Origin of the sequence: Bauldia litoralis (assembly GCF_900104485.1) — a bacterium.
Taxonomy (GTDB): domain Bacteria; phylum Pseudomonadota; class Alphaproteobacteria; order Rhizobiales; family Kaistiaceae; genus Bauldia; species Bauldia litoralis.
The window spans coordinates 1-55,013 of the sequence record NZ_FMXQ01000013.1 but is presented as its reverse complement, the minus strand read 5'-3'; the positions used below and the strand labels follow the sequence as shown (position 1 = coordinate 55,013).

General features: G+C 64.1%; 63 protein-coding genes and 1 pseudogene (1 of these 64 running past the window's edge). 49 read left to right on the top strand and 15 right to left on the bottom strand.

From position 1 onward, the window contains the following. The 5 genes in view from BLT60_RS22915 to BLT60_RS22895 are tightly spaced (at most 13 nt apart) and all read right to left on the bottom strand, a layout consistent with a single transcriptional unit that may run on beyond the window. Positions 1 to 1,055, bottom strand: the start of a protein-coding gene (locus BLT60_RS22915) for an Eco57I restriction-modification methylase domain-containing protein (protein ID WP_090880913.1). Its footprint begins 3,226 nt before the window's first position; only the first 1,055 of its 4,281 coding nucleotides appear in the window; it begins with the start codon at positions 1,053 to 1,055; its stop codon lies off the left edge, out of view. After that, entirely contained in the window at positions 1,052 to 4,171 is a 3,120-nt protein-coding gene (gene drmD, locus BLT60_RS22910; RefSeq protein WP_244521407.1) for a DISARM system SNF2-like helicase DrmD, read from the bottom strand. The genes BLT60_RS22915 and drmD overlap by 4 nt, the downstream gene beginning before the upstream one ends. Further along, on the bottom strand, positions 4,162 to 4,560 hold the full coding sequence (locus BLT60_RS22905; protein WP_244521406.1) for a very short patch repair endonuclease: 399 nt from the start codon (positions 4,558 to 4,560) through the stop codon (positions 4,162 to 4,164). Before BLT60_RS22905 ends, drmD begins: the two co-directional genes overlap by 10 nt. Positions 4,561 to 4,573: 13 nt before the next feature. Next, positions 4,574 to 5,677, bottom strand: a complete 1,104-nt coding sequence (locus BLT60_RS22900) for a DNA cytosine methyltransferase (protein WP_090880949.1) — start codon at positions 5,675 to 5,677, stop codon at positions 4,574 to 4,576. Further along, complete coding sequence (locus BLT60_RS22895; protein WP_090880908.1) at positions 5,677 to 5,928, bottom strand: helix-turn-helix domain-containing protein; 252 nt, start codon at positions 5,926 to 5,928, stop codon at positions 5,677 to 5,679. The genes BLT60_RS22900 and BLT60_RS22895 overlap by 1 nt, the downstream gene beginning before the upstream one ends. A gap of 160 nt (positions 5,929 to 6,088) precedes the next feature. On the opposite strand from BLT60_RS22895, the gene BLT60_RS22890 reads away from it, so the two are divergent. Next, a complete protein-coding gene (locus tag BLT60_RS22890) occupies positions 6,089 to 7,000 on the top strand; it encodes an HNH endonuclease (protein ID WP_090880906.1) in 912 nt (303 codons plus the stop codon). A gap of 23 nt (positions 7,001 to 7,023) precedes the next feature. Here the strand turns inward: BLT60_RS22890 and BLT60_RS22885 are convergent, their stop codons facing one another. From BLT60_RS22885 to BLT60_RS22875, 3 genes are read right to left on the bottom strand one after another with little or no spacing between them, the layout of a single operon-like run. Then, complete coding sequence (locus BLT60_RS22885; protein ID WP_090880903.1) at positions 7,024 to 7,449, bottom strand: hypothetical protein; 426 nt, start codon at positions 7,447 to 7,449, stop codon at positions 7,024 to 7,026. Continuing rightward, positions 7,449 to 8,765 carry a recombinase family protein gene (locus BLT60_RS22880; protein ID WP_090880899.1) on the bottom strand — a complete coding sequence of 439 codons (1,317 nt, stop codon included), beginning with the start codon at positions 8,763 to 8,765 and terminating at the stop codon, positions 7,449 to 7,451. Before BLT60_RS22880 ends, BLT60_RS22885 begins: the two co-directional genes overlap by 1 nt. Then, positions 8,762 to 9,208, bottom strand: a complete 447-nt coding sequence (locus BLT60_RS22875) for a DUF2924 domain-containing protein (protein WP_090880896.1) — start codon at positions 9,206 to 9,208, stop codon at positions 8,762 to 8,764. The genes BLT60_RS22880 and BLT60_RS22875 overlap by 4 nt, the downstream gene beginning before the upstream one ends. 340 nt (positions 9,209 to 9,548) lie before the next feature. Between BLT60_RS22875 and BLT60_RS22865 the strand changes: the two genes are divergently transcribed. The 19 genes from BLT60_RS22865 to BLT60_RS24845 all read left to right on the top strand — a co-directional run bounded on the left by BLT60_RS22865 (position 9,549) and on the right by BLT60_RS24845 (position 24,878). Continuing rightward, the gene (locus BLT60_RS22865; RefSeq protein ID WP_090880890.1) at positions 9,549 to 10,292 is read left to right on the top strand and encodes an ImmA/IrrE family metallo-endopeptidase; all 744 of its coding nucleotides are present in this window, start codon (positions 9,549 to 9,551) and stop codon (positions 10,290 to 10,292) included. Between the two features lie 14 nt (positions 10,293 to 10,306). Beyond that, a complete protein-coding gene (locus BLT60_RS22860) occupies positions 10,307 to 10,588 on the top strand; it encodes a helix-turn-helix domain-containing protein (RefSeq protein WP_090880887.1) in 282 nt (93 codons plus the stop codon). Positions 10,589 to 10,782: 194 nt separating this feature from the next. Then, a complete protein-coding gene (locus BLT60_RS22855) occupies positions 10,783 to 11,319 on the top strand; it encodes a sigma-70 RNA polymerase sigma factor region 4 domain-containing protein (RefSeq protein ID WP_244521405.1) in 537 nt (178 codons plus the stop codon). A gap of 148 nt (positions 11,320 to 11,467) precedes the next feature. Continuing rightward, complete coding sequence (locus BLT60_RS22850) at positions 11,468 to 11,833, top strand: hypothetical protein (protein ID WP_090880882.1); 366 nt, start codon at positions 11,468 to 11,470, stop codon at positions 11,831 to 11,833. A gap of 11 nt (positions 11,834 to 11,844) precedes the next feature. Then, positions 11,845 to 12,330 carry a hypothetical protein gene (locus BLT60_RS22845; protein ID WP_090880879.1) on the top strand — a complete coding sequence of 162 codons (486 nt, stop codon included), beginning with the start codon at positions 11,845 to 11,847 and terminating at the stop codon, positions 12,328 to 12,330. Then, positions 12,330 to 13,163: an ATP-binding protein gene (locus BLT60_RS22840; RefSeq protein ID WP_090880876.1), complete on the top strand. Its 834-nt coding sequence runs from the start codon at positions 12,330 to 12,332 to the stop codon at positions 13,161 to 13,163. Before BLT60_RS22845 ends, BLT60_RS22840 begins: the two co-directional genes overlap by 1 nt. Before the next feature lie 4 nt (positions 13,164 to 13,167). After that, on the top strand, positions 13,168 to 13,851 hold the full coding sequence (locus BLT60_RS22835) for a hypothetical protein (RefSeq protein WP_090880873.1): 684 nt from the start codon (positions 13,168 to 13,170) through the stop codon (positions 13,849 to 13,851). 64 nt (positions 13,852 to 13,915) lie between these two features. Further along, positions 13,916 to 14,446, top strand: coding sequence for a DUF6511 domain-containing protein (locus BLT60_RS25005; RefSeq protein WP_342028635.1), 531 nt, complete (start codon positions 13,916 to 13,918; stop codon positions 14,444 to 14,446). Positions 14,447 to 14,455: 9 nt separating this feature from the next. Further along, positions 14,456 to 15,223: a PD-(D/E)XK nuclease family protein gene (locus tag BLT60_RS22820; RefSeq protein WP_090880868.1), complete on the top strand. Its 768-nt coding sequence runs from the start codon at positions 14,456 to 14,458 to the stop codon at positions 15,221 to 15,223. Continuing rightward, positions 15,220 to 15,972, top strand: a complete 753-nt coding sequence (locus BLT60_RS24855) for a hypothetical protein (protein ID WP_139167932.1) — start codon at positions 15,220 to 15,222, stop codon at positions 15,970 to 15,972. Before BLT60_RS22820 ends, BLT60_RS24855 begins: the two co-directional genes overlap by 4 nt. Beyond that, a complete protein-coding gene (locus tag BLT60_RS24850) occupies positions 15,969 to 17,255 on the top strand; it encodes an ATP-dependent DNA helicase (protein ID WP_090880862.1) in 1,287 nt (428 codons plus the stop codon). Before BLT60_RS24855 ends, BLT60_RS24850 begins: the two co-directional genes overlap by 4 nt. After that, positions 17,248 to 20,211: a DUF7146 domain-containing protein gene (locus tag BLT60_RS22805; protein WP_090880860.1), complete on the top strand. Its 2,964-nt coding sequence runs from the start codon at positions 17,248 to 17,250 to the stop codon at positions 20,209 to 20,211. Before BLT60_RS24850 ends, BLT60_RS22805 begins: the two co-directional genes overlap by 8 nt. A 131-nt stretch (positions 20,212 to 20,342) precedes the next feature. Continuing rightward, positions 20,343 to 20,891 carry a crossover junction endodeoxyribonuclease RuvC gene (locus BLT60_RS22800; RefSeq protein WP_244521403.1) on the top strand — a complete coding sequence of 183 codons (549 nt, stop codon included), beginning with the start codon at positions 20,343 to 20,345 and terminating at the stop codon, positions 20,889 to 20,891. Further along, a complete protein-coding gene (locus tag BLT60_RS22795; RefSeq protein ID WP_175478600.1) occupies positions 20,884 to 21,531 on the top strand; it encodes an endonuclease VII domain-containing protein in 648 nt (215 codons plus the stop codon). Before BLT60_RS22800 ends, BLT60_RS22795 begins: the two co-directional genes overlap by 8 nt. Continuing rightward, on the top strand, positions 21,528 to 21,725 hold the full coding sequence (locus BLT60_RS22790; protein WP_090880855.1) for a hypothetical protein: 198 nt from the start codon (positions 21,528 to 21,530) through the stop codon (positions 21,723 to 21,725). Before BLT60_RS22795 ends, BLT60_RS22790 begins: the two co-directional genes overlap by 4 nt. A 77-nt stretch (positions 21,726 to 21,802) precedes the next feature. Next, positions 21,803 to 22,288 (top strand): hypothetical protein, encoded by a 486-nt coding sequence (locus BLT60_RS22785; RefSeq protein ID WP_090880852.1) that lies wholly within the window; start codon positions 21,803 to 21,805, stop codon positions 22,286 to 22,288. A 628-nt stretch (positions 22,289 to 22,916) separates the two neighbouring features. Next, entirely contained in the window at positions 22,917 to 24,200 is a 1,284-nt protein-coding gene (locus tag BLT60_RS22780) for a site-specific DNA-methyltransferase (RefSeq protein WP_090880849.1), read from the top strand. Beyond that, positions 24,200 to 24,499 (top strand): DUF7220 family protein, encoded by a 300-nt coding sequence (locus BLT60_RS25080; RefSeq protein ID WP_425285044.1) that lies wholly within the window; start codon positions 24,200 to 24,202, stop codon positions 24,497 to 24,499. Before BLT60_RS22780 ends, BLT60_RS25080 begins: the two co-directional genes overlap by 1 nt. Next, positions 24,435 to 24,878, top strand: a complete 444-nt coding sequence (locus BLT60_RS24845) for a hypothetical protein (protein WP_244521402.1) — start codon at positions 24,435 to 24,437, stop codon at positions 24,876 to 24,878. Before BLT60_RS25080 ends, BLT60_RS24845 begins: the two co-directional genes overlap by 65 nt. Positions 24,879 to 24,962: 84 nt before the next feature. Here BLT60_RS24845 and BLT60_RS25075 read toward each other — a convergent pair. Together BLT60_RS25075 and BLT60_RS22765 are read right to left on the bottom strand one after the other, a co-directional pair. Further along, a pseudogene (locus BLT60_RS25075) lies at positions 24,963 to 25,028 on the bottom strand (hypothetical protein); the annotation flags it as partial. Between the two features lie 91 nt (positions 25,029 to 25,119). Continuing rightward, positions 25,120 to 25,665 carry a CIA30 family protein gene (locus tag BLT60_RS22765; RefSeq protein ID WP_090880940.1) on the bottom strand — a complete coding sequence of 182 codons (546 nt, stop codon included), beginning with the start codon at positions 25,663 to 25,665 and terminating at the stop codon, positions 25,120 to 25,122. A gap of 158 nt (positions 25,666 to 25,823) precedes the next feature. On the opposite strand from BLT60_RS22765, the gene BLT60_RS22760 reads away from it, so the two are divergent. After that, positions 25,824 to 26,318 (top strand): fasciclin domain-containing protein, encoded by a 495-nt coding sequence (locus tag BLT60_RS22760; protein WP_090880844.1) that lies wholly within the window; start codon positions 25,824 to 25,826, stop codon positions 26,316 to 26,318. Between the two features lie 99 nt (positions 26,319 to 26,417). On the opposite strand, the gene BLT60_RS22755 is transcribed toward BLT60_RS22760, so the two are convergent. Continuing rightward, positions 26,418 to 26,981: a DUF3489 domain-containing protein gene (locus BLT60_RS22755; protein WP_090880937.1), complete on the bottom strand. Its 564-nt coding sequence runs from the start codon at positions 26,979 to 26,981 to the stop codon at positions 26,418 to 26,420. A gap of 181 nt (positions 26,982 to 27,162) precedes the next feature. Between BLT60_RS22755 and BLT60_RS22750 the strand changes: the two genes are divergently transcribed. From BLT60_RS22750 to BLT60_RS22680, 16 genes are all read left to right on the top strand, one after another. After that, complete coding sequence (locus BLT60_RS22750) at positions 27,163 to 27,708, top strand: hypothetical protein (RefSeq protein WP_090880841.1); 546 nt, start codon at positions 27,163 to 27,165, stop codon at positions 27,706 to 27,708. Beyond that, positions 27,708 to 29,669, top strand: a complete 1,962-nt coding sequence (locus tag BLT60_RS22745; protein WP_090880838.1) for a phage terminase large subunit family protein — start codon at positions 27,708 to 27,710, stop codon at positions 29,667 to 29,669. Before BLT60_RS22750 ends, BLT60_RS22745 begins: the two co-directional genes overlap by 1 nt. A 4-nt stretch (positions 29,670 to 29,673) precedes the next feature. Beyond that, positions 29,674 to 29,877, top strand: coding sequence for a phage head-tail joining protein (locus tag BLT60_RS22740; protein WP_090880835.1), 204 nt, complete (start codon positions 29,674 to 29,676; stop codon positions 29,875 to 29,877). Positions 29,878 to 29,955: 78 nt separating this feature from the next. Beyond that, positions 29,956 to 30,498, top strand: coding sequence for a phage baseplate assembly protein V (locus BLT60_RS22735; RefSeq protein ID WP_244521401.1), 543 nt, complete (start codon positions 29,956 to 29,958; stop codon positions 30,496 to 30,498). A 13-nt stretch (positions 30,499 to 30,511) separates the two neighbouring features. Next, complete coding sequence (locus tag BLT60_RS22730; RefSeq protein ID WP_090880832.1) at positions 30,512 to 30,763, top strand: hypothetical protein; 252 nt, start codon at positions 30,512 to 30,514, stop codon at positions 30,761 to 30,763. A gap of 8 nt (positions 30,764 to 30,771) precedes the next feature. Then, the gene (locus tag BLT60_RS22725) at positions 30,772 to 31,194 is read left to right on the top strand and encodes a GPW/gp25 family protein (protein ID WP_090880829.1); all 423 of its coding nucleotides are present in this window, start codon (positions 30,772 to 30,774) and stop codon (positions 31,192 to 31,194) included. Then, positions 31,191 to 32,051: a baseplate assembly protein gene (locus BLT60_RS22720; RefSeq protein ID WP_090880827.1), complete on the top strand. Its 861-nt coding sequence runs from the start codon at positions 31,191 to 31,193 to the stop codon at positions 32,049 to 32,051. Before BLT60_RS22725 ends, BLT60_RS22720 begins: the two co-directional genes overlap by 4 nt. Before the next feature lie 7 nt (positions 32,052 to 32,058). After that, the gene (locus tag BLT60_RS22715; protein ID WP_175478598.1) at positions 32,059 to 33,315 is read left to right on the top strand and encodes a phage tail protein I; all 1,257 of its coding nucleotides are present in this window, start codon (positions 32,059 to 32,061) and stop codon (positions 33,313 to 33,315) included. Between the two features lie 5 nt (positions 33,316 to 33,320). Then, a complete protein-coding gene (locus BLT60_RS22710) occupies positions 33,321 to 35,627 on the top strand; it encodes a hypothetical protein (protein WP_090880822.1) in 2,307 nt (768 codons plus the stop codon). 14 nt (positions 35,628 to 35,641) lie between these two features. Next, entirely contained in the window at positions 35,642 to 35,812 is a 171-nt protein-coding gene (locus tag BLT60_RS24480; protein ID WP_175478597.1) for a hypothetical protein, read from the top strand. A 4-nt stretch (positions 35,813 to 35,816) separates the two neighbouring features. After that, positions 35,817 to 36,623, top strand: a complete 807-nt coding sequence (locus BLT60_RS22705; protein ID WP_175478596.1) for a phage tail fiber repeat family protein — start codon at positions 35,817 to 35,819, stop codon at positions 36,621 to 36,623. Between the two features lie 24 nt (positions 36,624 to 36,647). After that, a complete protein-coding gene (locus BLT60_RS22700) occupies positions 36,648 to 37,598 on the top strand; it encodes a phage tail protein (RefSeq protein ID WP_090880815.1) in 951 nt (316 codons plus the stop codon). Positions 37,599 to 37,600: 2 nt separating this feature from the next. Next, positions 37,601 to 38,050 carry a hypothetical protein gene (locus tag BLT60_RS24475; RefSeq protein ID WP_175478595.1) on the top strand — a complete coding sequence of 150 codons (450 nt, stop codon included), beginning with the start codon at positions 37,601 to 37,603 and terminating at the stop codon, positions 38,048 to 38,050. 75 nt (positions 38,051 to 38,125) lie between these two features. Then, positions 38,126 to 39,373, top strand: coding sequence for a phage tail sheath family protein (locus BLT60_RS22690; protein WP_090880808.1), 1,248 nt, complete (start codon positions 38,126 to 38,128; stop codon positions 39,371 to 39,373). A gap of 29 nt (positions 39,374 to 39,402) precedes the next feature. Then, positions 39,403 to 39,939 carry a phage major tail tube protein gene (locus BLT60_RS22685; protein WP_090880806.1) on the top strand — a complete coding sequence of 179 codons (537 nt, stop codon included), beginning with the start codon at positions 39,403 to 39,405 and terminating at the stop codon, positions 39,937 to 39,939. Between the two features lie 15 nt (positions 39,940 to 39,954). Then, complete coding sequence (locus BLT60_RS22680) at positions 39,955 to 40,245, top strand: phage tail assembly protein (protein ID WP_090880803.1); 291 nt, start codon at positions 39,955 to 39,957, stop codon at positions 40,243 to 40,245. Positions 40,246 to 40,569: 324 nt separating this feature from the next. On the opposite strand, the gene BLT60_RS22675 is transcribed toward BLT60_RS22680, so the two are convergent. Both BLT60_RS22675 and BLT60_RS22670 read right to left on the bottom strand, forming a co-directional pair. Further along, on the bottom strand, positions 40,570 to 41,901 hold the full coding sequence (locus BLT60_RS22675; protein ID WP_090880800.1) for a thymidine phosphorylase: 1,332 nt from the start codon (positions 41,899 to 41,901) through the stop codon (positions 40,570 to 40,572). Positions 41,902 to 41,919: 18 nt separating this feature from the next. Beyond that, positions 41,920 to 43,176, bottom strand: a complete 1,257-nt coding sequence (locus BLT60_RS22670; protein ID WP_090880797.1) for a hypothetical protein — start codon at positions 43,174 to 43,176, stop codon at positions 41,920 to 41,922. 151 nt (positions 43,177 to 43,327) lie between these two features. Here BLT60_RS22670 and BLT60_RS22665 point away from each other — a divergent pair, with 151 nt between their 5' ends. The 11 genes from BLT60_RS22665 to BLT60_RS22615 all read left to right on the top strand — a co-directional run bounded on the left by BLT60_RS22665 (position 43,328) and on the right by BLT60_RS22615 (position 51,879). Beyond that, positions 43,328 to 45,796, top strand: a complete 2,469-nt coding sequence (locus BLT60_RS22665) for a phage tail tape measure protein (RefSeq protein ID WP_090880794.1) — start codon at positions 43,328 to 43,330, stop codon at positions 45,794 to 45,796. Next, on the top strand, positions 45,796 to 46,218 hold the full coding sequence (locus BLT60_RS22660; RefSeq protein ID WP_090880791.1) for a phage tail protein: 423 nt from the start codon (positions 45,796 to 45,798) through the stop codon (positions 46,216 to 46,218). The genes BLT60_RS22665 and BLT60_RS22660 overlap by 1 nt, the downstream gene beginning before the upstream one ends. After that, entirely contained in the window at positions 46,215 to 46,442 is a 228-nt protein-coding gene (locus BLT60_RS22655) for a tail protein X (protein WP_090880788.1), read from the top strand. Before BLT60_RS22660 ends, BLT60_RS22655 begins: the two co-directional genes overlap by 4 nt. 3 nt (positions 46,443 to 46,445) lie before the next feature. Next, the gene (locus BLT60_RS22650) at positions 46,446 to 47,456 is read left to right on the top strand and encodes a phage late control D family protein (RefSeq protein ID WP_090880785.1); all 1,011 of its coding nucleotides are present in this window, start codon (positions 46,446 to 46,448) and stop codon (positions 47,454 to 47,456) included. Between the two features lie 10 nt (positions 47,457 to 47,466). Next, the gene (locus BLT60_RS22645; RefSeq protein ID WP_090880782.1) at positions 47,467 to 47,781 is read left to right on the top strand and encodes a hypothetical protein; all 315 of its coding nucleotides are present in this window, start codon (positions 47,467 to 47,469) and stop codon (positions 47,779 to 47,781) included. Between the two features lie 107 nt (positions 47,782 to 47,888). Then, the gene (locus BLT60_RS22640) at positions 47,889 to 48,821 is read left to right on the top strand and encodes a C40 family peptidase (RefSeq protein WP_090880780.1); all 933 of its coding nucleotides are present in this window, start codon (positions 47,889 to 47,891) and stop codon (positions 48,819 to 48,821) included. Positions 48,822 to 48,834: 13 nt separating this feature from the next. Next, a complete protein-coding gene (locus BLT60_RS22635) occupies positions 48,835 to 49,080 on the top strand; it encodes a hypothetical protein (protein ID WP_090880777.1) in 246 nt (81 codons plus the stop codon). Positions 49,081 to 49,212: 132 nt separating this feature from the next. After that, positions 49,213 to 49,560: a hypothetical protein gene (locus BLT60_RS22630; RefSeq protein WP_090880931.1), complete on the top strand. Its 348-nt coding sequence runs from the start codon at positions 49,213 to 49,215 to the stop codon at positions 49,558 to 49,560. Next, the gene (locus BLT60_RS22625) at positions 49,557 to 49,778 is read left to right on the top strand and encodes a hypothetical protein (RefSeq protein WP_090880774.1); all 222 of its coding nucleotides are present in this window, start codon (positions 49,557 to 49,559) and stop codon (positions 49,776 to 49,778) included. Before BLT60_RS22630 ends, BLT60_RS22625 begins: the two co-directional genes overlap by 4 nt. An 18-nt stretch (positions 49,779 to 49,796) precedes the next feature. Further along, entirely contained in the window at positions 49,797 to 50,546 is a 750-nt protein-coding gene (locus BLT60_RS22620; RefSeq protein ID WP_090880771.1) for a hypothetical protein, read from the top strand. 574 nt (positions 50,547 to 51,120) lie between these two features. Continuing rightward, a complete protein-coding gene (locus BLT60_RS22615) occupies positions 51,121 to 51,879 on the top strand; it encodes a recombinase family protein (protein WP_090880769.1) in 759 nt (252 codons plus the stop codon). Here the strand turns inward: BLT60_RS22615 and BLT60_RS22610 are convergent. After that, entirely contained in the window at positions 51,828 to 52,193 is a 366-nt protein-coding gene (locus tag BLT60_RS22610) for a RuBisCO large subunit C-terminal-like domain-containing protein (RefSeq protein WP_210185668.1), read from the bottom strand. The two genes, BLT60_RS22615 and BLT60_RS22610, sit on opposite strands and share 52 nt — an antisense overlap. A 111-nt stretch (positions 52,194 to 52,304) precedes the next feature. Between BLT60_RS22610 and BLT60_RS22605 the strand changes: the two genes are divergently transcribed. Then, complete coding sequence (locus BLT60_RS22605; protein ID WP_139167930.1) at positions 52,305 to 53,375, top strand: M42 family metallopeptidase; 1,071 nt, start codon at positions 52,305 to 52,307, stop codon at positions 53,373 to 53,375. Positions 53,376 to 53,667: 292 nt separating this feature from the next. Here the strand turns inward: BLT60_RS22605 and BLT60_RS22600 are convergent. After that, the coding region (locus BLT60_RS22600) for a radical SAM protein (RefSeq protein ID WP_139167929.1) at positions 53,668 to 55,013 on the bottom strand (1,346 nt) is incomplete at its 5' end.

The following is a 55,013-nucleotide window of genomic DNA, read 5'->3' as shown; positions in this document are numbered from 1 at the left end:
AGTGCCGGAAGGCGCAGCGTCGGATGATCAATACCGCCATAGACGCAACGAAACAGGGCGAGCAACCGCGACCAGGCGGACCGGCGACGCTCGAGGATCTCTTCGGAATCCGCGCGCAGCTGCATCCGTAGGCTGGAGATTGCGTAGAAGCCGTCATAGCGCGGATCGCCTAGCAGCAGCAGTGCGCGTTCTTCGGCCGCCAGCAGGAAGACGAGCCGCATCATGACCGTCAGGCCAGCCTCGTAGAGCTCGCGCGGATCGACGTCACGCAGGAGCTCGCGATTGCGGTCCTGGTCGGCGCGGTCGAGAGCCTGGACGAGCACTTCGACAGCGCGCCGGACCTGCTCTCCGAGCGCTTCGGTCACGTCGTCCTGGTGCCTCAGAGACCGCTCATAGAGCGCTGGCAGCTTGCCCTCGTCGGGCCCGAAGAAACGACGGACGCCGAGAAGGCTGACGAAGGCGCGCAGTGTTTCCGGCTCCTGGCCCCAAAGGCGCGCATACCAGCTCGCGAAGCCCGCCACGGTGCCGACGGGCGCGTGGACGAGCATCCAGCGCTCGCCATTGGTGACGATGCCAGCGGGGCATGCCGTCGGCCGGAGCAGAGCAACCATCCGATCGGCCGGTGTGATCGCGAGGCCATCGAAGCGACGGGTCGCGTCGAGATCGGTGTCGGGCTCGTAGACGTGGATGAGCAGGAGCGGTTCGTCGCCATTCGTCGGATTCACGACCGCCAGATCGGGCGTGACCGTGACACCGTGTTCGGGCATCGACACCGTCAGGCGATCGGAAAGCGTCGCGCCCTTGCGTAACACCGTGTCATCCATCTCCAGCGCGGTCAGCAAAACCTCGTCGATCCAGGCCGCGTGAAGGGCCGGCAAGTCGAGGTCGTCCATGTCGACCGCGTCGCGCCATTCCTCGTAAGTGCGACGCAGCCGCTGGGGACGTCCGGAAGCCAGAGCTTCGAGACCTTGGGGAAAGACATCCCTCAACACGGGAACCGCCAGGAAGGGCCCGGAGACTTCGATGAGGCTCAGCCACTCGTGATCGTTGCTCATCCGCGCTTCTCCGTCGCGAGTGACTTCGGCACCAGCAGCACGACGGCCACAGGGAAGGTATGCTCGATGGCGTTGGAGTGCCGTTCCTCGATCGCGCGCAATTCCTGTTCTCGTTCCTTCGGGATCCGGGCCAGGCGCGCTTCGAGGGCCGCCCGGTCTCGCTTGAGCTGAGTGCGCTCATCCTCAGAGAAAAGTGAAAGCTGCACGGGTTTCTGTTCCTCGGCGATCTCGGTCTTCAGTGCTTGCTCGAGGTCATCCAGAACTTGGCGGATGTCATCGGCTTCCTTGCGCTTCCGGGTGTCGATCGTGTTCAAGAGGAAGCGCAGGCGATCCTTCGATCGCGCCTCGACCGCCGCCAGGACGGCATCACGCTGCTTATCGAAGCGGGTCCGCAAGGCGTCGAACGTCGCATCCGATAGGGTTGTGGGTTGCGATTCCTCGAGCCAGCGGCGAACCTCCGTAACCCGTTCCTCCCGCCGGAAACCGGCATCGCGCAGATACCCCCCGGCCTCCGTGAGTTCCTCGTGCAGACGGTGATGGTTCCCGCCGGTCACGACGAGCCGCGACATCACCACCACGGCCGGTCCCTCGATCCGCCCATCCGGAAGCGAGCGAACGGTGACACGGTGCAGCTTCTTCACGTCGTCACGTGCCCAGATCTCGGCACGCAGAAGCCGGAGGCTCATCTGCACGAGGCGATGGTTCAGGTGGACCAGCACCACGTCGTCGCGACCCTTGGCGACATCGTGGTCGAAGGTGATGGGCCGGATCTTCTGGGTATAGGGATGTTCGAGCCCCTCCAGGCATCGAGACCATGACCCCGATAAGGGTGGCATGCGAAAGACGGTCCCGTCCGGCGCTCCCGATAGCGTGGCAGGTTCGAGGTCGGGCTTGTCTGCGAGGCGCAACGCGGTGCGCACAGCCCGCTCGATGTGATCTGGGACGAGGCTCTGCTCGCGTCGCGTCTCGTTCAGCCGATCGTGCAGTTTGGCGACACGCTCGCGCAGATCGCGGTCGGCCTTCACGAAGCGCCGCGATTTCTCCATCCGCGCTTCGGCCGCTCGCGTGTCGAGATCGCGGCGACGGCCCTCCAAGAGGTCCGGAAGTTGAGGCGCGATGACCGGATTCACGCTCCCCATGTCGGCGCGCATCGCCTCCAGCTTCCGGAGCGCTCGCAAAATGTCGTCTCCGTGGCCACCCTCGGCGTCCACCGGGTGCCAGATGACGACCTCGCCGGCGCGTTGACCGTGGCGGTCGATACGGCCGTTCCGCTGCTCCATCACGTTCGGATTGTAGGGAATTTCGAGATGGATCATCAGGTGACAATGGTTCTGGAGATCGATGCCCTCCGACGCAGCGTCGGTCGCCAATAGGATTCTCACAGGGGATTCCGAGGGGTCGGCCTGAAATGCGGCTTTCACGGCTTCACGTTCCTTCGGATCCATGCCGCCATAGATCAGAGCCAGTCGCTCAGCCCCGAAACCGTGGGCCGCTAGGATCTCCTGCATCCATTGCTGGGTGGCTCGATACTCGGTGAATAGGATCACCCGTTCGTTCGTCCACCGAGCGCCGTCTTTCAGGTGTTCGGCCAGCCAACCCAGCAGGGCGTCAGCCTTGGCATCGGTTCGACGAGCCGCCTGCTGTGCCCATGAGCGCAATCGGTCGAGCATACGTCGTTCGTCGTCGGTTGGCGGTCGGGAGTGTTTCCCGGCCTCCTCGATCGCTTCCGCCTCGGCGGCGTCCCGCTGGGCGTCGACTGCGTAGTCCTCCTCGGTCTTCGCTATCGCCCTGCGAAGGATACGGTCATCGAATTTCTTCTGACTGCGCTCGCTCGACCCAAGGCCCTCGATCGTCGCAATATGCCGTTCCAGCGTCGCAGCGAATGCCGCGGGAGACGAAGAGAGGCGCTTACGCAGCAATTGGTGCACGAAGCGATCGACGGCACGCCCGCCATCTACCCCGCTTTCGCGGAGCTTGATGTATGCTTCGAGTTGACGTCGAGCATCCCTCTCCTCATCCGAATACATGATCGGTAGCGCTTCCAGTCGCCTTTCGGGGTAGATGCGCTTGCCATTTGCATCGACGAGATCGCTCTTCAAACGGCGGACCATGACGCGGGCGAGCTGCGGGTCGCTCGGGAGGACGTTTCTCGCGAACCGCTGATCATCGAGGAGTTCGAGCAGCGCGGTGAAGGATTCCGTGTAGCCGTCATGTGGCGTCGCGGTCAGAAACAACTTGTGTTGGAAGTGTGGTGCGACTAGGCGGACCAGCCGTGTCCTGAGGCTTTCCACCGCATAGCGGCCGACCGTCGGAGCGACGTTGTGGGCCTCGTCGATAATCAGCAGGTCGAATTTTCGGGGGTGGCTCACGTGGGGAGGCAATGCATCGCGCAGGAGACGCAGGCCTTCGCCTTGCTTGGCCCAGTCCATCGAAGTGATCAGCCTCGGAAAAGACGTCCACGGATTGGCATGCAGGCCTCGTTCCCGGCGCAGATGCTTGACGTAATCCGTGTCGACGATCCGGAACTCAAGCCCGAATTTCTCCTGCATCTCGACGCGCCACTTCTCCTGCAAAGAGGCCGGGCAAAGGACGAGTACGGTGCGGGCGCGGTGACGCAGGAGCATTTCTTGAACGACGAGCCCGGCCTCGATGGTCTTCCCGAGACCGACGTCGTCGGCGATCAGGAGATTGGTGCGCGCCATGTCGATCGCGCGCACGAGCGGATCGAGCTGGAAATCCTCGATACTGACGCCACTGCGGAATGGCGCCTGTAGATAACCACGGTCGGCGTTCGTCGCGGCGCCCCAAAGAACGGCATCGAGGAAGGCCTGCAGCGTCTCGGGGTCGTCCATGCCGGTCATTCGAGGCAGACCGGCACGTTCGATCACGTGCGCGCCGGGCTCCAGTTCCCAGAGAACCTCGATCTCCTCGCCGAGCGCATCCTCGTCGATGGAGGCAAGCCGGACGAGATGCTGCTTGGAGAGTCCTGGTGCAACCGAACCGCCATCGACCTCGGAGACGATCCATTGGCGGCGACGAGCGTCGACCAGTTGGCCCGGCTCTGGGGCGGTGTTGTGGGCGACCTCGGCTACGATTTCATCTGCGGTCATCGACATGGGTCGGTCCCGTTCATCTTGCGTGCATCGACGAGCTCGGCGATCCGGCCCGCGGCATCGCTGACGTCCTCGTGTTCCCAGATCCGGACGATCCTCCAACCAAGTGCTCTCAGCCGCTGATCGGTATCGGCATCCCTGGAACGATTGGTTTCGATCTTTTTGCGCCAGAAAGCAGCATTACTCTTCGGCCACGAGGCGTGCTCGGGACAGCCGTGCCAGAAGCATCCGTCGACGAAGACGGCTATCCGCGCACTGGTGAAGACGATATCGGCGACGCGTCTGGGCTTCGCCAACAGTGGCACTTGGATACGATAGCGCAGGCCCCTGGCATGTAGAACCCTGCGAAGGTCGAGCTCCGCTTGCGTGCCCTTCTGCCGCACGCGGGCCATCCGACGGCTGGCCTCAGGCGACGAGGGACTTAAGCGCGACATCTGCGACGGCTCCCGTCGTTATGCGAGTTGGCTGCTCTGCTTCGAAGTCGAGGTGTGCGGAGATGCTTTGGCCAATGACCCTGCCAAGAACGACAGGGACGGCATTCCCGATCATACGGCCCAGAGCTTTGAACTGGATCGGAGCGCCGTGGGGCAAAAAAGAATAGGAGTCCGGAAATCCTTGAAGTACCGCGCCTTCGCGCAATGAGATTCCGCGATCTTGCTCGGGGTGACCGAAGCGACCATTTCCGAAACCGTAGAATTGGGTCGTCAATGTAGGGGCTGGCTCGTCCCAGACCATCCGCCCATAGACCCCAGGGTAGGTGTGGCCGGTTTCACGCCGGTGGCATTCGGCGACGAGGTGCTTCGGCCAATCGCGCCAAGTCCCTCCAGGGCGCGACGCGCGAATTCTCTCTAGGTTTAAATCAGACAGCTTGGATGCGGCATGCAGCTGATCCTTCGCATACGTTCCACCCTGTGTGATCGGCGGCAGTCGGCCGATGGCCGAGCGAACGGTTACCGGTCGCTCATGCGTGGATGGAATGAGTCCAATTGGGCCCAGCAAGGATGCCAGCAGCACCATGCGTCGTCGACGTTGAGGTAGGCCAAACCGGCTACTATCGATCACCTCTCGGTGCACGTTGTATCCTGAATCCTCCAAAGCCTCGACAAACTCGTCGAATACGGCGTGCTTGGTTACCGACGGCACATTCTCCATCGTTATCAATTCGGGTCGCGTGTCTTTGATCAAACGGCCGAAATGCTTCAAAAGGGCCCATCGAGGACTTCCGACCACGTCGTATCGTTGCGCATAGGTTGAGAACGGCTGGCAGGGGGCACACCCAGCCAGAACACGGATCTCAGCATCACCGAATAGCGCGTTGATCCGCTTCGAAGATACTTGCTCTACATTTGCTTTAATGAACCGCGAAGCGTTGTTGGTTTCGAATGGGTGACGACAGGCGTCATCGACGTCTATGCCTGCGACGACATCAAGGCCTTCAGCGATCAGCCCATGAGTGAGGCCACCGGCACCACAAAATAGGTCGATACATGCGATGCTTCGGTTTTTCATCATCGACCTCGGCGAGTTCTGATTTTCTTCGGGCGCTTCTTGGTTTGCGGAGCGGGGAGTTCCGGCACGAATTCTTTCACAGCTGATTTCTGCTCTTCGATCCAACGATCGATATCAACGCGCTTGAAGCGCCACTGCCCAAGAACCTTGAACGCGGGCAGTCGTCGCCTTTGAGCCAAAGTGTAGAGGGTCTTTTGTCCGACCTTCAGCAATTCAGCGACTTCAGGCAGCGTCAATATTTCGTCCGGCATCAATCGACTCTCATGCCTCAACAGTTGGAAAGCATGCCATTTCTTGCCAAATTTTGCCAGCGAGTTAAGTATGGTTTCTTGGTTGAGGTGGGTGAATCGGAACCCCTCATGGTGAGGTGAGTCCAGGCGTCTTCCTTACGTCAGACCACGGTCGAGCCAGATGAAGGCCATCTTCGATACCCGATCCGGCACCGGATACGACGACGACATCACCCGGCGGTATCATTTTCCGAATCGCTACCTCGCCGAGGCCGAGCGGGCCATGGGGGATTGGATCGTCTACAGAGAGCCTCGGCGCGGCAACGGCCGCGAGGGATACGTCGCGGTCGCTAGGGTGACGCAGATCGAGTCGGACCCGTCGAAGTCGGGTTTCTCATATGCCTATGTCGATGACTTTCTCCCGTTCGATGTCGTGGTCTCACTGCGCCGAGGCGCACGCTTCTACGAGCGCAAACTAAACGAGGTAGAGAACCCGTCTCGAATTGGCGCCGCCCTCCAAGGCCGGTCCATAAGAACGATCTCTGAGGACGAATTCGGCGCCATCGCTGTTGCCGGTCTTCACGAAACCCTGGACCCTGCAAACGCCATTCGTCTCGAGCTCGATAGTCGTCACGCCGACGCTGAAGTCCTAGCGATGGTGTCCGCCGCACCAGAGGAGCAAGAACGGCGCATTGCACAGATGCTCGTGAACCGAAAAATCAGAGATGCGGCCTTCCGGCGGGCTGTCGTTGACGCATATGACGGCCGATGCGCCGTCACACGGTTGCGCATCATCAACGGTGGCGGCAAAGCAGAGGCTCAGGCCGCTCACATCTGGCCGGTAGCTGAGGGTGGACCGGATGTCGTACAGAATGGGATCGCGCTTTCGGCTACCTGCCATTGGCTTTTCGACCGACATCTCATCAGCCTCACGGACGACTTCGGTTTGCTGGTTTCGCACAATAAAGTGCCGAGTGAGTTGCGAGTGCTTTTTGCACAGCAGCTGGATCGAATTCACCTACCTGTCGATCGACAGCTTTGGCCACATCCCTCCTATCTGGGCCGGCACAGAGAAGCTTTCGCCGCAGCTTGAGATCTGGGATGCAAGAGCGGCTTTCATGGGTCGACGAGCGCCGATCGACTGAAAGAATGGCGCGACAGCGGCCCTGCGATCAATTCTTGCTCCCGCCACGGGATCGGGAACGGCTCCATCAGCACCGCCAGCGTCATCTCCGCAGGCTGCAATCCATCAAGGATCGACTCAACGGTCTCCGGCGCCAGCAGCGTCAGCCGCAGCACCCGGCTCACGTAGGACGGGTTGATCTTTTCGGCCGCTGCGATCTCCCCGACGGTGGCGTACGCTCCGTTCTCCAGCATCTCGCGCCAGCGGAAGGCTCGGGCCAGCGCCTTGACCATGGCGTTATCGACATGGTGCCGGCAAGGGGCGGCAACGGTTCCATCCGGTGCGATGACCAGCTTGCGGCCGCCCCGCCTGCGGATGACAAAGGGTACCCGGACGGTGAGGGTCGGCACCGCCTCCATCAGGCAACCTTCTGAATCGGGCTGGCGACACCGGCGAGATCCCGGACCATATGGGCAAGACCCTCGATCCTGAGCCGAACATCAAGGCCGTCCAGTCCGACATCAATCCGCTCGACGAGGAGCCGGACGATGCGCGCCTGCTCGGCCGAGAACAGTTCCTCCCAAATCGGATCGAGTCGTTCGATCGCCTCACGGACGTCGGCCTGGGTGATTGCCGCGTCTTCGTTCCGCGCTGCTCGCCACGTCGCGACGACAATCTCGGGCGACCGCAGCATGCCGCGCAACTGATCCACGACGGCGGCCTCGATCTCGCCGGCCGGCACCCGGCTGACCGGACAGTCGTCGGCGCTGCCTTTGATCACCGACTGGCTGACATAGTAGCGGTACAACTTGCCGCCCTTGCGGGTGTGAGTCGGCGACATGGCGCGGCCGTCCGGTCCGAAGATGAGGCCCTTCAGAAGAGCCGGCGTCTGCGCCCGGGTATTCCCGGCGCGTTTTCGCGGACTCACGGCAAGGACTGCATGGACCCTGTCCCACAGAGTTCTGGAGACGATCGGCTCGTGTTCGCCGGGATATGCGGCGCCCTTGTGAACGGCGTCGCCGACATAGACCCGGTTGTTGAGGAGCTTGTAGAGCATCCCCGTGTCGATCGGCTTGCCGTACTTGTTGACAACGCCTTCGGCGGAAAGTTCGCGGGTCAGGGTGGTGGCCGAGCCGCATTTCACGAAGCGCTCGAAGATGCGACGGACGACCATCGCTTCGGTTTCGTTGATGACGAGTTTTCTCTCCCTGACGTCATAACCCAGAGGCGTCCAGCCGCCCATCCACATACCGCGCTTTCGGGAGGCCGCGAACTTGTCGCGGATGCGCTCGCCGATCACCTCGCGCTCGAACTGGGCGAAGGAGAGCAGGATGTTGAGCGTCAGCCGGCCCATCGACGTCGTCGTATTGAACGACTGGGTGACGCTGACAAAGGTGACGCCGCCGCGGTCGAAGACCTCCACCAGCCTGGCGAAGTCCATCAGCGAACGGCTGAGCCGGTCGATCTTGTAGACGACGACCACATCGATGCGGCGGTCTTCGATATCGGCGAGAAGCCGCTTCAGTGCCGGCCGTTCCAGAGTGCCTCCCGAGAACCCACCGTCATCGTAATGGTCCGGAACCAGCAGCCAGCCCTCCGGCTTCTGGCTGGCGACGTAGGCCTCACAGGCCTCGCGCTGCGCGTCGAGGCTGTTGAACTCCATGTCGAGGCCTTCCTCGGAGGATTTCCGGGTGTAGACCGCGCAGCGGAGCTTGCGGACCATCGGCTTCTTCATGCCTGCCCCCGCCGGTTCTTCAGGCCGAAGAAGGCCCAGCCATTCCACTGCGTGCCGGTGATGGCGCGGGCGACGGCGGAGAGCGACTGGTATGGCCTCCCCTGCCACTCATAGCCGTCGTGAAGAACGGTCACGGCGTACTCGACGCCCTGCCACTCACGAATGAGCCGGGTGCCAGCGATCGGCCTGTTGTCGAAGCGCCTGCTTCGGACATCGACCTTGCCGCTGTCGAACTGCTCGCCCAGCGCCTTGAGCCGCTCGATCGTCGCGGGCTTGAGACCGCCGTAGGCCAGTTCCTGAATCCTGTACGCCAGCCTACTTTCGAGGAAGCGCCGATTGTAGGGCGGTGGTTCGGTCTCGAACAAATCCCGCCACTGCCGTTTCAGGTCCGGCGTCGGCGTCGTCTTCAGTTTCGCAAGTTGGGCAAGCACCGTGTCGGTCATCGGCCATTCTCCGTTCTGGAGTTGGCATGACCGCTCTGGTGGTCGGAACAGTCGAGCGAACTTTCTCCGAAGTCAGCAGATAAAGGAGTGGACTGTCGCGCCCGGAGACGCATGAGCCCGGCCGCCAGAATCCCGGCGATTTCGGCGATGCGCTCAGCGGGGCTCATCAGGTTGGGATCGAGGCCGTTGCTCATATTGATCAGGTAGCGGTCGAGCCCCGATTTCTTCCCAGGAGGTGTTGGGGATTGCGGGGATAGCAGTTGCGTGACCGCGCAATTGTGACTCGACTCCGGTGTTGAGATGTGAGAACAAATAGCGAACACAGAGACGGAGAAGCCTGATGACCCCTGTGACCGCCGCCTACCGCCACTCCCGATTCACCGCAGATCCGGAACGGCTGTCGGCGGCCGATATCTGGAGCGTCGCCCGGGCCTTGCGCAGCCAGTTGGCGAAGGATGGTTTCGAGCGGCGGCTCCCCCTCGCCGATGTGGCCGAGCGGCTGTCACGGCTCGACATCAACGGGATCGCCTTCGACGTTGCCTGGGATCTCGACCATCGGGTTCTCAACAGGGCTGGCCGGCAGGTGATGGGGGTAACCGAATATGACAAGGCATCGCCCGACTGCGTGCTGGTCTCGGTGAACGGACCGATGCTCGAGGGCGCCGATACCCTGCTGCGTTCGACGATCGCGCATGAGATCGGCCATCTGGTCTTCGACGCACCGGGCTGGATTGTGGTTCCGCCTGCGGCGCCGGTCCGTTCGGGCTTTGCCTCGATGAAGAACCTCCGGGACCCGCGTGAAGTCCGCGCCAATGAGTTCATGGGCGCGCTGCTGGTTCCGCCGTCGCTCCTGCGCGTCGACTGGCAGCGGCAGGCCAGGCGGCACCGGTTTCCGCCGGCGGCGCGGCCCTCGACGGTCATCTCCGGAGCGCCTGCATACGAGGCAACGGCGCTGGAGACGGAGGCTGCCGAGGAGGCGATCTTCACGTTGGCCGAGCGCTATTGCGTCTCGGAGAGTTTCATCCGGGTCAGGCTCGAGCGTTACGATCTCCTGCGTGGCGTTCGGTCCTGGCAGGGTCTTTGAGGGAGAGCGACATCATGGCTTTTGGACCGTGGATCAGGAGCAGGCGCGAAGAAGCGGGAATCTCGCTCAAGGAGTTCTCCCGGTCGATCGACATCTCGCCGGCCTATTGGTCGCGCATCGAGCGGGGACTTGAGCTGGCGCCGAAGAATTCGCTGATCATTGCCGCCTGCGAGCGGCTTGGTCTGGCGACCGACCGCGCCTTCATCGAGGCGGCGCGTCTGCCGCCCGACATGCAGGGCGACCTGGAACTGGCGATTTCGGTCTACCGCGAGTTCAAGTCGCGCCGCCGAACCTGACGCCGTAATCCGGCACGTTCCGATTTCTGATTGAGCCCCGACGGCTCGCCGGGGAACGGGAAGAGTCTGTCCAGTCGCATCTGCCTTTCAAGACCACAACCGAGCCATCCGGGGTGACCGCCATGTCCGAGACTGCCAGCGTAGACGATCCGAGCGAGCCCGATGCCCTCGATGCCAGGATGCTGAGGGTGATGATGGCGGCGGCCGCCTATCAGGCGCGTCGCGTCGGACGAACCCTGGGGCTTTCCGGGTCCGACCGGCAGGACGCCGAGCAACAGGTTCTTCTCGCTCTGCTCGAGCGACAGAAGTTCTTCGACGTCAGGCGCGGACCGTGGACGCCCTTCGTGCATCGGGTGGCGCGCCAGGCGGCGCAGGGCGTTGCCGACGCCCATGCCGATCACCTTCGTCGGCGCGGCCCTTCGCTGGATCAAGACAGCGATCGTGATGACGACCGGGACGGAGAGGCTTCACCCGGTTTGGCGCTTGCCGACCCTTCTGCGCCAGGCGCCAATGACATCCTGTATCTCCACGCACTGCATCGCTTCCTGGAAATCCTGCCGCCCGAGCTTCGCCTTGTCGCCGAAGCCGCACTTGTCGCCGAAGGCCACCTGGCGGAAGCGCAGCGCGCTTCCGGCTTGTCGACGAGCGAATTCTATCGGCGTCTTCGCGAAATCCGCTACCGGCTGATGGCCGTTGGACTCGCCGATTTGCGTTTCCTCGACGCTCCCTGACCCCTCCTGGGAAAAACCGACCCCTCGATCGCTACCTTACGAGTAGCGGGGATGACCAGGCCGGTTTCCTTCCACCTCGCGCCAGACAGAAACGAAACGCCCAACGGTCGTGAGCACCCCTCCCGGCCGAAGCCGAGAGGTTTGCCCGATGCCAGGATATCTCCGCCATTCCGTCACCCCGCCCGAGCTCTTGACCATTCCGCTCGACGAAAACGGCCTTGTCGACTGGCTGGTCGATGCCGAAGCGGGCGACCATGTCATCTATTTCCGGGGCCACCTCGCGCTCGATCGCTGCGAAAGCGGCCGCGTCCGCGATCCCAGGGAACGCCAGCGTCTGGTCGGCCTGGCCCGCCGCGTGATGGCGGCGGCGGATCAGGGCCTGGTGATGCCGGTCCAGAAACGCCTCGGTTCCCACGATGCGCTCTACATCGCGGTGCGGAGCAGTGGCGCCCTTCAGGCTTCAGCGGTGGCGGCACGGCGATCGATCGCCACTCGCCTTGCCGTGGCGGCGTGAGGGGACGGCCGATGAACACCCCTCTCATCGTTACCGAACAGATCCGCGACCTGGCCGTCGCGGAGATCGCCGACCTCTCGGCACCGGAACTGGCCTGTCTGCTCGACGATCTTGGCACCCAGAAAGCGGCTCTTCGCTGCATCGAGGACAAGCTCGATGCAGCGCTGGATCGCCGCTACGGCGCCCGCGCCGGGCAATGCCGCGCGGAAGCCGGCAAGGACACCGGCACCGTCCGCTTCGACGACAACGGCTTTGTGGTCATCGCCGACCTGCCGAAGCGGGTGAAGTGGGACCAGGACAGGCTCCGCCATGCCGCCGAGATCATCCGCCAGAGCTGGGGCGACGATCCGGCCGATTACGTGAAGATCAAGCTCGATGTCGCCGAGGCGGCGTTCGCCAATTGGCCACGGCCGGTGCGGGAACTGTTCCTGCCGGCGCGCACGGTCGAGACCGGCAAGCCCTCGTATCGGATCGAGAACCAGGGCGGAGCACGATAATGGCGCTTCGCATTGTCAGCGCCGACGAGCGCCTGTCGACAACCAACGCCAAGACCACGATGGCGATCTTCGGCCCGAGCGGCGCGGGAAAAACCTCGTTGTTGAAGACGCTGCCACCGGCGGAGACCCTCTGCATCGATCTCGAGGCCGGGATGAAATCGGTTCAGGACTGGGCGGGCGACAGCATTCCGGTGCGCAGCTTCCCCGACGCGCTCGACATCGCCTGTCTGGTCGGCGGCATCAATCCGGCGGCCGATCCCTCCGGCTTCTTCTCCGATGGCCACTATCGGCATCTCAGCGAGACCTATCCCGATCTCGTCCGAATGATCGCCGGCAAGCGCATCATCTTCGTCGACTCGATCACCGATCTCACCCGCCAGGCCATGGCCTGGGCAAAGACCCGGCCTGAATCCTTCTCCGACAAGACCGGCAAGCCCGACACCCGCGGCACCTACGGTCTGCTGGCACGCGAGGTGATCGCGCTCCTCAAGCACCTGCAGCACGCGCCGGCACGAACGGTGATCTTTGTGGGCATCCTCGAGCGGGTCACCGACGAGTTCAACCGGGTCACCTGGCAGCCGCAGATGGAAGGCGGCAAGGCGGCCCGCGAGCTTCCCGGGATCGTCGACCAGGTGATCACCATGAGTTTCTTCGCCGCCGACGGCGACAGCTGGCGACATGAGCCCGAGCGCGGCGAGGTGCGCCGACTGGTCTGCCGCTCGGGCAACCCCTTCGGCCTTCCTGCCAAGGACCGCAGCGGCCGCCTCGACGTGACCGAGACCCCGGACCTCGGCGCCCTCCTCACCAAGATCAACGCCAACCCGAAAGGATGATCCCATGAGCTTCGACATGAACGACGCCGAGCAGCAGAAGACCGGCGAGCTTGTTCCCGACGGCACCTTCGCCAAGGTGGCGATGAGCATCCGTCCTGGCGGGATCGACGGCGAGTCCGAGATCGACCGGGCTCTCCTCAAGGCGCCCAAGGACCCCTCCAGCGATGTCCGCATGCTCGATGCCGAGTTCACCATTGCTGAAGGCCCGCATGCCCGACGGAAGTTCTGGCAGCTGTTCACGGTCGCCGGCGGCAAAGTCGACGAGCAGGGCGTGTCAATCGGCTGGAAGATCTCGAAGGGAACCTTCCGGGCAATGATCGACAGCGCACTTGGGCTCGATCCCAAGGACATGAGCGAGGCGACAAAGGAGAAGCGGATCCTCCGCGGTCTCGCCGATCTCTCCGGCATCACATTCGTCGCCAAGATCAGGGTCGAGTCGAGCGACGACCCGCGCTACGGCGACAGCAACAAGCTCGACCGGGTCGTCGTTCCGGACGAGCCCGAGTGGCGGAAGGTCATGGATGGCGAGGATGTGCCGGCCAGCCCGAGCCGCTCGCGCGGGAACGCCAAGAGCTCATCGCCCCAGCCGGCCTGGTCGGCAAAGACACCGGCGGAGATCCAGCTGCCACCGGCAAGTCCCTCCCCCGCTGCGGCCAAGCCGCCCGGTCCTGCCTGGCTCAATGGCTGATCGTCATGACGGACGACGAATGGCAAGCGCACACCACTCGTGAGGCGGCGAAGGCGATCGGCAGATGGCTCGAAGGAAGAGGACGGCTCCACCAGCCCATCCGCTCTTTGACCATCGCCGACCTCGAGGCGATGGCCTCGAACGCCATCAGCCGCTTCGTGGTTCTGGGAGCGCAGCGGATCCGGGACGAGCCCGAGGAGGCCACGGACCTGATGTGGCTCTTGGCCGGATAGTCCCGTGCGCCCTCTGCGGGCGCCAGGATCGGGGCTTCGGCTACTGCCATCACCTGCGCTTCGACCGGTTTCCGCATCACCGCTTCTGCTCGATGCGGTGTCTCGATGCCGGCTCCGCGCTCGCCAAATGGAACAACGGGATGATCGACAAGACCGACATCGAGATCCAGGCGATCAAGGAAGCGCGCCGCTTCCTCGCCGAGGTGCTCACCGAAATGGACTTGATGACGCTTTTCCACGATCGGAGCGCCGCAGAGATCGACCGCATCATCGAGGCCTGCATCGATGGCTTCCAGGACGCGATGCAGCGTCAAGCAGACGCGGTCCGAAATGTCCCGTTCAACGACACGATCCCTTTTTGAGGCGAGCGCATGTGGGTCGACCTCAATCACGGATCGGGCTTCGTCTACGGCGGTAGCCGCGATCGCGCCGTATCGGACCGGATCAATGGTCTGATCGATGCCGCGTTGGTCGATCGCCAGCGCCAGCAGCAGCCACGTGACTATCTCGGCGGCAGCCGGATTGGCGAGCCGTGCCATCGCAAGCTCGTCTACGAGCTGTCCCATGCCCCGGTCGACGAAGGGAAAGGCTTTGACGGCCGGATCCTCCGCATCTTCGAGGCCGGCCACACCTTTGAAGCCCTCTCCATTCGCTGGCTGCGTGCCGCAGGGTTCGACCTCCGCGACACGGGGCCAGATGGAGGTCAGTTCGGCTTCTCGATCGCTGGAGGCCGCATTCGCGGTCATATCGACGGGGCCATCGTCGCCGGACCCGACATCGGCATCGCATGGCCGGCGCTCTGGGAACACAAGACGCTGAATGCCAAGTCGTGGAGCGACGTCGTCAAGCGCGGCGTCGCGGTGTCGAAGCCGATCTACTACGCCCAGCTCCAGATCTATATGGCCTACATGGAGCTTGGCGCGGCGCTGTTCACCGCCTTGAACAAGGACACCCAGGCGCTCCACCATGAGGTCGTCCCCTTCGACGCGGCCGAGGCCCAGGCGCTCTCCGACAAGGCCGTCGACATCATCCTCGCGGCCGCGGCCGGAGAGCTGCCGCCGCGTGTCGCCTCCAATCCCGACTTCTATCTATGTCGCTGGTGCGCCTACGCGGCGCGCTGCTGGAGTGCCACCCAATGATGCCGGCCGCTTATGCTCTCAAGAAGCACGTAGCCCTGCACTCCCGACGTTTCTGGCAGGGTGAGAAACTTCGCCAACTCATCGGCGCGCCGATCTACTTCTTTCCAGATCACCTGAGCTTCAACTCCGACGATGTCGAAGCCGTCGCCAAACGCATGCTGATCGGATCCGTAAGGCTTCCACACGACGCGGTCGTGTTCGAGGTGGGGGGCGAGCACCCAAACGTCAGCTCCGTGATCGCACTCGTCACCGAGGTCAACCAGCTGATTGAAGCCTTTCTCGTTGCTGCGCGGCGAACAGGAAACCAGTTCACCGACGTCCTCGCGAGCGCTTTCTTCCGGGGCGATGGTGTCGCCGAGGTGGAGATCAACCCGAAACTCCGAGACGTGTCGATCGCCGGAAGATATGCGGAAAATCTGACGGCGACCGTCTGGCGCGCCTTAGCCATCCTCGCGCAAGGCCCCAACATTTCGGATGCGCACGTGCCGCGCACGCGCCGCCCGAAGTTCGCTCGGGCCGGCGTGGTTGGCTGGAGCTGGCACATCGTCGATATCGACCCGGCGCGAATGAACGCTGCCGCGACTGCGGCTGGTGGCAACCACGCCAGCCCGCGCTGGCATATCCGCCGCGGCCATTGGCGCACGCTCCGCGACGGCCGGCGTCTCTTCGTACGGTCCTGCGAGGTCGGCGATCCCGGGCGCGGCGGTGTCCTGAAGGACTACCACGTCACCATGGGAGAAGCAGCGTGAGTGCCTTCGCCCCATCACCACAGCAGGCCGCCGCCATCAAGGCGATCGTCAACTGGTATGGCGATCCACACCGGCATTCTCAGGTCTTCCGTCTGTTCGGCTATGCCGGTTCCGGAAAGTCCACCATCACGAGCCATGCGATCGATGCGCTTGGGCTGACCGCGGCGAGCCGCGACGGCGCGGGCGGCGGCGGCGTCTTGTTCGCTGCCTTCACCGGCAAGGCGGCCCTCGTGATGACGCGGAAGGGTACGCCGGCCTCGACCATACACAGCCTCATCTACCGCGTCTCCGAAGCGACACCGGAGGAGATCGAGCGAGTGGAGAAGGAAGCCGCCGAGCTTCGGGAACGCCTCGGCCGTCTGCCGGCGGCCGAGCAGATGTTCGCGATGGAACGGCTGAAACGGCTCGAGCTCAGGCTGGCCGACATTCACGTGCCTCGCTTTATCCTCAACGATCAGTCGCCAGTCCGCGACGCCGATCTCATCGTCCTCGACGAGGTTTCGATGGTCGGCGCGGAGATGGCGACAGACCTCCTGGCCTTCGGCAAGCCGATCCTGGTGCTGGGCGATCCCGGCCAGCTGCCACCGATCAAGGGCGAAGGTGCCTTCACCGATGTGGCACCGGACGTGATGCTGACCGAGATCCACCGGCAGGCGGGGGAGAGCGCCATCATCCGTCTTGCCACCATGGCACGGCAGAGCGAGCCCATTCCTTACGGCGAGCACGATACCTTCGTCTGGAAGATGCGGCGCTCGGATGTTGCCCCCGCCCAGTTCCTGAACGGCGGCCAGGTGATCTGCGGGCGGAATGCCACGCGCCTGTTCCTCAACTCGGCGATGAAGCAGGCAGCTGGCTTCCCCGCGGCATACCCGCGAGGCGCGGGCGAGAAGATCATCTGCCTCAAGAACCGCCATGACCTCGGCCTGGTCAACGGCATGTTCCTCGATCTCTCGGACATCCGCGACGAAAGCCCGCTTGTCTTCAGCGCTGCGGTGCGCACCGAGGATGGCCAGACCGTCTCGGGACGGCAGCGTTTCTACAAGGGCCATTTCGACGATCATGTCGCTTTCGACGCGGAGCGCCTCCGCCGCGACTGGCGCGACATGCGCGGACTCATCGAAACGGTCTGGGGCTACGCGATCACCTGCCACAAGAGTCAGGGGTCGCAGTGGGAAAACATCATCGTCTACGACGATGGGCTTGGTCGGACGCGCGAGGACAGGGCGCGCTGGCTCTACACCGCCATAACGCGCGCGGAGCGCGGGCTGGTGATCCTTGATTGACTTCAATGATGCCCAGCCTGCTCGCGCGCCGGCGATCCGCTACGACCTCGACGCGATCGTCGCCGGTCTTCGCGCAACGGCCGAGTCCTGGGTGCCACGGTTGTTCCCGAACGGCCGGCGGGTCGGTGATGAATGGCGGCTCGCCAATATCCGCGGCGATGCTCCGCGCAAGACCGGCTCATGCGTGATCGCGCTCAAGGGCGATCATGCCGGCGACTGGCACGATTTCGACGGCGGCGCTGGCGGTGGGCCGATCAGCGCGATCGAGGAGTCGACCGGCCTCGGACCACCCGCACTGTTTGTCACAGCTGCCGACCTCGCCGGATGGTCGCCGGGCTTGCCGATCCGTCAGGCGCCACCGACGGCGAAGCCTGAGCACGATACGGCGCGCGAAATCGCCTTCATTCTCGACCACGCTGGTCCGGTCACGGGTACGCCAGCAGAAACCTATCTGAGCGGCCGCCGCCTCATCGTGCCGGAATCCGCCGACCTGCTGTTCCATCCCGATCTGACACACTGGGAAACCAGAACCGGCTTCCCGGCGCTCATCGGCATCGTCCGCGACCGCGATGGCGAGATCATCGCCATCCACCGGACATACTTGGAAACTGTTCCTGCGGCGCCGGACAAGGTCACCAAGGCAGCGGTCGCCAAGCCGCGCATGATGCTTGGCAAGAACGGCGGCGGCGCTGTTCGTCTCGCGCCGATCGCGCAGAACGGCGTGCTTGGGCTTTGCGAAGGCATCGAGACCGGCCTCGCGGTCATCACGGCCTGCCCTGGTCTCGCTGTCTGGGCGACGCTGTCGACCTCGGGTCTTGAACAGGTGCAACTGCCTACCGAGGCCGAGCGCGTCATCATCCTTGCCGACCATGACGCATCCGGCGCCGGTATGCGCGCCGCGGAGACAACCGCGCGGCGGCTGCGGGCCGAGGGCCGCGAGGTCGCGATTGCGCTGCCGCCCGAAGAAGGCGACGACTTCAACGATCTCCTCCTCCGCGGTGGCGCTGATGCGGTGCGCGCCGTGATCGAGACCGCTCTCCCCAGGCCGGACGATGACGAGGTGCAGTTGGTCGGCCAGCACCGGCCCCTCAACTACATCGCGCCGGACACATCGCTGCCGATGCTTCGTTCCGACAATGGCGACCTCGCGCAGGCCGTCGACGAGGCTTGGAGCCTGCTGCTCGCGTCCAACCGGGTGCCCTGGCTCTTTCGCTACGCCGGCATCCCCACCTGGGTGGTGCCGGACGACGAGGGCCGCCCGGTCGCGGCGACCCTGACCGAGGAACGGCTCCGCCATATGCTGGCGAGGCTCGCCGTCTGGCGCCGCATCAACCGTCAGGGCGACCTCGCGCCCGCACACCCGCCGACGGCGCTCGTCAAGTCGGTACTGGCCACGCCCGATCCGGGCCTGCCGGTGCTGATGGGTATCGTCAACACGCCGGTGTTCGGCCGGAATGGCAAGCTGCTGACCAGCCCGGGCTATCATCCCGATGCCCGGCTCCTCTATCAGCCGGCTGCGGGCTTCGAGGTGCCAGCTATTCCGCCGCGTCCGCCGACAGAAGAGGTCGCCGCCGCCCGTGCCCTGATCTGCGAAGACCTCCTCGGCGATTTCCCCTTCGTTGCGCCCGCCGAAATGGCGCATGCCGTGGCGCTGCTGCTGCTCGGCTTCCTGCGCTCCATGATCGACGGGCCGACGCCACTGCATCTGATCGAGAAACCAACGCCCGGAACCGGCGCGACGCTGATGGTCGACGCGATCGCCACCATTCTCACTGGCGCTGGCGCCGCGGTCATGACCGAGGGACGCGACGACGAGGAATGGCGAAAGCGCGTCACGGCCAAGCTGCGGCAGATCCCGTCCATCGTGCTGATCGACAATCTGCGCAGCAAGCTCGAGAGCTCTGCCGTCGCCGCCGCTCTTACTGCACCCTTCTGGGAGGACCGTATCCTCGGCGTCTCGGAGATGACGCGCTTGCCAATCCGCTGTGTGTGGATCGCCACCGGCAACAACCCCGAATTCTCCAACGAGATGGCGCGCCGCCTCGTGCGCATCCGGCTCGATCCCCATGAAGAACGCCCCTGGCAGCGGACCGGGTTCCGCCATCCGGACCTGATGACGTGGGTGCGCGCGAACCGCCCCCGGCTGGTCGCCGCCTGCCTCACTCTCTGCCAGGCATGGATAGACGCGGGTAAACCCCGCGGGTCACGGACCATTGGTTCGTTCGAGAATTGGGCGCATGTCGTCGGCGGCGTGCTCGAGGTCGCGCGCATCACGGGCTTCCTCGGCAATCTCGACGAGATGATGGAGGCGTCCGACAGCGAAGGTGCGGCATGGCGGGCCTTCGTCTCCGGATGGTGGGATCGCTTCGGCACGGCCGAGGTCGGAACCGTTGACCTGTTCGCGATTGCCCAGACGCTCGAACCGCCATTGCCGCTCGGAACAGGCAACGATCAATCGCAACGGGTGCGGCTCGGCAAGGCACTGCCGAAAATGCGCGACCGCATCTTTCGCTGCGGCGACTACGATCTGCGCCTTGCATCGGCGGGCAAATACCAGGGCGCGGCGCGTTGGAGGCTCCAGATCGCGCCCTCGGCCGAAGGTTCGGGATCGGCATCGGCCGAAAATCCGGTGAGGGTTGCCGATTCTCGTGAGGGTTGGTCCGACAACCCTCACGAAATGTGCCCCAACGAAATCAATGGCTTGAAGGGCGCTCGTGAGGGTCGTGAGGGTCGTGAATGTTTTCCAGACCCTTACGCATGCGCGGGCGCGCACGCACGCGTGACAGAGAACCCCGAAAAACCCTCACGACCCTCACCACCCTCACGGAGGGCTTGCGAAACAACAGGTTACGGCCTGGAGGGTGCGCAGCCTCACCCTCACCAACCTCACCAACCCTCACGACGGACCGATCCCCTCGGCGCCGACCCACCCGCCTGGCTGAAGGAGGTGCTGTGATGCACGTCTTGCCTCACGCCACCGGACCGCCCTGAGAGGCGCCGCCAATTCCGACGACGGCGGCCAGCACCGCCAGGCACCAGGCCGCCGCCGTCCTCCACCACCGATGACCCCAACAACGGAGACCATCCATGGCTTCGACGACTCTGACTCTGTCCGCGGCGGATGCAAGCCCGCCGCCCCGACCGAACCTCGGCGAGACCTCCGGCGCTGGCGCCATTCTCGCACTCGACCTCGGCACCACGACCGGCTGGGCCCTGCAGGCGGCGGACGGTCTGATCGCCAGCGGGACCGTGTCCTTCCGCTCCGGCCGCTACGACGGTGGTGGCATGCGGTACCTGCGCTTCACCAATTGGCTCACCGAGCTCGACCGGCTGTCGGGGCCCTTCGCCGCGATCTGGTTCGAAGAGGTCCGTCGCCATGCGGGTACCGACGCGGCCCATGTCTTTGGGGGGCTGATGGCGACACTGACGGCGTGGGCCGAGCTGCGGGGAGTCCCGTACAGCGGTGTGCCGGTGGGGACATGGAAACGGTGCCTATGCGGCAAGGGCAATGCCGGCAAGGGCGAGGTCATCGACGCCGTGATCGCCAACGGTTTTTCGCCTGCCAGCTCCGACGAGGCCGACGCCTTGGCCATCCTCCATTGGGCGGTCACGACGAATGGAGGCATCAATGGCTGACAAATGGCATTCGCCGGTCAGCCGGGTCTGCGAAACCTGCGGTTCGGCGTTTACGGTCCAATATCAATCCACGCGACGTCCGGGAGGCGGGCGCTACTGCACGCAGAAGTGCAACCCTCGTATCGACGAGTTAAACCGGAGTAGGGTCGCCCTTGCCATCGGTCCAAAGCTGGCGGTCGTCAATGCCGCATGCGCCACCTGCGGGCGGAGCTTCAGGACGCGGGTCAAGAACATCGCGCGCGGCGGCGGACGATTCTGCTCGCGGGCATGCAACCCGGCCTATGCCAGACGTTTCGAGCCTGCCGAAAAAATCCGCCGCCATAACCTGAGACGGAACTACGGCCTGACGACCAGCGAATTCGAACAGATGCGCCTCGCCCAGAAGGGACGCTGCGCCATCTGCCGATCGCTGCCTGACGAGCCCCACGGAGTGCTGGTCGTCGACCATTGCCATATGAGCGACCGCGTAAGGCAGTTGCTGTGCAACAACTGCAACATGGCCGTCGGCCTCCTTCGCGACGATCCGGTCACGGCCACCAGGCTTGCAGCTTACCTGCTTAGGCACGACCCCGACGAGGCCGATGCGGACTTGGCGCTCTCCATTATCCGGCAAGCCTTCCCATCGGAGGACGTGGCATGAGGTGGCACCCCCGAGGCTATGGCGGCGAGCGCCGCTCCACACAGGACGTCAAGCGCGAGGGATGGGTCGAGCAGGGTGTGCTTGCCGTCAGCGTCGAGGACCACCGCCTCACCTGGCCTGAGCGCGAGCTGGTCAAGCAGCTTGGCGAGAAACTGTACGGCAGACGGATCGCGCCGCGGAGGGTCGCGTCATGACCCGTGGCCGCAAACGCAAACCCGGAAAGCGCCACCCCTGTGGCAAACGCATTCGCCAGGAAACGGAGAAGGAAGCGATGAGCACAGTGATCGAAGCCCGCAAGCGGCACTACGGTGTCACCGCCAGACAGGCCCGCGACGAGCGGCTCGGTACCGCCTTCGGCCGGCTCGCCTTCCACGGCCTGATCAGCGACGAGCAGTATCAGGCCGGGCTTGCCTTCGCCGAGCTCTACCGGCGCCATCACGTCGCCATGGGATTGCCCATGCCCAGCCCCCGTTCGGTCGCCGGCATCCTGATCAACGAGGGCATCTTCGGTGGATCGCCAGGCGAACCCGGGCTCGACGTCATCGAGCGACTGAGGCGCCGGTTCGACGACGCAACCGACGCTCTCGACCAGTGCGACCGGGAGCATCGTCTCTCGCCCGGCCGTAGACCAACACTTCTGGTCTACCGCGTGCTTTGCGTCGACGAGGATACGAGACGCTGGCCGGACGAGGACATCGGCAATCTCCGCGTCGCGCTCAATGCGCTGGTGCGGGTTTTCCGGTTGGAGCGGCGGTGATGAGTATTGCGTGGGCTTCCGGCATGGTGGCTCACCGCGCCCGTCGCTGCTCGTCCAGTTCGCATCGACATCTTGGTAGGCGAAAGCAACAACAAACAAACTCGACGTACGGATAACCACGATGAAAGAAAAATCGTTCGCGGAACTAATTTGTTGTTGACGCGATGCTGCAGAGGATCTAATAGTTCCGATATTGAAATCTCAGAACTGCGCCTGGAGCCAAGCTTCCGGGCGTTTTCGTTTGGACACTTGCTCGGCAGCGCGACGGCACAACCTAAGGCATGTTTTTACGACCCTCTTGCTTCCCAAGATCGGTTGCGAGCCGGCGATACGGATCGTCCAAGCCATTGATATCACGGGTCCTTCCTGACGCAACCTGAACGCGAGGGGGCGCCCCCCGGGATTTCGCCAGCGTCAGGGGTTCCAGTTTGGGGTTCCAGGTTCCGGGTTCCACCCCGTCTTGATCCCGACCGCGATCTTGAGCGAGGCGAAATAAGCGCGTGTTTTCCGTAGGTTATGCAGGCCTCCAGCGCGGGGCGATTTTCTGCGCATGGTGGAAACCTCGACCGGCTGAACGGTCCCTGAGGTTTCCACTCCGAGGGTTCCACTCCCGACATCGAGGCGATGCATGATCCCCGAGACCTATGCGCTCGAGCATGTGCCGGTATCGTCATTGTCCGGGTTTGCCGGCAACCCGCGCACCCACTCGGACACACAGATCGCGCAGATTGCCGCGAGCATCACCGAGTTCGGTTGGACGAACCCGATCCTCGTCGATGCGGCCGGGACGATCATCGCGGGCCACGGCCGGCTCGAAGCCGCAAAACGGCTCGATATGGCGGAAGTGCCGGTCATCCGGCTCCGCCACCTGACTGAGGGGCAGCGCAATGCACTGATCGTTGCCGACAACCAGCTGGCGCTGACAGCCGGCTGGGACGAGGTTGCCCTTTCGGCACTGATCCGCGAACTCGATACGCAGGAATTCGATCTCGATCTTCTCGGCTTCTCTGCCCAGGACCTCGATCGCTATCTCGCCGGTGTCGATGTGGAAACCTCTGGGGTGGAACCCGACGAGGGTTCCATTCCCGAGGTTCCAGTGGACCCGGTTTCCAGGCCGGGCGATCTCTGGGTGCTTGGCAGCCACCGCCTGCTTTGCGGTGACGCCACGGTGGTCTCGGACGTCGAGCGTCTGATGGACGGCGCGCTCGCGGACATGGCCTTCACTGATCCGCCCTACAACGTCGACTACGGCAACAAGGCAAAGGGCAAATCGGCCGGCAAGGATCGACGGATCCTCAACGACGCGCTGGGCGACGGCTTTGCGACGTTCCTGCGGGACGCCTGCGCCAACCTGCTCCTGGTGACCAAGGGTGCATGCTACGTCTGCATGAGCTCATCCGAGCTGCACACGCTGCAACGTGCCTGGCTCGAGGCCGGCGGCAAGTGGTCGACCTTCGTGATCTGGGCGAAGAACACCTTCACGCTGGGGCGGTCGGACTATCAGCGCCAGTACGAACCGATCCTCTATGGCTGGAAAGCCGGCGCCGATCATTTCTGGTGCGGCGCCCGCGATCAGGGCGATGTCTGGTTCGTCGACAAGCCGCGGGTCAACGACCTGCACCCGACGATGAAGCCGGTCGAGCTGGTCGAGCGAGCAATCCGGAACTCGTCCAAGTCGCGGGACATCGTGCTCGATCTCTTCGGCGGCTCCGGTACGACAGTGATCGCAGCGGAGCGGACCGGTCGCGCAGGCCGTCTGATGGAACTCGATCCGCGCTACGTTGATGTCATTGTCGAGCGCTGGCAGGCACTCGCTGGCAAGGCGGCCATCCTCGACGGTGAGGATGGGACCTTCGAGGACATCAAGTCGGGCCGGCTCGGCACGGGTGTGACCGAGAAGGACGCCGCCTGATGCAGTCCCGGACGATGTCACTTATCGAGTCGGTCGCAAATATCGTCGTCGGCTTTGCTGTCGCCGTCCTGGCGCAGATGATCGTCTTCCCGCTCTTCGGGATCGAGGCGAGCTTGGCCCAGAATCTTGGGGTAGGCATCGCCTTCACTGTCGTGTCGCTGGCACGGAGTTACGCTCTGCGGCGGCTGTTCAATGGGCTTTCCCGCGAGCGCGCCGGGCGCGATACTCTGGCCCATGGAGAAGCGCCGGCCCACCGACCCAGCACCCGACCTCTTCACCTCCACCGCAGCCGGCGGTAAGGGGCCGGTCCCGCATCGTTCGCCGCCACCGACATCGCGGACAGTCCTGCCTGCCAATCTGCCGTCGGCTCTGTCTCACTTGTCGGAAGGGGAGCTGAAGCAACTTGCCGATGCGGTTACCGCGGAGCTGAAACGCAGAGACCTGCCGGCTACAAGTCCGACGCTCCGCAGCGAGCAACAATCGGAGAGACCACAACCGGTGCGCAAGACGTCCGGTCCGAAGACCCACGTTGCGATTGACGCAGCGGCGTCGCTCCCTCAGGGCAAGCTCAATGCGATCCGGGCGGCGGTGAAGGCCGGCGTCAAGCCGAACGTGATCGCCCGTCAGTTCGGGGTCAGTCTTGCGGCAATCAAGAAGGCGCTCGAGGGTATGAAGTGAAGGAAGTGCTTGAGGTTCCTTCGCTTCCTTTCGAGACGGATAGCCGCCAGGCAGGCAGTCGGTAGACGCGCCCCGGTCCTCGACCCTTTGCGAGGTGACGGCAAGGCCGAGTTTCTTTTTGAGGGCTCCGGCGGTGGCGTCGCGCAGCGTGTGCGGCTGCCAAAGGCCCTGACGATCTCCTCAATGGTGGCGCTGTTTTTTTTGATGCTCGAGCATGGCGATCATGCGTACCTGCTTGAGGTCAGCCAGCCTCCGAATTTTCCGAAAAACCAAATAACCGCAGGCCGCCGACCGACAGATCGGCTGAGAACGCCCGACCGATCGCCACGAGGCCCAGCCGCCTCAACCGGCGAACGTCCAAGGATGTCTCCGTTCGATATGGTGTGAACTGATCGAAACGCAGCGAGACCGTTTGCCAGCGCGGCTCGGCTGTGAAGCTCCGCCGGTAGGATTGCCAGGGCCGTGTCAGGTCGGACGTGCGCAGATGAGCGCTGTATTCCTCGCTGTTGCCGAAAACGTCCAGTTCAAAGCCCAGCCAGGGCCTCGCATCGAAAATGCCGTCGTCTGGGCTGAGATCGAGCGCGATCTGGATGAAGCCGCCATTGTTCTCGAGGCTGACGCTGCCACGCATGTTGATCGCCGGCCGGCCGGCGACGACCTCGGAAGTCATCGTTCCATGGGACACGCCGCCCATCACCTGGTCGGTGACGAGCTGCCACCGCGTTCCGATCGTGGCGAGTGGTGCCTTCAGGCTGAGGTCATCGATCACGGCGGCGGATGGGCGCATTGGGTCGCTCCAGGCCGAACCAAACATCGGAAGCCACACCGGTGAGGCAATGATGGTTCGGCGATTGATGATCCTACACGGCCCAAGTGATCCAACCAGAAGGTCTCGACGGGAAGGCCCTGTAATCAGACAAACATGAGATTGGACAGGGGAAAGAAATGAACACGATCAGCAAGTTCGCCGGCGCCATCGTGGCGCTGGGCCTTTCGACCGCCGTGGCTTCGGCCGCCAACGTGGTCGAGACCGCACAGTCCGCAGGTACATTCAATACCTTGATCGCCGCAGCCCAGGCTGCTGGCCTCGCCGACACCCTTGCCACGACCGACAACATCACCGTCTTCGCGCCGAGCGACGAGGCCTTTGCCAAACTGCCCGACGGAACGGTCGAAAACCTTCTCAAGCCCGAGAACAAGGATCAGCTGGTCGCGATCCTCACCTATCATGTCCTCGGCCGCGAGCTTACGTCGAACATGCTGCCCGGCAACACGATCCATGTGAAGCCGCTTAACACGTCGGCCCGCATGCTTCAGGTGACCAAGGGCGGCGCAGGCGTCACGATCAACGACGCGACGGTCGTCGCGGCCGACATCAAGACGGACAATGGCGTCATCCACGTCATCGACGCCGTTCTCATCCCGGTTGCAAAGAACTGAACCAGCGATGGCAGCAGGTGATGCTGCCATCCCGAAACGATAATCCGAAAGGTCGCTCCGGTTTCGGTAGGAAGCCGGAGCAACATTCCTTTCCTGCGTTCAAATGCGATAGACCCGACCCCGGCCTTCTAACTTCTCCGAGGTGACGGCGAGGCCGAGCTTCTTCTTCAGCGCTCCGGCGATAGCACCGCGCACAGTGTGCGGCTGCCAGCTGGTGGCCTCGACGATTTCGGTGATGGTTGCGCCGGTGGGCCTCTTGAGGAGGTCGATGAGCATCGCCTGCTTGGTGCCCTCGCGGATGCGTGCCGGCTTGTCGTTATTCACACGGGCAGCCTTGGCGGTTCGGGCCCGCTTGGCCCTGGATTCGGTCTGCGGCGTTTCGGCCTCGACGGCCGCGGGTTCGTCGCTCTCGTCGATGCCGAGCGCCGCGAAGGCCGCAGGGGTAGCCTGCAGCGTCAGGCGTCCCTGCTTCTCATCATGGCGCCAGATGGTGTCGTCGCGTTTCGCGCGGACCTCGCTGATCAGGCCCTTGGCAAGCAGGCTCTTCAGGACATTGCCGGCGGCAATGCCCTTCAGCCTGGCGGTGATTGGATACACGGATCGGTCGGGGCGCTCGCAGGCGGCGGTCAGAACGACGAGCTGGGAATCGGAAAGCCGGGTCATGGGAGTCTCCTTCGGGTTCGGAAAGCTCGCGACCATCGCGCGCCTTCTACGACCCCGAGCCCCAAGGGACGGGGCGCCGGAGACCAGTGGCTCAATCGTGTCGGTCATAGATGCTCTGCGCGGCACCAAAGCCAAGCGAATAAGCGACTTCTTTCATTGCTTGTTGTGGCGGTGAACGATCATGGGATTGTCGATCCGCGGCTATGCCGCCCATCGCGGCGTCAGCCATACCAGCGTGCGCAAGGCGATCGCCTCGGGCAGGCTGACACTGGAGCCGGATGGCACCGTCGATCCGGTGAAGGCCGACCGGGACTGGCGCCGCAACGCCGACCCGTCGAAGGAGCGGTCAAAACCGAAGCTCAGGCCGGTTCCCGAACAGGCCATCGGCGCGGTTCGCGATACGCTGTTCGAGGCCGGCAACCCGATGGTCGGCGGCATGAGCTATCTCCATGCCAAGACCGCAGAGAAGGTGCTGACCGTGCAGCTGTTGCGGGAGAAGTTGCGCCGGGAGAAAAGCGAGGTCGTCGATCGGGAGGAAGCCATCCGCAAGGGCTTCGAGTTTGCCCGCCGCCTGCGCGACGCCTGGCTCGGCTGGCCGTCGCGGGTCTCGGCCCTGATCGCGGCGGAGACTGGCGCCGACCCCCATAAACTCGAGGCGCAACTCACCCACCATGTCCGGGATCAGCTCCTGGCCGTAGCGAACGAAGAATCCAGACTCAGCCTCTGATGACCATGAAAGCCGTCGGTTTCCTGAGGAGCCTGGCGGACGGAATCACCCCGGACCCGCTGCTGACGGTCGCCGAATGGGCCGATCGCTACCGCATCCTGTCGGGACGCGCAGCGGCGGAAGCCGGGCGCTATCGGACGAGCCGGACGCCCTACATGCGCGAGATCATGGAGAACCTCTCGCCGGCGAGCCCGGTCGAGCGGGTGGTGTTCATGAAGGCGGCGCAGACCGGGGCGACGGAAGCCGGCAACAATTTCATCGGCTATGTCATCCATCAGGCGCCGGGTCCGATCCTCGCGGTCCAGCCGACGGTGGAACTCGCCAAGCGCAACTCGCAGCAGCGTATCGATCCGCTGATCGAGGAAAGTGCGGAACTGAGGGCGATCGTCGCCCCGGCCCGCTCGCGGGACAGCGGCAACACGGTCCTTGCCAAGCGGTTCCCCGGCGGCCAGCTGGTGATGACCGGTGCCAACAGCGCGACGGGCTTGCGCTCGATGCCGGCGCGTTATGTGTTTCTCGACGAGGTCGATGCCTATCCCGGCGATGTCGACGGCGAAGGCGATCCGATCGCCCTGGCCGAAGCCCGCACCGCCACCTTCGGCCACCGGAAGAAGCTGTTTCTGGTCTCGACCCCGACGATCAGGGGGCTCAGCCGCATCGAGCGGGAATATGAGGCCTCCGACCAACGGCGCTACTTCGTCCCGTGTCCCCATTGCGGGGAGATGCAGTGGCTCCAGTTCGAGCGTCTGCGCTGGGAGAAGGGCAAGCCGGAGACCGCCCGCTATGTCTGTACGCATTGCGACGCCCCGATCGGCGAAGCCGCCAGGACGGAGATGCTGGCAAAGGGCGAATGGCGCCCGACCGCGGTGGCCGACAACCCGAGAACCCGTGGTTATCACATCTCGGCCCTCTATTCGCCGACCGGCTGGACCAGCTGGGCCGACATCGCGCGAAGCTGGGAGGCGGCGCAGCATAACGATGCCGCGCTGAAGACGGCCGGGAACGTGCTCCTCGGCGAGACCTGGATGGAGAATGGCGAAGCGCCCGACTGGCAGCGTCTTTATGACCGGCGCGAACACTGGCCGGCCGGCACGGTTCCCGATGGTGGCCTGTTTCTGACCGCCGGCGCCGATGTCCAGAAAGACCGCATCGAGGTCGATGTCTGGGCGTGGGGACGGGGTCTCGAAAGCTGGCTGATCGATCATGTCCTGATCGAGGGCGGTCCCGGGCATGCGGCAAGCTGGGCGGCGCTTGATGCCCTGCTCGACCGCAGCTGGCGCCATGCCTCGGGAACCGACCTCAGGATCCACCGGCTTGCCATCGACACCGGCTACGAAGCGCCGGCCGTCTATGGCTGGGCCCGGCGCGCCGGCTTTGCCCAGGTCGCCCCGGTCAAGGGCGTCGAGGGGTTCAACCGGGCAAGTCCCGTGTCGGGTCCGACCTATGTCGATGCGACAGACGGCGGCAGGAGGCTTCGCCGCGGCGCACGGCTGTGGACGGTCGCGGTCTCGACCTTCAAGGCGGAGACCTACCGGTTTCTCCGCCTGGAGCGGCCGACCGACGAGGATCGCGCCCGGGGAGTGCTGTTTCCGCCGGGAACCATTCACATCCCGGCGTTTGCCGAGAGCGAATGGTGCAAGCAGTTCGTCGCCGAGCAACTGGTCACCGTGAAGACCCGGCGCGGGTTCCAGCGGCTCGAATGGCAGAAGCTCCGCGAACGCAACGAGGCGCTCGACGCCCGGGTCTATGCCCGGGCCGCCGCCTGGATCGTCGGCGCCGATCGCTGGGCCGACGCGCGCTGGCAGGCTCTCGAGACCGAACTCAAGGACGCCGCCTCGGCATCGCGATCATCCGGGTCACGTGCGCCGACGACGCCGGCGCGGGCGGGGCGCTCTCCTGACCCCGCCCGCGACCCGAACTGGCTGAAGCGGCGCCGGGACTGGCTCGCACGGGGGACATGACGGCATGCAATGGACCGAAGCCGAACTGTCGGCGCTCCGCAAAGCCTATGCCGCGGGCACGCTCCGGGTGAGTTTTGAAGGCCGCAGCGTCGAATATGGCTCAGCCACCGATCTTCTCGGCCGGATCCGGCGGATCGAGGCCGAGATGGCCAGGGCGAGCGGCCAGCCCCGGCCCCGCCGGAGCCTTGCATCCTTCCGCAAGGGCTGAACGGTGATGAACTGGCTCGATCGGGCGATCGGCGCCGTGGCGCCTGGGGCAGCGCTCCGCCGGGCGCGACAGCGACAGATGCTTGGCCTCGTGCGTGAGATCGTCGAAATCATTGCCCGTGTCGCCGAGCTCGAGCGCCGCATCGCTGGAATGGTCAGGCACGGAACCGTTGAGGAGGTCGATCCGGCCAGGCACCGCGTGCGGCTGAACTTCGGAAATGACGTTGACGGCGACCCCTTCCTGTCGCCGTGGATTCCGTACGCCCAGGTCGCCGGTGCACTGAAGATCCATGCGCCGCCTTCGAAGGGGCAACAGTTCAGTTTGCTGGCGCCGGCCGGCGACTGGCAGCAGGGGGTGGCGCTACCGTTCACCTGGTCGAATCAGAACCCGTCGCCCTCCGAGAGCGGCAACGAGAATGTCCTAACCTTTGGCGACGCGCGGATCAGCGTCAAGGATGACCGTCTGGCTATCGATGTCGGTGGTGTCGCGCTGAACATCACGGGCGATGGCGTCACCATTTCCGGCGGCGAGGTCACCCATGACGGCAAGAACATCGGCGCGACCCACATCCACGGCGGGATCGTCGTAGGTAGCAGCAAGACCGATGTGCCCGCCAACTGAGAAAGGATGGTCAATGCCCCGCTACGCCATCACCGAAAAGGCGGGCCCCTTTGTCGCGGCCCGTCGCAACACCGGTGTCGGCATGGTTCTTGAACTGACCGGGAAGCAGGCCGAACACGAGCTTCGGCTGGGCACGCTGGTCGCCATCGATGCCCCAACTCCGTCGGAAACGGAGCTGCGAGAACAAGATCCGGTCTCTGAGACCGGCGAGCCGCAGCGGCCGCTGGACCATGACGACGAGAAGCCGCGACGCCAGAAGCGATAGCCGGCACCATGTCCATCAATCTCCGTGACCCGTCGGTCGGCATCAATGCGGCCACCGGGAGCATTGTCACGGGCTGGGAGCATGTCGTTCAGTCGCTCCGCGATATCTTCGACACCCGCTTCGGATCGCGGGTCATGCGGGAGTGGTACGGCTCGTTCGTGCCGAACCTGCTCGGCCGGCTGATCACACCGAACGAGGTGACGCCGTATTTTGTCGCGATCACCTCGGCGATCGAGCAATGGGAGCCGCGGTTTCGGGTGACCCGGATCGAGGTGATCAAGGTCACCCGCGACGGCCAGCTGCATGTCTTTCTGGAAGGCGAGTATCGCCCGCGAGCCGTCCATGGCGACTTCACGGTAGAGGGCGCGCGGCGGCTCGACGCCTATGCCAATCCTGACGGCTTGCTGATCGAGGAGAGGATGGTCCCGTGAGCCGGTTCACCGCGATCGACCTGTCCGGCCTGGCGCCGCCCGATATCATCGAGACCCTCGAGTATGAGGCCATCGTTGCTGAGATGCGCGACGATCTGGTCGCTCGGTTTCCGCTGATCGCCGGCGTCATCGACCTCGAGAGCGAGCCGGCACGGAAGCTGATCGAGGCCTTCGCCTATCGCGAACTGCGGCTGCGGTCGCGGATCAACGACGGTGCGCGCGCTGTCGTACTGGCGTCGTCCTGGGGCTCGAACCTCGATCACCTTGGAGCCCTGTTCGGAACCGCACGGCAGGAAGGCGAAACCGATGACCGGCTTCGGAGACGCGTCCAGCTCGCGCCGGAGGCCTTTTCGGTCGCCGGCCCGGAGGGCGCTTACCAATACCATGTGCTGACGGTCGCGCCGTGGGCGCGCGACGTCTCCGCGATCATGACCCAGCCGGGCGTGATCCGCGTCACGGTGCTCCGTGCCGGGCCCGATCCGACCCCGAGCGAGGCCGAGCGCGAGACGATCCGGCTGCACCTTCAGGACGATGCGATCCGGCCGCTGACTGACGTGGTGCAGGTGCTGCCGCCTGTTCTGCGGCCTCTCACGATCGAGGCCCGCCTCACGCTCTACCCGGGTCCGGACGCCGGCATCGTCCGCGATCGCGCGACGACGGCGCTCTCCGAATGGGTCGAGCAGAACCGGATGCTCGGCATGAACCTCCGGCGTTCAGCGATCTACGCCAGGCTGCATCAGGAAGGCGTGCATTCCGTCGACCTGATATCTCCTACCGAAGACGTCGTGCTCGACGTCACGCAAGTCTACGCCGTCGACGCCATCGACATCACGACCGCCTCAACGCGTGACGAATGAGATCGCCTTGACCCGAACCAGCCTGCTGCCGCCGAACCGGACCGCGTTCGAGGAGGCCGCCGACCTCAGCGGCGCCCGCGTTGACGACCTGCCGGTCGATCTGCCGAAGCTGGTTCAGCCGTTTGGCATCCCGACGCCGCATCTGCCCTGGCTGGCCTGGGGCCTGTCTGTCGATCTCTGGGACGCCGACTGGCCGGAGGACAAGCGCCGGGTTCTCGCCGCTCGCGCGCTGCCGATGCATGCCCGCAAGGGGACCGCGGCATCGATTGCCGAGCATATCCGGATCATGGGCGCCGAGCCCCGCCGCTTTATCGTGCCGCCGGCGAAGACCTACATGATCCCGGCGTTGACCGTCGGGGAACGGGCAGCGTTTCTGGCGCGCTTTGCTCAGTTGCGGGTCCATCCGTTCGTGGCGCGGGCGACCTATAGGTTTGCCCACTTCACCAACAAGGCGTTCGGCCGGGACAGGGCCTATCTTGGCGCCTGTATGGTCAAGGATGTCGGCGCCTGGTCGCGCTTCGTGCGTACGGCAAAACTCTGGGACCGCGGCGTCGAAACGACCCTGACCATCCGGGCCGTCACCCCCGAGGGGGTTGGCCGGTTCCATGCCGCGGCCTACGACGAGGTTATCCTCGCCCCGAAGCCCACCGCCGCCGTCCACCTCAACGCGCCACCAAAGACGCGGGCCTTCCTGATCGACGATTTCGGCGTCCGCCAACGCATCGTCCGGATCCCGCGTGAAGCCAGCTACGAGTTCCGGCTCGGCCGCGAGACCTACACGACCACCTGGCCGAAAGCCGAGCTGATCGACATCAGGCCGCAGTCGGTCACTGAGGCCCACCTCGGGCAGCCGACCGCCCTTTATGCAGCGCGTCGCCAGTTCATCGCCGGCAAATGCCTGCCACCGACCATCGCCTGGCGCTTTCTCTACGAGCGCTGGCACATCCACGACCCGGACCGGGTGCCGGACGATCGCCGCCGCTCGACCCATCTCGGTTTCACCCGGCTGGGGATGCCGGCCTATCACGCCGAGGTCCAGACCCGGATCGTCGGTCACAAGGCGCCGCGAACTGCCGGACAATTCGTCAACGGCTATCCGGTTGCCGGAAACCGCAAGCCCATCGCCGATGTCCGCGAAGCCATCCGGGTGTCGAAGGCGCTGCGCGACCGGATCCTGATCGACACAAGAACCTGGCGGATTCCCCGCGCCGGCGACCGCCTGTCCGTCGGTAACGCCACGCTCGGCCAATTCATCGAGGTCTGACTCCCATGGAAAGCACCGTTCTCTTCCGCGACCGGCAGGAGCTCCAGTCGGCGGACCTCAACAATGCGCAGGATTTTGCCCGCGCCGCGATCGACCATGTGGTCAATGACGCGATCGAGACCGGCAAGGGCTATGTCGGCTTTTCGGCGACCAAGACCGCCGCGACCGAGGTGACGCTGAGCGCCGGGCGTCTTTACGCCGGTGGCGCGGTCTTCGCCCGCGACGATGATGTCGTCATCGATCTGTTCAATGCCCTGCCGCTGGTCACGAAGAAGCGGATCGCGCTGGTCGCCTTTGGCCAACCGGTCGATACCGACGTCCAGCCCCGCGACTTCCTCATCGACGCCCAGCTCGGCACCACCGAACCGCAGTCAGTTGCCATGGAAAGCCACCGGCGCTGCGAGGTCTCCTCAGTCGCCGGGACAGAAAGCCCGGATCCGTCGGTTCCGGCGACCGACGCCAATGTCACGGTATTGGCCTATCTGCTCCTCGATACCACCGGGATCCTGTCGATCGAGCAGTGGACGCCGACCCAGCTGCCGAACCTCCGCCTCGTCGCCAACCGGGTGACGTCGCTTGAACTCTGGCGCGGCCAGATCAGCGGCCAGGTCGACACACTCCGCACCGACCTTTCGGCCCTTGCCGACCGCATGCTTGCCTTTGCCCTGAAGAACGAGGTGGTCGACCTCACCCAGCAGCTCGAGGACCTGAGGAAAAAGGTCTACGAGCCTGGCGCCTACATCTACTACGGCACCGATCACTTCCTGACCGAGGAGGGATCGAACCCGGATCACCTCAGCTATGACGCGCTGGTCGAGGAAGGTGTCCGCTTCGGCGAAGCCGGGTCAGCGACCACGGCGCTGGCGCTTCTCAACCCCAACAATGTCTACGTCACGGTCAACAACGGCTTCGTCCTGCCAAAATACGGCCATGCCGTCCGCATGGACCTCACCGGCTACTCCGGCGAGACCCGGATGGCCCAGTACACCTACGAGACCACGGAAATCCGCCAGCTCACCCGCAGCCGGGAGCGCCGGCGCTATGGCGCCAGCAAGGAGGTCTGCTCGAACTCGGCCTGGTGGCGCCAGGGCGCCTATGACATGACCCAGAACGTCTTCCGGCGAAAAGGCGAGACCTGGGAGGTGCTCAACGGCATCCCCGACCGCATGCCGAATGGCCAGGTCATCCCCAACGGCAATGTCCACTGGATCCGGCTCCGGCAATTCTGGATCGACATCTACCAGGAGCCATACTGGGAACGGGTCACCTCGACCGCCGCGATCAACGGCCAGCAGGTAGCCCAGACTTTCCTGAACTCCCAGGATGGCTGGCTCAGCCAGGTCGGTCTCTACTTCTCCCGCAAGGCAGCGACCGGCGATGTCACGGTCCTCGTCTGTGAGACCGCCTTCGGCATGCCCGACCTGACGCGGGTCCTGTCCCGCACCACCGTGCCGGTCGCCGACATCAAGGTCGGTTCGATCTCCGGTGGCGCCGGGCTCCCCTCTCTCGTCGAGACCAAGGTCGTACTGCCGCCGACCTATCTGGTTGCCGGACGCCGCTATGCGATCGTCTGCGTCACCACCGGCGACCATTATGTCGCGATGACCAACACCGACAATGGCGTCGTCCAGGGCACCTTCTTCGTCTCGACCGACGGCGCCTTCTTTGCCGGCAATCTGGTCGACGACCTCAAGATGCGGCTCTACTTCGCGAAGTTCGAGCGGACACGCCTGTCGGTCGAGTTGACCGCGCTGCAGCTGGCCGGTGGGATTCTCGACATCGACATCCTCAATGAGGGCATCACCCCGCCGGCCTGCCGCACCGACTTCGAGGTCCAGGTCAACGGCGCCTGGGTGCCGCTCGACGGCGAACCCAACGGCCCGAACCTCTCCGGGCTCCCGGCCATCCTGCCGCTCCGGGTGACGCTGACCGGGACCACCGACCTGATGCCCGGCTTCGGGCTCACCGGTTCGGAGGTGATCGTCAGCCGGCCAAGGACCGCGTTTACCTGGGTCGGGGCGCTGCGGACGCTGGGGTCACCCAGCAACAGCATCAAGGTCATCGTTGACCTGCAGGCCTACGACGAGGCCACCCACGACTGCACCGTCTCGCTGCTGACCGGCGCCGACCTCAGCGGATCGGAGACCGCGGACGTCATCGAGGATGTGACTTTGCCCGATGGTTCGATCCGCCGGACTTCGGTCTTCAACGTCACCGCCGTCAGCTTCTACGCGGTGAGTATCGTCGGCTCGACCACCAGTGCCGCCGGCCTCTTTCATATCGGCGAACTCATCGAGTTCTCGCAGTCGTAATCGGAGCCTGACCCATGGCGAAGAAGCCCACGCACTACAAGCTGACCGTCAACCGGCCGGTCGAGGTCGCGAACACCTGGCTCCGGCCTGGCGCGCGCTACCAGGTCAAGGCGGCGCTTCACGATGCGATCAGGGAAACCGCGCCAGACGCCATCGCGTCGGCGGACCCGGTCTACGCGAGGTGAGCGGATGTTGAGGTTCGAGGATCTCCGGGTCCGGGATCGGCAGCCCCTCGACCGCGACTTCTTCAACCGGCGCTTCCGGCTGATTGCCGAGACCATCAGCCAGATCGACGCGGAGCTTGCCACCGTCAACGGGGCCACCAACCGGCTGGTCGCCCTTGGTCTCGCGCGCGTCAATGAAGTGCTCGGTCCGGCCCTTGCCCAAGCTCAGGCGGCAGCCGAGAGCGGCTTCCTGGTCGCGACGTCCACGTCACCGCTGACGTTGACCGTCGGGCTCGAGACCACCCTCACCGTTGACGATACGCCGGCCCGGCCGCTCTTCGCACCAACGCCCTATGTGATCCTGTCGCGGCAGGATGACGAGGCACTCGACCACTGGGCAGCACTCCGCGTGCAGGACTACGACCGTGCAAACGGCGGCCTCGCCTTCGTGGTCGTCGCCATCCATGGCGCCCTCGGGGAAATAGAACATGCCGACTGGGTGATTTCGGCAAGCGCCGGCCTCGCTGTTTCCATTCTTGAAGCGGCCGTTGAGGTAGAGGCGACGCTGATACTTGCCCAGGATGCAGCTACGACCGCCCAGTCCGCCGCCACCACGGCGGAGCAGATCATCGCCAACGGCCCAGTCTCTTCAGTGAACGGCAAGACCGGTCTTGTCTCCCTCACCATGGCCGACATTCCGAACCTGGTATCCGCCATCGGCGCCAAGGCCGACAGCAATCACGGCCACGCGATCGCGCAGATCTCAAACCTGCAGACAACTCTCACCAGTCTGCAGAACCAGATCACCATTTTCGACGGTGGGGCCTACTGATCCCCCGACCCGGCTGAGGCGTCAATGGCGAACACGATCACCCTGAAGCGGTCAGCGAGTGCCGGCAAGGTGCCGCTTGCCACCGACCTCCAGCTCGGCGAGCTCGCGGTCAACACCAATGACGGCAAGCTCTACCTCAAGAAGGACGATGGCACGCCGTCGATCGTCGAGGTCGGGCCCGTGACCTCGGTGGCGGGAAGGACTGGCGCCGTCGCGCTGTCCGTCTCTGATGTCGCTGGATCGGTTACCTCGGTCGCAGGGCGGACGGGGGCTGTTACGCTGACCGGCTCTGATATTGCTGGGGTCGTCACCTCGGTCGCCGGAAGGACCGGGGCCGTCGCACTGGCCATCCCGGACGTGGCCGATCTGTCGACCTCCCTTGTCCCTGTCGGCGCTGTCGTTCCCTTCGCCGGCGTCTCGGCACCGGCCAAATGGCTCTTCTGCTTCGGTCAGAATGTCAGTCGAACCACGTATGGCGCACTCTTCACGGCCATCGGCACGACCTACGGCGCAGGCAACGGCTCGACCACCTTCACTCTGCCGGACCTGCGCGGACGCACCGTTGCTGGCCAGGACGACATGGGCGGTACGTCCGCGAACCGCCTCACCGGCCAGAGCGGCGGCCTCAACGGTGACACGCTCGGGGCCACGGGCGGTGGCGAAACCCACACGCTTGCGACCGCGGAACTACCTTCCCATTCTCACGTCGTCGATATGGGTGGGGCGCTCACTACCGGTAGCGGTGGTTCTCATAACCACACCTTCAATTACAATGAGCGCTCCAAATCCGGCGACGGTACGCTGGTCTCCGACATGACTGGCTCCGGCAATACCAAGACGACCAGCACGGTCGGTTCCCACACCCACAGCTTCGATATCCCGGCGTTCAATTCCGGCAGCGCCGGTTCCGGCTCGGCGCACAACAACGTCCAGCCGACGATGATCCTCAACTATATGATCCATGCGGGAGCATGACCATGATGCCGACGATCAGCCGCACGGACATCCTGCGCTTCGGCGGCGAGGCGCCCTTCGCCCAGGCGGTCGCCGACTTCGCCGCGGCGATCGATGCGCATCGCAATACGGTGGACGTCCCAGCTCCAACCGCCGATCCCCTGATCGAGGTCGTAGTCCGGCAGTATGGCGGCCTGTATGACGTCGAACCGGAGCCAGAACCTGAGCCGCTGCCGGAGCCGGAGCCCGACCCGGATCCGATACCGACGACGTGGCGCGTCTCCACCTACCGCATCGTTCGCCGGCTTGAGGAAGCCAGCCTGATCGATTCTGCCGACCAGGCGCTGGCGGCAAGCCCGATGCTGTTCCGGCGCTTCTACACGGCGGGATCGATCCAGCATGACGACCCTGATGCCGTCGCATTCCTGACGGCGATCGGCGCCGACCCGGAAGTGGTTCTGGCGCCGGAATAGCTACTCCCCGCGAAGCTTTCCGGACAGTCAACCACCCCGCCTCGTGCGGGGTCTTTCATCTGAGGAGACATCGCCATGAGCGATCCGACCTTTGGCATTTCGATCACACGGATCGACAACGAGCCGCGGCCCGCCGTGTGGAGCGACATGGCGGTCGTCGGCCTGATCGGCACTGCCCCAAACGCAGACGCTGACCTCTTCCCGCTCGATACCCCAGTGTTCATGTATTCCGACGATCGAGCGAAGGTGCCCGCCCTGGGGACGGCGGGAACCATTTCCGGCGCCCTCAGCCTGATCAACGCCCAGCTTGGCGAATTCCAGGTCGCCGCGAAGGTCGTCGTCGTCCGGGTCGCCGAGGGTGCTGATGCGGATGAGACGATCGTCAACATCGTCGGCGACGGCTTGACCACGGGTCTTGCTGCCTTTGTCGATGCTGGACCAGTGCTCGGCGTCATTCCCCGGCTTCTCTGTGCGCCAGGCTTCACCAGCCAACGGACCGGCACCGACGCCAACGCCGTTTGTGCCGCGCTGCCACCGATCTGCACAAAGCTCCTGGCTCATGCCGTGGTCGACGGCCCGGCCACGAGCGAACAGGACGCGATCGACTGGCGGGAGACGATTTCGTCGGATCGCATCATTCCCGTCGACCCGGCGGTCAAGGTTCTGGACGAGACCCTTGAGACCGTGGTGCCGATGTCGCCGGCGGTGATCGGCGTCGCGGTTCGTCGTGATCACGAGAAGCAGGGGCGGCCGTTTCACTCGTGGGCCAACCAGCCCGTTCAGGGCATTGTCGGGCCGTCTCGGCCGATCAATTTCTCCCTCACCGATGGCGCCACGGAGGGTCAGAGACTGCTCGCCAACAACATCGGTGTGGTGCTGCGCGGCGAGATGGGCGTTGAAACGGCAATCGCCTCCGGCGGCTTCGTCTTCGTTGGCACCGACAATGCCGGCGAGGACGACCTGTGGCGCTTCTACAACGTCACCCGTGGCCGGGATTACATCCACCTGATGTTCCTGCGCACGCTTCGCTTCTATCTCGGGCGTTTCAACATCACCGGCCAGACCGTGCAGGCGGTGGTCAACACCATGAGCTTCGCGCTTCGTGACCTCAAGGCCGACGGCGACATCCTCGGCTACGAGGTCAAGTTCACTCGCGACCAGAACAGCCCCGAGCAGCTGCGCCTCGGCAAGTTCACCATCAACTTCGCCGCCGAGGAAGCCCCGGTCCTCCGCTATCTCGGCATCCAGTCCGCCCGCTACCGCCCGGCTCTCGACGCGCTGCTCGACGACCTGCTGGCCCAGGTCGACGCGGTGGTAGGCTGATCGTCGCACCGAATAAGGAAGAATGAGCCATGAGTACGATTTTTGTCATGGAGGCCGCCAACCTTTTCTGCGGCGATCATGACCCATCCGCCTCGAAACACCTGACGCTGGTCGAACTGAAGCTGCCGCCGCTGCAGGAGATGTACCAGGACCACCATCCCGGTGGCTCCCGCGTCCAGATCGAGGTTGCTGTCGGCATCCAGAAACTGGAGCCGACCTTCAAGCTGAATGGCTGGGACCCGGACCTGCTCTCCCAGTTTGGCCTCGGCTCGTCACGCGCAAAAGTGTTCACCGCCTATGGGGTCGTCCGCGACAAGCGCACCGGCGGCGCCCACGAAGCCAAGGCAATCCTCGAAGGCCGCCTCGGCAAGATCGAGGCCGACGCCTTCCAGCGCGGCGAAGTCATGGGCCACGAATATGCGATCAACGAGGTGATGCACTATGAGCTGTGGTTCGGTGATCGGGAGAAGCTGTTCTGGGACTTCTTCTCCACCGACTGGCGGCTCGACGGCGTCTCCCAGAACGATGACGAGCGTCGCATCCTGCGTGTTCCGACCGGCGCCTGATCAGGGATCCCAACGATGAGCAAGCCGCACACCCTCCGCCTGTCGCAGCCGATCGCCTGGGATGGCAAGGACATCACCGAAGTCGGCATCCGCCGCCCGAAGGTCAAGGATCTGCGCGCCATGGAGCGCGACGCCGGCAACACCCCGAACCAGATCGATCAGGGCGTCGCCATGGCCGCGCTCCTGACCGACCTTCCGGTCGAGGTCATCGACGAAATGGACGCCGTCGACTTCGCCGCGATCTCGGAGGTGATCGCCGGTTTTTTGCCTCAGGGCCCGGCGCCCGCAACTGGCGCGGCGTTGTAGCCGACACCGCCCACATCCTGTCGACGCCGCTTCCCGCCTTCGACGAGATGGATTGGGCGGAGGTCGCGCTGTGGCACAAGGAAGCGCTGCGGGTTCATCGTTTGTCGTGACCTGTAGATGACATCGTCGCAGTCTTCATGAAGTCCGCGACGGTGACACTCTCTATGTCGAACCGCTGGACTCTTTGTCTGATTCGAACACTTTCGCCGCTCGCTCTGCTGCGGCCCCAGGCTTAATTTGGTTCGTTATCAATCCCGCGACTAGGCCGCCCCGCACCGGCGCCGACAGGACCAGCAATCAAAAACCCCATACCGGTAAATGCGGTCAGATTCCGTGCGCGATGCGTTCGCGCACGATTGGTCCGGCCGCCGGTTGCGGCGTCGGGCTGGTTCGGATCGCGGAACGGATCATCTCCGCCGCCGCCTTGTAGCTGTCCTCGCTCCGCGCATGAACGACGCAGATCGGTCGATCGGCATCGGCGAACTCGCCGAGCTGGATGAAGTTCGTCATGCCGACGGAGAAGTCGATCGGCTCCGACGGTCGTTTCCGCCCGCCGCCGAGAACGACCAGCGTCAGGCCGATTTGCTTGGTATCCATTTCCGCAACGCAGCCCGGCGCTGCGGCATGCACCGGCCGGATGACCGGCGTTGCCGGCAGATGACGCTCCGGCGCCGCCATGAAGTCGCTCGGCCCGCCGAGCATCTCTACCATCCGGCCGAAACGCTCCGCCGCGGCACCGTCGTCGAGCCGGGCCTTGGCCATCCCCCGGGCCGTGGCGAGATCGGGCGCGATGCCCGCGAGCACGATCATTTCGGCCGCAATGATGAGCGTCAACTCCTCGGTGCGGGGATCGCGGTACTTGCCCGATAGGAAGTCGACGACCTCGATCACCTCCAGCGCATTGCCCACGGTCGTACCAAGCACCGAGTTGAGGTCCGTGATCAGATGGACATTGGGAAGGCCGGCATCGGCCGCTACCTCGCCCATGCTGTTGGCGAGCCGCCGCGCGTCGTCGATGGTCTTCATGAACGCGCCGGACCCGCAACCGACGGAGGTCACCAGCCCGCGCGGGCCTGCGGCAAGCTTCTTCGACAGGATCGAGCCAGTGATCAGCGGCACGCTCTCGACCGTGCCGCTGACTTCCCGGACATAGAAGAACTTGCGGTCGGCCGGCGCGAGATCGAGCGTCGGCCCCATGATGGCGCCGCCCACCTCCCTGACTACCTGCTTGAATAATTCGGGCGACGGCTCGATCTGGTAGCCCGGGATGCTGTCGAGCATGTCGACCTCGCCGCCGCAATAGTCGATGCCGCGGCCGGTCACGTTCGGCGCAATGACGCCGCAAGCCGCAGCGATTGGCACCACCAGCAACGTCACTTTTTCGTCGCCGACGCCGGCGGTAGAATGCTTCTCGATGATCCTGCGGGTGTCGAGCCCGCTCCAGTCGATGACGCGGCCCGAGTCGCGCATGGCGAGGGTCAGCGCCGTCGTCTCGGCAACGGTCATCCCGCGCAGGAACACAGCCATGGTGAACGAGCCGATCTGGCCCTCGGAGACCACATCATCCGTAGCCCATTGAACGAACGCCGAAATCTCTTCTTTCGTCAGCGTTCCGCCGTCCCGCTTCTTGCGGATGATTTCTTGCGGCAGCAGCATGCTCTGGTCTCCAATCTTCTATTGAAAGAACTCCGGGAACTCGGCTTCGAAGCGCCGTTTCCGATCGTGGGCCTCTTCAAGTTCCGGGTGCCAGCCCGGGTGAAGTCGACGGGAGCCCACATGGGCATCCCAGCCTCCGCGGGACCCCTGAAAGACCTTATCGCAGCCGGCGATGGGGCAGCGGAAGATCCTGTTCGCTGCCCCGAAGTCGGCGCGCAATACCGAGGCAACGGATCGGCCCGACCCAGCCGCCTGCCTTACCGTTCGTTTTGGCCGGGCGAGCGGTCGCTCCCGCCCCGAGAATGTTCGCAGCGGCAACCCGAGATTCACGCTGCCGGTTCCCAGTATTCCCCCTTCAGATTCCGGCGAGTGGAGATGGGCAGGGCACAGCGGCGCTCCCTCCAGGACGCAGCGCAACAGTGCCGCCGCTGTCACGCAGGCGTCGAAGTCGTCCTCGTTCGCCTCAGCCTGGGCAAGGTCCTCAAGTTCAACCGAAAGTGAGCTTACCCAACTCGCGGCCTGTAGCGCTGCGATGGCCTTGCGACGGACGCCCGCATCGGTCTTGGCGACGACCAAGGGTGCCCGCGACGTTGGGGGATCATCGAGTAGCGCCGTCGCATAGGCAGCACGAGGATACATCTCGCCGACTACAACCGGCGTTGACTGAAGAAGCGTTTGAATTTCCCCCTCGAACGGCCAGACCTTGAAGGTGCGGGCCGCGGTGAGCTCACAGGCAAGCTCCTGCCATAGCGCACAAGCCGCACTGCCAACGGAACCGGGAATGCCGGACTTGATGAAGACCGACTTAGCCCCGGTCGTCCGGTCAATCTGACGATACATATCGACGCCGAAACGAGCAGCCGCATCGAGATAAGTTCGAAGGCCACCAGCCCCCGCGGGGACTGAGAAGAACGGGCGCTCGACGGCCCAGTCCAGCACCGCTGTGGTGGCATCGTAGAAGCGCGGCATCGAACGGGCTCGCGGCAGGAGATCCAGGAAGGTTGCCAAGGGCTGAGCGCCTGGGAGGCTGCCCATGGCTGTCAGGTAACTGTCCGGAACCCCGAGCGGAGCATCGAACGTAGCGAGGACCGAGCCAGTCAATGTCCATCGCTGCGCTTCCGCGAGGACTCCGGCGAAGGACCACCCGTCGCCTGGCACCCGCCGGACGACCCGCGCCGGGATGTCGGCGGCGTAGACCGCGCGCTTCGAGAAATTCTTGCCCCAGTCAGCACAAAGGATGACGGAAAGAGGCCTATCCGATGCTCTGGTAGTCATTCGATCTGGCTCGTCGAGGATTCCGGGATAAGAATCTTTAGCTCATAGATTTCCGACTCCCCAGGCAATTCTAACCGGTTTCCCAGCTGCCGCTCGAAATGAGTTGCAGCTTTGGCCCGTGTTTTTTCATCGTAGCGACCAGCGGTGCGTCATGGCCAACCTCACCTCACAGCTGATCGTCCAGCTGCTGGATCGAGTGTCGGCGCCAGCACGCGCGGTGGCCAACAGCCTTCGCGGGATTACCGGCGCTGTGCGCGGCGCCAACACCGCGCCACTTTCCTTCAGCGACCGGCTCGATGCGGCGATCACCCGCAACAACCGGGCGCTGGCCAGTGCAAGGGCGGGTGTCCTCGACGCGGTCGGCGTCTTCTATACGCTGAAGGCTGCTGTCAGCGCGCCGATCGAGGCGGCGAACGCGCTGGAAACGGCGCTTGCCGAGCTTGGCGCCAAGGCGAACCTGTCGACCGATCAGCTCCGCGCCGTTGGTGATGCGGCCAAGGTGGTTGGCCGCGAGGTCAACCAGTTCACTGCCGATATTGTCGGAGCGCAGGACTTCATCGTCGGCATGGGCCTCGATCTCGACCGGGCCGCGAGAGCCATGCCGGCGATCGGCAAGGCGGCGACGGCAACCAAGGCCGACATCCTCGACCTGTCGAAGGCGGGCTATGCGGCGATCTCCAATCTGGGTCTCGCCCCCGAGGAGCTGACCAGAGCCTTCGACATGATGGCGCTCGCCGGCAAGGAGGGCGGCTTCGAACTGAAGGACATGGCGCAGTACTTTCCGGCGATCACCGGTCTGGCTGGTTCGAAGGGGCTGAGTGGCGCGAAGGGTCTCGCCGATATCGCTGCCGCCTTGCAGATCGTCCGTCGGACCGCAGGGGATGGCTCGGAAGCCGCTACCAACTTCAACAACATCCTCCAGAAGATTAACGCCAATGACGCGATCAAGAACTTTGCCAAATACGGCATCGACATCAATGCGGTGCTGAAGAAGGCGGTGGCCGAGGGAGCAAGCCCGCTCGAGGCAGCGCTCCGCGCCATCAACAAGGCGATCGACGGCGACCTGTCGAAGCTCGGCACGCTCTTCGCTGATGCCCAGGTCCAGAAGGGCCTGATCCCGCTCCTTCAGGGGATGGACGACTATATCGCGCTCCGGGAGAAGGTCACCGGCGCCTCGGGGGTCATCGACGCCGACTTCGACCGGATGATGGAGACCAGTGCGGAAAAGCTCAAAAGCTTCCAGATTGCCTGGGCGAACTTCCAGTCGACGCTGGGGGAAGCGCTCATGCCGGCCCTCAATGCGGTCGCCGCTGCGCTTGGACCGATCCTCGAAGGCATTACCAGCCTGATCCGGCAGTTTCCGGAGCTGACCGGCGGGGTCTTCGCTTCCGTGGCCGGATTCATTGCGCTCAAGGCGGCGATCTCGGGCCTGTCGTTCCTTGGGCTGCTCGGCAAGGGCGGGCTGCTTGCCGCTGTCTCGGCGGTCCGCAATCTCGGTGTCGCACTTGCCGCCGTCGCAGCGGTCGGCGCCGTCCCGCTTGCCGCCATCGCTGCGGCAGTGGCCGCGATCGGCGCTGCGGCGCTCTTCATCAGGAACAACTGGGAGGGCCTCAAATCCTTCCTTGCCGGCTTTGCCGAAGGCTTCTCAGCAGCCTTCGCGCCGGTCGCCCCGATCGTCCAGCCGGTCGTCGACCTGTTCCGAACCCTCTTCGACACGATCAACGACCTGCTCGGGCCGATCAACGCGACCAGCGAGGAATGGCGGAGCTGGGGTGTTGCGGCGGGCGAAGCCGTCGGTGGCCTTCTTGCGATGCTGGTCGAGCTGCCTGGCAAGATCGGCGATGCGATCTCCGGGTCGGTCGCGATCCTGACCGGCTTTGCGACCGCGTTCTTCGACGCCGGCACGAAGCTCGTCAAGGCGCTGTGGGACGGCATGGTGCAGGTCTTCACCGACGTGAAGGCGGGCATCGATCAGAGAATCGCCCACATCCTCACCGCGGTGACAGGCGTGTTCGGTCCGGGCGGTTTCCTCGCCATCCTGACCGACATGCCAGCCAGGGTCGGCGCAGCGATATCGCAGGCGGTCGCGGTCATCGCCCGCTTCACCACCAACTTTTTCAACGCCGGCTACAACCTGATCAAGGCTCTGTGGGATGGCATGGTGCAGGTCTTCGCCGATCTGGTCGCCTGGATCGACGGCAAGATCGCCGAGTTGCTTGCGCCGATCAATGACGCCGCCAATGCAGTGCGGGACTTCTTCGGGTTCAGTGGCGGCGCGGGCGAGACAACGAACAAGGCCGCCAAGGGCGACAGCCTCGGCCAACAACTCGGCATCGACCATATCCGGGCGAAGGGTGGCCCGGTGTCGGCGGGAGAGAGCTACCTCGTCGGCGAGAAGGGCCCCGAACTAATCACCCCGAGCCGCTCCGGCTATGTCCATCCAGCCGGAACCAGGCTCGGATCGGGACCGACGATCACCGTCGCCCCGGTATTCCACTTCAACAACACCCGCGCCGCCGACGCCGAGCTCATCACCGCACAGGTTCGTCGGGCTCTCAGTAGTGAGGTCCGCGAGCTCTTCCGCGGCGTCTATGCCGATACCGGCATGCGGTTCGCCTGATGCTGATGACCCTCGGACCGATCCAGTTCGAGGTCTATCCCTTCAACGCCACCGACTATGCCCACGGTCACGAAAGCGCCTTCGCCGAGAAGCCCGTTCTCGGCGCAAGGCCGCCGCTCGAATGGGTCGGAGAAGGTGCCGAGACCTGGTCGCTTCACGCCCGGCTGTTTCCGCACAAGTTCGGTGGCCTCGGGGATCTGAGCAAGCTCCACCAGGCCCGTGCTTCCGGTCGCCCCCAATACCTGATGCGCGGTGACGGTGCTTTGATGGGCTGGGTCGTCATCGAGAGGGTGACGGAGCACGCGAGCTACCTCGATGCCAAGGGCATCGGTCGGGTCATCGACGTCGACATCGCTGTCCGACGCTGTTCCGGTCCCGCCAACGGGGCTTACTTCGCGATCCTCTCGGGGCTGTTCCCATGACCAGCATCGTCGAGACCGTGACAGTTGAGGGAGAATACCTGACGGTTTCGCTGATCGTCTGGCGGCGGTTCAGGCGGCCGATGCCGGGGCTGGTCGAAGCCATCCACGACATCAATCCGGGTCTCGCCGGTCTTGGCGCCTGGCTTCCGGTCGGCACCACCTTCGACATGCCGATCCCGACGCCGCGCGAGCCGGTCATCCTCGATCCTGTCCGGCTGTGGTGATCCATGTCCAAACGCGCCGTGTTCATGGTCACGGTTGCCGGGACTAACATCACCGCGCCACTCCTGCCGGTGCTGATCTCGCTCACGGTGTCCGACCGGGTTGGCACCCATTCCGATACGGCGACGCTTGCCATCGACGACACCGACGGCCGGATCATCCTTCCCGCCATCGGCGCCCCGGTGGTGGTTGCTCTGGGCTGGGAAGATGGCGGTGTCCGCATCGTCTTTACCGGAACGGTCGACGAGGTGCGGTCGTCCGGCTCGCGTGGTGGCGGACGGACGCTCGCCATCACCGCCAAGGGCATCGACACCACGAAGAAGCCCAAGGAGGCCCAGCAGCGTCACTTCGACGACAAGACCGTCGAAGACATCCTCAAGGCGGCTGGGAAGACCGCCGGCGTCACCGAGGTTGAAGTCGATCCGGCGCTCGCCTCGATCACGCGCACCTACCTCGAGATGCGTGACGAGAGCTTCATCCATATGGGCGAGCGACTCGCTCGCGAGATCGGCGGCAACTTCCGGATCCAGGGCACCAGAGCCGTGATGAGCAAGCGCGGCGGCATCTATACGGCGGCGGTTGCCGCGGTCTGGGGCCAGAACCTCCATGCCTGGGACATCGCTCCGGCGCTCGGCCGAACCCGGTTCAGCAAGGTCAGGACCCGTTGGTACGACCCGACAGACGCCGTCTGGAAGGAGACGGAAGAGACGACCAGCCTCGATGTCGATGCGCGCCACGACCATCGCTTCAGTTTAGCCAACGAAGACGAGGCGAAGGGACAGGCCGCAGCCGACAAGGCGACCAGCGAGCGTGATTCAGGCGAAGGCTCTGTCACCATCGAGGGCGACACCAGCGCCATCCCCGACGGGCTCTGCATCGTTGCCGGGGCCCGTCCCGGTGTCGATGGCGCCTACCGCATCGAGGCGGTTACCCACCGCTACTCGCGGGGCGGCGGCTTCGTCACCGAGCTCGAGCTCAGGCAGCCGCACGAGGGTGCGGGGCAGGACCTGCGATAGGAGGCCCGGCATGGCGACCGACTGGACCAGCAACATCCCCGCCGCGGTCTACTTCATCATCGGCATCGGCGGCTTTGCCGGCGCGATTCTGGCGATCGTAAAGCTCTGGGAGACGGTCGTGCCAAGTCGTCAGCAGCAGTTCGCCAAGGATGTCTCGACCATCAAGTCCGATATCCAAGACATTCGCTCCCGGGTCGGCATGCTCGAACTCGATATTGCCAGGATCGACCAGCCTTCGATCGCCCGACGCTTCGACGGCATCGAGCACAAGATCGACAAGCTCTACGACTTCCTCCTCGAACGCCTGACCAAGTCTCCGCCGTAAACGGCGAAGTCTGCCCGCGCCACGCGCGGGGAAACCAAAAGACCCCTCCATCACCAACCAGCAAGACGCCGGCGAGCCAGGAGCTTTCCGGCGCGGGAGATATGTGCATGACCCCCTTCCAGATCGCGAAGACCTACCTTGGCACCAGAGAAGTCACCGGCCCTGCCGACAATCCCAGAATCATGGCGATGTATGCCTCGGTCGGCCATGACTGGGTCGAGCATGACGAAGTGGCCTGGTGTGCTGCCTTCGTCGGTCACTGCCTCGAGAAGGCCGGTATTCGCTCGACCCGCCAGCTCAACGCCCGTTCTTACCTGACCTTCGGTGAGGCGGTGCCGGTCGACAAGGCGCGGGAGGGTGACATCGCCGTCTTCCAGCGCGGTTCCTCATCCTGGCAGGGCCATGTCGCGTTTTTCGTCAAGGCGACGGCATCCCAGATCGAGGTTCTGGGCGGCAACCAGTCGAATGGCGTCACCATCGCGAAGTATCCGCGCACCCGGCTTCTCGGCATCAGGCGCCCGATCGGGGTCGCCTCGAACTCGAAACCGCTGCTCAGCGTCGTCCAGCAGAAGCTCAAGGATCTCGGCTACCACGAGGTCGGCACCGTCGACGGCAAGCTTGGTCCCAGGACCCGGGCCGCTATCCTCGCCTTCAAAGCGGACAACGGCCTTCCGCTCTCGCCCGAGATGGACGTCGCCTTCACCCAGGCGCTGCAGAAGGCACCACCTCGGGAGATCGCCCCGGAGCGTGCCAAAGGCAAGCCGCAGGGCTCGCGGATCGTCGGCGCCGCCAATGCCCAGATCGCCACAGGCCTCGTCGGCGCCGTCAGCGTCGCCGGTGCTGTCATCGCCCCCGCCATCGAGGCAGCCGAGCGCGCCAAGGACGTGACCGAGCGGGCCGTCGGACTTCTCAACCTGACGGAGTTTATCGCGCCGTTCCTGCCGTGGATCGGTGTGGCCATCCTCGCGGTCGTCATCGTGCTGGCCTGGCGCGCTCGCTCGGCCCGGATCGAGGATTTCCGGACCGGCAAGACGCCCTGAGGGAAGCCGCGCGATGTTGTCCCTCCTCAGCGCGCTCTGGTCCCGGTTTTCTCTCGCGCTCTCGGTGCTGGGCGCCGCGATTGCGGCGATCGGCATTGTCTGGCTCAAGGGCCGGGCGGCGGGCAAGGCCGCCTGGGAAACCCGACGCCAGAGAGCAAAAGCCGAGGCTTCGAAAGAATCAGAGGAGATCAGGCATGACGTTCAGGTCGATAGTGATGCTGGCATTGATCGTCGTCTCGATCGCTGGATGCACGACTGACCCGATCTTCAGAAACGACTGCGACTGGGTCCAGCCTATCCGGCCGTCACCCTCGGACGCCCTGACCCGGCAGACGAAAGAGCAGATCCTCGCCCATAACGAGGCTGGTGCCCGGCTCTGCGGGTGGCGCCCGTGAGCGTCGATGTCGTCGATGGACCGGCGATCGTCGCGGGCTACCAGTATCGGCTCCAGATCGAGGCGGAGGGCGGGCTGTTCCCGGAGGGCGCGGTCTTTACCGCGCAACTTCGGTCGAAGGTCTCGGCAGCGTCGGTGATCGCGACGCTGTCGACCGCCAATGGCGGGATCGTCAGGGTGTCGGACACGGTGGTGGAGCTGGTCGTCGCGCCCGAGTTGACCACTGGCCTCGCTGCAGGCAGCGTTGTCATCGACCTGGTGCGCACCGACCTCATCCCGCCGCGCCATCTCTCCTTCTTCCTCGAGATCCCTGTTGTCCTTCCGGTCACGCGGGGGCTGCCGTGACCGACAGAATCGAACTGACCACGACCACCGGACCGATCCGCGTCCGGGCCTTGGTGAGCGAGTCGGTGAGGCTGTGGATCGCGGCTGTGCCGGTTTCGGTGCGGGTGCTCGGCACGCCCGGCCCCGACGGCAGGCTCGGCGAGACAGGGCCGCAAGGGCCCGTCGGACCGCCCGGCAACCTTGAGACCGGCATCGTCGTCGACGGCGGCAACTTCTGACAGCTAAGGAAAACACTCATGGCGAACGTCATTCGCATCAAGCGGCGTGTCTCGGGCGCGGCTGGAGCGCCAGCGGCGCTTAAATCGGCTGAACTCGCCCACAACGAAGTCGACGACACACTTTATGTCGGCAAGGGGGACGATGGCGGCGGCAATGCCACCAGCGTGGTTCCCCTCGCCGGCAAGGGTGCATTCGTCGATCGATCGAGCGCCCAGACTGTCGGCGGCAAGAAGACCTTCTCGTCCGTTCCGGCCGCAGGCGAAGATGCGTCCGCCGACGCCGAACTGATCCGCAAATCCCAGTTCGATGCCGGGCTTGCGACGAAGTCGGCCGCCTCTCATGGTCATGCTATTGCCGAGATCACCAGCCTTCAGACTGCACTCGACGCCAAGGCGCCGCTGGTATCGCCTGCACTCACAGGGACACCGACAGCACCGACCGCGGCCGGTGGCGCCAACTCCACCCAGATCGCCACCACTGCCTTCGTCGCCGCGGCGGTTGGCGCGTTGATCGACGCCGCCCCCGGCGCGCTCGACACGCTGGCCGAACTCGCCGCGGCCCTCGGCGACGATCCGGACTTTGCGGCGACTGTCACGAATGGTCTAGCCGGCAAGCTCGCGATCACGTCAAACCTTGCCGACCTCGGCAATGTCGCGGCGGCGCGCGACAATCTTGGACTGGGCTCGATGGCCACGCAGGCCGCCGACAATGTCGCCATCACGGGCGGAAGCGTCGTTGGCTTGATGCTGGATGGGGGAACGTTCTGATCCTGCCGATCATCGTCAGAGTCTCGCGATCGTGACGGACGTTTCCGAGCACCCGCGCGACTGGCGCTTCTGAGCCACGGGACGTGCCGTCTGCCCGCCCGCGGTCGAATACAGCCACGAATTCCAGGCGCATGCGGCCGAGGAACTCGCGTTGCTGCCGGGGGATCAGCAATCGCGGAGATGCTCAGCGATCATATTATCTGTCCTGCGCGGGCATGTTCGCGCTGGAATACCTTCGCCGGCAGGAGACCGCGCAGGCACCGCATCTGCACCACACTCTCGGGAAGTGCCCGAATGGTCACTTCGGTCCGAGCGCCTTCAACCGTTCGCAGTCATCTGGCTCGAGAGCCGCTTCCAACACCACATCGGCTTCATCGATGTAGCTCATCCACATCGGACGTCCTTCGAAGGTGGTGTTCTCCGGGTTCCCAGCATGGCGGCAAAGAGCACGGGCCGCTCGTTCCCGGGGCGACAGCTGACGGGATCTGGCTTTCACTCGGCGACCTCCAGCATTGGAATCCGGTCGAACATCCGGCCAGTTGCTTCGGCAATCCGGGATTATAGGGCTCCCGACATGGCGAGCCAAGAAGCTCAGCGAGCCGCCGTCACCCGCTTCGCGGAGACGGAGGGCTACGAGCTGGTCGCGGAGTTCGTCGAGGCGCAAACCGGCAAGGGAGCCGACGCCCTGGACCGGCGACCGCAGCTCGCCGCGGCGCTGGCGGCGGGCAAGGCCAGCAAGTGCTCCGTCATTGTCGCTAAGCTTGACCGCCTTTCCCGAGATGTAGCCTTCATCGCCGGCCTGATGGCCCAGCGTGTTCCGTTCATCGTGGCCGAACTCGGCGCCGATGCCGATCCCTTCATGCTCCACATTTACGCCGCCCTGGCCGAGAAAGAGCGACGGCTGATCTCGGAGCGGACGAAGGCCGCACTCACCGCACGCAAGGCTTCAGGAACCCGGCTCGGCAACCGCACCAATGCCGCCGAAGCAGCAGCGCTGGGACGGAAGGTTCAGACCGCCGAGGCCGAAGCGTTTGCCGCCAACGTCATGCCGATCATCGCGTCGCTAAGGGCGACGGGGGTTCAGGATCTGCGCGGGCTCGCGGCGGCGCTCAACAATCGCGGTGTGCGAACGGCCCGCGGTGGCCGCTGGCATGTGTCGAACGTCAAGAACATCGTCGATCGGCTGTCGAACCCTGAAGCGAGGCCCTTTTATAGGCGGGAACAATCAATTAGGCGGGAACAATCAGTCGCACAGCAAGCCCGAGTTGGGCGCACGCATCATCAAAGGCAAGAAATTGTTCTTTCATGGCGATCCGAATATCCTTCACCGTGAACGCGGCGCGGACGCCACAACTGAATTTCCTGTCTCTCGAAGGTCTCCAGCGCTGCCTTGAGTTCGCCGTGGCATGTGGCGAATTCCCCAATGGCGATGTTCCGACGCGCAGCATCTGTCGCCTGACGTAGGGCCGCCACGCCCGCGCTTGGGCCGCCTGGATGGCTCATGATGCCGCCACCGGCGCAGAAGGCGAAATCATCATTGCCAAATGGCGCGCGCGAGGGCGCGACCTGCCACGCGGTCCGGCCGGAAGAAAATACCGGCAAAAATTGCCGGAGCTCTGAACACGCGACAGCCTCGAGTTGACTCATTCCGATCATCCGTCTCAGTTAGGCACTGGCGGAGTTGTCTCAAGCGCGTCGAAGGCAAGCGCAATGAACAACTCAGCAAAAAGAATTGGAGCCATTTAGGAGCTGGCCAACGTGTCCAATCCAACGAATCCGACGGAGACTGATTGGGCAAGTCAGGGCAAAGCGGCGCTTGAATTTATTCGAAGGGCGATGCAATGCCACTCGCCAAGTGGCGTTGAGAACGAGATCAATCGTCTTCTTGTTTTGGAGATTGAGACTCTCCGGCTGAAACCGCAAACGGATGGCGCTGACAATATCTTTATAGAGATCCCTGGAGAAGACAATTCACGGAAAGTTATCGTCACTGCGCACAAGGACGAGCTTGGCATGCTGGTGCGACGAATAGATACGAAAGGGGTTATCGAGATCGACCGTTTAAATGGAGCCTATCCGTGGGTCTATGGAGAAGGCCCTGTAGATATTATTGGAGATTGTGAAATTGTTCAGGGAGTCTTGGGCTTTGGATCTCGCCACGTTTCAGAACCATCGCCAACTTTCTATCTACAGGGTGATCGTGCATTGCTATGGAGTGACGCACGAATAGAAACCAAACTATCCAGCTCCAAACTCGCCAATCTCGGTGTAAGAGTTGGCTCACCTGTTGTTCTTGGCCGGCCACGGAAGTCTTTGCTGCAACTACCGGATGACTTTATCGCTGGATATGCACTTGATAACCGCGCCAGCATGGCAGTCCTCCTTCTTGCGATGACCCATCTAGGTCGTCCAAGATTTGATACGATTTTTGCTTTCACATCAAAGGAGGAACTGGGCGGTGTCGGTGCGTTGCACCTTTTTTCCTACAAACACCCAACTGATGTAATCGCTCTAGAGATACTTCCAGAGTCGGAGCAATGCGAGGTTAGCAAGCGACACGCTCCGCATCTTCTTGTGAGAGATGGGCACGGGATTTATGACGATAGGCTCAATCGAGAAATATTCAGCCGCGGGTCACTTCACGGTATTGAGATCAACTATGCAATACTAGCACGCGGCGGTAGCGATGGCTCAATTGCTATGAAGTATGGAGCCGTGCCTAGGGCAGCAAATTTGTGTATGCCAACCTCAAATTCACATGGCTTTGAAATAACGAGTCTTCGGGCAATTATTTCGACATTCAAAGTATTGCAGTCATTCCTGTACTAAAGTGTGCACGGCGGCCAAAAACCATAGGGGCTGAATCTCCTGCAACGATCTCGCGCGACGCGCGACGTGGAATTTTCGAAGCCGTGCCCTCTGACTCGATGCGGCGTGCTGAAACGGGGCTTCGCCCATTTCAGCCCGAACAAAAGAACGCTGCATTGTAAGCTGAATAGTTTCTAGTCTTGTAGTTCAGCGGCTTCTATCTGATCATGCAGTCAAGTAATTACGCTTGATCCGCGACATGAAGCTATGACGCGACTGGTGGTGCACACACGGACGGGACCTAATGTGGATGCTATATGAAGAAGGAATGTCCCATGTCCCGAGTGCAAGCCCTGAGATCGTCAACCCAAGCCTGCACGACATCCATCTGGCCGCGTCTGCGCAACGCTTCGATTCTGTGGAACACTCGGTTGTGATGGTGGCCGCGCGAGTTGTGCGGACAACTGTTCTTGTAGCAGGTTTGGCGGTTGAGTTTGTCGAGCACCGCGCGCCTGCGGTCCGACTTCAGGATCGCGCATAGATCACTCTCGAAAATATTGCCGATGGTGTACTCGGGATTGCCATAGCTGTCCGAGCAGATCTGCACGTCGCCGTTGTGCCGGATCTCGCCGCAGATGCCGTAGGCTAGGCAGTCTGTCCCCGTCGCGTAGGCCTCTTTCTCTGGTGGCGCCTCGAAGCTGTCCTTGACCGATATCAGCGGGATACCGAGCTCGGTAACGATGATCTCCCAGACCTCGCCACCCGGCTCCACCAGAGCGCGCGCCCGGGCCTTGGTGCCGTCCTTGAGCTTGGCGTACGTGCCCTCAAAGTGGCCGTAGTTCATCACCGGACGGACGATGACGTAGTCGATGCCGGGGCCTGCATCTTCGACTACGGCGCGAATCTCCTTCGCGGCCTCGACCACATCCTGCATGTTGCGCTCGTCGATGATAAGCGAGATCCCGATCAGGGTGCGCGCGCCACGGCGAATCTTGCTGGCGCAGAGTTCGCGCATCCTTGCCTTGACCTGGCTGAAGTAGTCCCACTCCTTCGGATATCCGTGGAAGCGCTGGTACGCCTCCTCCGTGCCGCAATTCAGACTGATGCGGATCAGCGTGGGCTCTGCGTCAAGGCAGCGCTCCACCTCCAGCAGAACGCCATTGGTTAGGAAGCTCGACGTCAGTCCCAGTGATCGCGCGTAGAGCATCCCGTCGTAAGAGAACGGGTTGCTTGTCGGGTCGCCGCCACCCCAAACGATCCCCATCTGTCCGTCTGTTCGAAGCTCTGCAAGCTGGTCGATCGCGCGCCGCAGACCCGTAGGATGCAGCGTATTGGCCTCGGTGATCGGCGTGTTGTTGGCCCAGGTCCCGCCGTCGACCCAGCGCAGGCGCGTCGTTCGCCGCGTACAATGCGGGCAAACAAAGTTGCAGACAAGTGTGAAGATCCCCTCGTAGTGTGCAGGGACAAGGTCGAAATACCGGCCCTGCAAAACCGACTCCGCCCGCTCCCGCCAATGCACCCATTGAGCCATGTACTTAGGGAGGGCGACGAAGGTGTCGCGATCGCAATACTCGCCCGGGCGGTCCGGGATCGGGAACCGCGTGCGCCCGGTCAGGTCCGGGAGATCGGCACCAGGATAGGGCTGCAGGCGGTCGGGCA

Coding starts and splice junctions, on each gene's coding strand:
- BLT60_RS22615 (WP_090880769.1), top strand. CDS start 51,121: ATGGCGAGCCAAGAAGCTCAGCGAGCCGCCGTCACCCGCTTCGCGGAG.
- BLT60_RS24855 (WP_139167932.1), top strand. CDS start 15,220: ATGATGCCGGCCGCTTATGCTCTCAAGAAGCACGTAGCCCTGCACTCC.
- BLT60_RS22785 (WP_090880852.1), top strand. CDS start 21,803: ATGAGCACAGTGATCGAAGCCCGCAAGCGGCACTACGGTGTCACCGCC.
- BLT60_RS22880 (WP_090880899.1), bottom strand. CDS start 8,765: ATGAAGAAGCCGATGGTCCGCAAGCTCCGCTGCGCGGTCTACACCCGG.
- BLT60_RS22620 (WP_090880771.1), top strand. CDS start 49,797: ATGGCGAACGTCATTCGCATCAAGCGGCGTGTCTCGGGCGCGGCTGGA.
- BLT60_RS22710 (WP_090880822.1), top strand. CDS start 33,321: ATGGAAAGCACCGTTCTCTTCCGCGACCGGCAGGAGCTCCAGTCGGCG.
- BLT60_RS22730 (WP_090880832.1), top strand. CDS start 30,512: ATGCCCCGCTACGCCATCACCGAAAAGGCGGGCCCCTTTGTCGCGGCC.
- BLT60_RS22905 (WP_244521406.1), bottom strand. CDS start 4,560: ATGGCCCGCGTGCGGCAGAAGGGCACGCAAGCGGAGCTCGACCTTCGC.
- BLT60_RS22665 (WP_090880794.1), top strand. CDS start 43,328: ATGGCCAACCTCACCTCACAGCTGATCGTCCAGCTGCTGGATCGAGTG.
- BLT60_RS22860 (WP_090880887.1), top strand. CDS start 10,307: ATGGCTTTTGGACCGTGGATCAGGAGCAGGCGCGAAGAAGCGGGAATC.
- BLT60_RS22685 (WP_090880806.1), top strand. CDS start 39,403: ATGAGTACGATTTTTGTCATGGAGGCCGCCAACCTTTTCTGCGGCGAT.
- BLT60_RS24845 (WP_244521402.1), top strand. CDS start 24,435: ATGGAGAAGCGCCGGCCCACCGACCCAGCACCCGACCTCTTCACCTCC.
- BLT60_RS22750 (WP_090880841.1), top strand. CDS start 27,163: ATGGGATTGTCGATCCGCGGCTATGCCGCCCATCGCGGCGTCAGCCAT.
- BLT60_RS22640 (WP_090880780.1), top strand. CDS start 47,889: ATGACCCCCTTCCAGATCGCGAAGACCTACCTTGGCACCAGAGAAGTC.
- BLT60_RS22635 (WP_090880777.1), top strand. CDS start 48,835: ATGTTGTCCCTCCTCAGCGCGCTCTGGTCCCGGTTTTCTCTCGCGCTC.
- BLT60_RS22900 (WP_090880949.1), bottom strand. CDS start 5,677: ATGAAAAACCGAAGCATCGCATGTATCGACCTATTTTGTGGTGCCGGT.
- BLT60_RS22780 (WP_090880849.1), top strand. CDS start 22,917: ATGATCCCCGAGACCTATGCGCTCGAGCATGTGCCGGTATCGTCATTG.
- BLT60_RS22680 (WP_090880803.1), top strand. CDS start 39,955: ATGAGCAAGCCGCACACCCTCCGCCTGTCGCAGCCGATCGCCTGGGAT.
- BLT60_RS22760 (WP_090880844.1), top strand. CDS start 25,824: ATGAACACGATCAGCAAGTTCGCCGGCGCCATCGTGGCGCTGGGCCTT.
- BLT60_RS22705 (WP_175478596.1), top strand. CDS start 35,817: ATGTTGAGGTTCGAGGATCTCCGGGTCCGGGATCGGCAGCCCCTCGAC.
- BLT60_RS22895 (WP_090880908.1), bottom strand. CDS start 5,928: ATGCCGGACGAAATATTGACGCTGCCTGAAGTCGCTGAATTGCTGAAG.
- BLT60_RS22670 (WP_090880797.1), bottom strand. CDS start 43,176: ATGACTACCAGAGCATCGGATAGGCCTCTTTCCGTCATCCTTTGTGCT.
- BLT60_RS22835 (WP_090880873.1), top strand. CDS start 13,168: ATGAGCTTCGACATGAACGACGCCGAGCAGCAGAAGACCGGCGAGCTT.
- BLT60_RS22840 (WP_090880876.1), top strand. CDS start 12,330: ATGGCGCTTCGCATTGTCAGCGCCGACGAGCGCCTGTCGACAACCAAC.
- BLT60_RS25080 (WP_425285044.1), top strand. CDS start 24,200: ATGCAGTCCCGGACGATGTCACTTATCGAGTCGGTCGCAAATATCGTC.
- BLT60_RS22645 (WP_090880782.1), top strand. CDS start 47,467: ATGGCGACCGACTGGACCAGCAACATCCCCGCCGCGGTCTACTTCATC.
- BLT60_RS22740 (WP_090880835.1), top strand. CDS start 29,674: ATGCAATGGACCGAAGCCGAACTGTCGGCGCTCCGCAAAGCCTATGCC.
- BLT60_RS22755 (WP_090880937.1), bottom strand. CDS start 26,981: ATGACCCGGCTTTCCGATTCCCAGCTCGTCGTTCTGACCGCCGCCTGC.
- BLT60_RS22890 (WP_090880906.1), top strand. CDS start 6,089: ATGAAGGCCATCTTCGATACCCGATCCGGCACCGGATACGACGACGAC.
- BLT60_RS22735 (WP_244521401.1), top strand. CDS start 29,956: ATGCTTGGCCTCGTGCGTGAGATCGTCGAAATCATTGCCCGTGTCGCC.
- BLT60_RS22765 (WP_090880940.1), bottom strand. CDS start 25,665: ATGCGCCCATCCGCCGCCGTGATCGATGACCTCAGCCTGAAGGCACCA.
- BLT60_RS22790 (WP_090880855.1), top strand. CDS start 21,528: ATGAGGTGGCACCCCCGAGGCTATGGCGGCGAGCGCCGCTCCACACAG.
- BLT60_RS22850 (WP_090880882.1), top strand. CDS start 11,468: ATGCCAGGATATCTCCGCCATTCCGTCACCCCGCCCGAGCTCTTGACC.
- BLT60_RS22845 (WP_090880879.1), top strand. CDS start 11,845: ATGAACACCCCTCTCATCGTTACCGAACAGATCCGCGACCTGGCCGTC.
- BLT60_RS22855 (WP_244521405.1), top strand. CDS start 10,783: ATGGCGGCGGCCGCCTATCAGGCGCGTCGCGTCGGACGAACCCTGGGG.
- BLT60_RS22660 (WP_090880791.1), top strand. CDS start 45,796: ATGCTGATGACCCTCGGACCGATCCAGTTCGAGGTCTATCCCTTCAAC.
- BLT60_RS22650 (WP_090880785.1), top strand. CDS start 46,446: ATGTCCAAACGCGCCGTGTTCATGGTCACGGTTGCCGGGACTAACATC.
- BLT60_RS24480 (WP_175478597.1), top strand. CDS start 35,642: ATGGCGAAGAAGCCCACGCACTACAAGCTGACCGTCAACCGGCCGGTC.
- BLT60_RS22725 (WP_090880829.1), top strand. CDS start 30,772: ATGTCCATCAATCTCCGTGACCCGTCGGTCGGCATCAATGCGGCCACC.
- BLT60_RS22700 (WP_090880815.1), top strand. CDS start 36,648: ATGGCGAACACGATCACCCTGAAGCGGTCAGCGAGTGCCGGCAAGGTG.
- BLT60_RS22820 (WP_090880868.1), top strand. CDS start 14,456: ATGTGGGTCGACCTCAATCACGGATCGGGCTTCGTCTACGGCGGTAGC.
- BLT60_RS22885 (WP_090880903.1), bottom strand. CDS start 7,449: ATGGAGGCGGTGCCGACCCTCACCGTCCGGGTACCCTTTGTCATCCGC.
- BLT60_RS24475 (WP_175478595.1), top strand. CDS start 37,601: ATGATGCCGACGATCAGCCGCACGGACATCCTGCGCTTCGGCGGCGAG.
- BLT60_RS22690 (WP_090880808.1), top strand. CDS start 38,126: ATGAGCGATCCGACCTTTGGCATTTCGATCACACGGATCGACAACGAG.
- BLT60_RS22800 (WP_244521403.1), top strand. CDS start 20,343: ATGGCTTCGACGACTCTGACTCTGTCCGCGGCGGATGCAAGCCCGCCG.
- BLT60_RS22655 (WP_090880788.1), top strand. CDS start 46,215: ATGACCAGCATCGTCGAGACCGTGACAGTTGAGGGAGAATACCTGACG.
- drmD (WP_244521407.1), bottom strand. CDS start 4,171: ATGTCGATGACCGCAGATGAAATCGTAGCCGAGGTCGCCCACAACACC.
- BLT60_RS22865 (WP_090880890.1), top strand. CDS start 9,549: ATGACCCCTGTGACCGCCGCCTACCGCCACTCCCGATTCACCGCAGAT.
- BLT60_RS22875 (WP_090880896.1), bottom strand. CDS start 9,208: ATGACCGACACGGTGCTTGCCCAACTTGCGAAACTGAAGACGACGCCG.
- BLT60_RS22675 (WP_090880800.1), bottom strand. CDS start 41,901: ATGCTGCTGCCGCAAGAAATCATCCGCAAGAAGCGGGACGGCGGAACG.
- BLT60_RS25005 (WP_342028635.1), top strand. CDS start 13,916: ATGGCTCGAAGGAAGAGGACGGCTCCACCAGCCCATCCGCTCTTTGAC.
- BLT60_RS22745 (WP_090880838.1), top strand. CDS start 27,708: ATGACCATGAAAGCCGTCGGTTTCCTGAGGAGCCTGGCGGACGGAATC.
- BLT60_RS22610 (WP_210185668.1), bottom strand. CDS start 52,193: ATGAGTCAACTCGAGGCTGTCGCGTGTTCAGAGCTCCGGCAATTTTTG.
- BLT60_RS22795 (WP_175478600.1), top strand. CDS start 20,884: ATGGCTGACAAATGGCATTCGCCGGTCAGCCGGGTCTGCGAAACCTGC.